The following is a 57,671-nucleotide window of genomic DNA, read 5'->3' as shown; positions in this document are numbered from 1 at the left end:
ATTAGCAGCAGGTCACAAAACTTTAGTACCTGCATTGGTTTCTGAACTGAAAAAACTTGGGCGTGAAGATATTATCATTATCGTTGGCGGCGTTATCCCTGCACAAGATTATGAATTCCTTTATGAAGCAGGTGCTGTGGCGATCTTTGGTCCTGGTACAGTGATACCTGTATCTGCCATTAAAATTATTGAGGAAATCTATAAACGTTTAGGTTACGAGGAAGTGTCTAAATAATGGACAAAAACAAAGGGATGCAGGAAAGTGCTCTATTTGTCATGGGTGGCGTGGAAGCATCTCACGACGGTATGCAGTATGGTGTACCGAAAAAATTCCGAAAGAAAAAGGCGGACAACCTTAATATACTGGAGCTTGCACGAGATGTACGTGCAGGCTCACGTGTACAGTTGTCAAAAGCCATTACGCTCATTGAAAGTTCTAATAGTGCCCATAAAGCACAGGCTCAGGAGTTATTACAGGAACTTTTACCGCATACAGGCAACAGTGTTCGTATAGGGATTACGGGAGTACCAGGGGCTGGTAAAAGCTCTTTCATTGAAGCTTTCGGAACGATGTTATGTGAGATGGGTAAAAAAGTAGCGGTCCTTGCAATAGACCCGAGTTCTTCATTATCAGGTGGCAGTATTTTAGGCGATAAAACGCGCATGGAAGAACTGGTGAAAAAGCCGAATGCATTCGTTCGTCCATCACCGTCTGCTGGTACCCTGGGGGGTGTCCATAAGAAGACGCGCGAAACGATGCTTGTATGTGAAGCAGCGGGCTACGATGTCATTTTAATTGAGACAGTTGGTGTTGGACAGAGTGAAACATACGTCCGCGGTATGGTCGATTTCTTCCTATTGCTCGTGTTAACAGGTGCAGGAGATGAGCTTCAAGGTATGAAAAAGGGCATCATGGAATTGGCGGATGCAATTGTTGTGCATAAAGCGGATGGTGACAATGTTCGACTAGCGAAAAAAACTGTTTCCGAATACAAGCAAATATTGCATTTCCTTCAACCTGCAACACCAGGTTGGATGTCTACTGCCATGCCAGTTAGTTCGTGGGAGAAAAAGGGACTCGATAAAGTATGGGATACAATCGGTGAATTTAGGCAAACGGTAGAAGCAAATAACTATTGGTCTATCCGACGTCAAAATCAAACGAGAGATTGGTTCCAATCTATGATTACAGATCATTTAATTGATGCATTTTACGGAGACCCAAATCGCAAGGAACAAGTGCAGTTACTAGAGCGCCAAATCCTCAATGGGCAATTAACAGTAACGCAAGGTGTAGATCGTTTATTTAGCGATGAGCAATCACAGAAATAATGTACGCTTTTATATGAGCATGTAGGTGCACAAAAGCATCACTTACTGCTATGATAGGAGATGTATGAGCGCTTTCAACCTAAAGTTATGCAAAGCAAATGAAGACAGCGCGAAATTGAAAGGAGCTATCGCTTTATGAATATGGATTACGATTTATTTATGCAAGAAATTTTAAAAACAGCACGTGCAGAAATTGAGGCTGCAGGATACGAGCAATTACGCACGCCTGAAGCTGTTGAAGAGGCGTTTGCTCGTCCAGGTACAACATTAGTTATGGTCAATTCAGTATGTGGCTGTGCAGGGGGCATTGCTCGTCCAGCAGCAGCGCAATGTGTGCATTACGATAAAAGACCAGATCATTTAGTTACTGTCTTTGCAGGTCAAGATAAAGAAGCGACAGCAGCTGCTCGTTATCACTTCGGTGAAGACCACTTACCATCTTCTCCATCATTTGTTCTTTTAAAAGATGGACAAGTCGTAGCAGAAGTGGGTCGCTATGAAATCGAAGGCCATGATCCAATGTCAGTAGTGACAAACTTACAAGCAAATTTTGAAGAATATTGTGAAGAGCTATAAAGTTTATTAACACCTACATGGTGCGCTCAACATAAGTTTAGCTTTTATTGATTTGACTAAAGTGACTAGTACACTTTAGTCAAATCCTTTTGGAATTTTTGTAATATTGGCTAAATATATGTGCAACACAATAAAAGTTTAAATAGATAAGATGAGCTTCTAATGAATAACTATTCGTTATGAATGCTGCAGGATGGGAGGCAGTCGACTTGAAGAAATTTTCAATCGGCTATCGTACATTAAAAACAGCAGTCGGAGCAGCAATCGCCATTGCGATTGCGCAGTATTTTGAATTGGCTTCATATGCTTCAGCCGGTATTCTAACGATTCTATGTGTGCAGCCAACAAAGAAAAAATCCCTTCATGCTGCTTATACTCGCTTTGTCGCAAGCATTATTGGAATGCTGTATGCATTTTTGAGCTTTGAGCTATTTTCTTATCACCCGTTAACATTAGCAGGAATGCTTGTATTGTTTATACCGACGATTGTTTCGTTAAAGGTAGCAGATGGTTTTGTATCAAGTGCGGTGATTATTATGCATATTTACGCAGCTAAGGGCTTTTCGTATGATTTGGTAACGAATGAGTTAGCCTTAATGGCTATTGGTTATGGTACGGGAATCGCCATTAATATGTATATGCCAGACATTCAAAAGGAATTAAATTACTATAGAGTTAAAATAGAGGAACTGTACAGTAAGATTTTTTTAGAAATTGCCAGCTATTTAAGACAGGGTGATACGTTATGGGATGGACAAGAACTGATTCAAGCAGTCAAAACGTTGAATGATGCAAAATCATTAGCCTTTAAAGATGTAGAAAATCATTTTACTCGTAGACAAAATGACTATTATGTCTATTTCGATATGCGTGAGCAACAGCTTGAAATTATTGAACGTGTTCTCCCGAAAATAACGGCATTACCTGTTATAGTACAAGAGGCGGAAATTGTGGCAGACTTTGTCCAAGACCTTGGGGAGCATGTCCATTCTGGAAATACGGCAGGTCGTTATAGGGAAAAATTAGAGTTAGCGAAAAGAGATTTTGCGAAACTACCTTTACCTACAAACCATCAAGAGTTTATTGCGCAAGCAGCGCTTTATCAATTCATTGAAGAAATGGATCGGTATTTAGAAATAAAGCAATCATTTAAGGGTTTAAAGGTAGAAAGAAAGCGCCCACAGTAGCGTGGACGCTTTGCATTTTCTTAAACTAGCATTGATAAACCGAATGCAAGAGATGAGATGACCATGATGGCAATCATGGCATAAACAACGACTTTTTGAAATTTTTTATTACTCATATGCTCGTTCGCTCCTTCTTTTCTTATAAATAGTTTAGCAAATCTGAAAAATTTCTCAAGTAGTAGAGTTTTGACAAAAAAATCTGTAAAATAGGTTATGTACCATAACAGAAGGAGATGTCACCATGGAGAGAGTAGACCATATTGGGATTGCAGTGCGCGATCTAGATGAACGCATTACATATTATACAGAAACTTTAGGTTTAAAGTTGCTGAAAGTGGAAGAGGTTGAATCTCAACAGGTTCGTGTTGCTTTTATTGACGCTGGCAATGTGAAAATTGAGTTACTTGAACCGATGAGCGACAAAAGCGCTATTCACGGATTCATCGAAAAACGTGGCGAAGGCATTCACCATGTTGCATTCGGTGTAACAGGAATTCGTGAACGCATGGCAGAACTTCGTGAAAAAGGCGTGCGTCTTTTGTCGGAAGAGCCAGGACCAGGTGCAGGTGGCGCAGAGGTTGCTTTCATGCATCCTAAATCATCTTTCGGTGTGTTATATGAATTATGCGATAAAAGTGGAAAAGGGGAAAAGTGATTAGTATGGATATGTTCGACAAAATTAATGACTTATATGATCGTAAGACGGTAATTGAGCTTGGCGGTGGCTATGAACGCATCGAAAAGCAACATGATAAAGGTAAATTAACAGCTCGTGAGCGTATTGAATTATTACTAGACGAAGGTACGTTTTTCGAGATTAACCCATTCATTACACACCGTACAGTAGACTTCGGTATGGACAAAATGGAAGGCCCTGGCGATGGTGTAGTAACAGGCTTTGGTAAAATTAACGGACGTCCAGTTTACTTATTCTCTCAAGATTTCACTGTTTTTGGTGGAGCGCTTGGTGAAATGCACGCTAAAAAAATGGCGACAGTAATGGATCTAGCAGCTAAAAACGGCACACCGTTTATCGGTATTAACGATTCAGGTGGCGCGCGTATTCAAGAGGGTGTTCTTTCTCTTGATGGTTACGGACACATCTTCTACCGTAATGCGATTTACTCTGGAGTAATTCCACAAATCTCTGTTATTATGGGACCTTGTGCGGGTGGAGCTGTTTATTCTCCAGCTATCACAGACTTTATCTTAATGGTTGATAAAACATCTCAAATGTTTATTACTGGACCAAAAGTAATTGAAACAGTAACAGGCGAAAAAATCTCTGCTGAAGACCTAGGTGGTTCAAAAGTAAACAATGCAGTAAGTGGTAACGCTCACTTCCGTGCACCATCTGAAGAAGCGGCAATCAATCAAATTAAACAATTATTAAGCTATTTACCACAAAATAATAAAGAAAAAGCACCGCGTCAACCACGACCAGAAGGTGACGATTACCGTCCAGAAATCGTGGATACTGTGCCAATCGAAACAACGCGTCCATACGATGTGCGTAAAGTTGTAGAACAAGTAGTGGACGAAGGTTCATTCATGGAAGTTCACTCAGAATTTGCGAAAAATGTCGTAGTTGGTTTTGCACGTATTGCTGGTGAATCTGTAGGTCTTGTATGTAACCAACCAAAAGTATTAGCTGGTGGTCTTGATATCGATTCTTCAGATAAGGCAGCTCGTTTCATTCGTACTTGTGACGCTTATAACGTGCCAATTATCACATTTGAAGACGTTTCTGGTTTCTTCCCAGGCGTAAAACAAGAGCATGGTGGTATTATCCGTCATGGTGCGAAAATCCTTTATGCATACTCTGAAGCAACTGTACCAAAAATTACAGTTATTCTACGTAAAGCATATGGTGGTGCGTACGTTGCACTTAACTCTAAATCAATCGGTGCTGACTTAGTATTCTCTTGGCCAAACGCTGAAATCGCAGTAATGGGTGCAGCAGGGGCAGCAAATATTATCTTTGCACGTGAAATTGCGAAGTCTGAAGATCCAGAAGCAACTCGTGCAGCAAAAATTGAAGAGTACAAAGAGAAATTCGCAAATCCTTATGTTGCGGCATCTCGTGGTATGGTAGACGATGTTATTGATCCTCGTGATACGCGTATCAAACTTATTCAAGCTCTAGATATGTTGTCAAACAAGCACGAAACACGTCCAGAGAAAAAACACGGAAACATTCCACTATAAGTTGGAAAAACCCAGTAGCCAGTTGGCTGCTGGGTTTTTTAAATGGAACGACTAAAAAATATATTCAAAAAATGACAGATAATTGAAACATTATGGCGACTCACCCGTACAAATAGGTAAGGGAGTTGAGATGAATGGAGTGGCAACAATTACAGTCTGAGCAGGAAAAACTTCATGCCCAGCTAAGAAATGTTAATAGATTAAGTGAAAAAAAGCTTTTAATTGAAGGACAAATCGAGCATGCAAGGCAAGAAATTTCCAAACATTCTATAGAACTCAATCAAATTCGAATCAAACTTGATAAGCTCGAAGGTTTTTCATTTATGAATATGATTCGAACTTGGACAGGGCAACAAGATGAGCTAAGAGCGGAGAAAGTCGATAAAGCAGCAATTTTGGAATTGAAAAGCAATGAAGCCAAAAAAATGCTACATGATTTAACAATCGACCTGGAGCAAGTGAATCACATGCTCAACCAATCGAATGAAAAACCATTGCAACAAGCGCTAAGTCGTTTGCAAGAAAAAAAGCAAAGCTATCTTCAACTACACGAGCCTGAATATGCGCACAAATTGGAACAGCTTGCGAATGAAGAAGTGATGACGAAGCAGCTAATTCTTGAGATAACGGAAGCAGAAGAGGCAGGGGATATTGCGCTAACTAAATTAGGTCAGGCAGCAGCGTCACTGCATTCAGCGGGTGGATTTTCTACATGGGATACGTTTTTTGGAGGTGGCATTATTGCCACGCATTTAAAGCATGATGCGCTTGATAAAACCGAAAGCTATCTTCACAATGCTCAAATTGCCTTGCAACGTTTTCATAATGAATTGCTTGATGTCCAAGATTTGTCTACCCAGTCATTACATGTGGAGGCAGACGGTTTTGTAAAATTTGCGGATTATTTCTTTGATGATATTTTTTCTGCTTGGTCAGTCCATTCAAAAATATCAACAGCAAGAGAGCAAGTATCCCGTGTACAAGATGACGTACATAATACGATTAGACGTTTACAGGAAAAACATCATAAAGCAGTAGCTCATTTAGAAGAATTACAGAAAGAAAAAAAGGCGATTTTACAAATTTAACAACGAAGCCGAGTCAAAAGCGAAAAAGTGTTAGATTGCATGTGAGCAATCTAACACTTTTTTGCTATAAACTCTAGGGCGCTTGCTAAAGGGTTACCAACGATTCATGGATTTCTACGGAATGAAAAGACAAAATAAAGAAGTTACTACTAGCGTATTATTCCAACTCTTCAGTCATTGTGCTAAACTAATACTTATATTATGACGTGGAAAACACGTAAATCAAGGGAGTCTTACAACATGACAAGTCGTTTAGTAGAAGAGTTTTTTGAGCTCGTACAAATCGATTCAGAAACAAAACATGAACAACTAATTGCGCCGGTATTAATCGACAAATTAACAGCACTTGGTTTTACAGTAGTGCAAGATGATGCACATACTCGAAATGGTCATGGAGCTGGCAATATTATTGCGACATTAAAAGGTTCATTAGACATTGAGCCAATCTATTTTACTTCTCATATGGATACAGTTGTACCAGGAAAGGGCATTAAACCGTCTCTACGTGAAGATGGTTATATCGTTTCTGATGGCACAACGATTTTAGGCGCAGACGATAAAGCGGGTCTAGCAGCGATGTTTGAAATGGTAAAACGCTTAAAAGAACAGCAAATCGAACATGGTGATATCGAGTTCATCATTACAGCAGGAGAAGAAAGCGGACTTGTGGGGGCGAAAGAATTGGACCCTTCAATTATTCGTGCAAAATACGGCTTTGCGGTAGATAGTGATGGCAAAGTAGGTGGAATCGTGACAGCAGCGCCATTCCAAGCGAAAATTTTTGCCAAAATCATCGGCAAAACAGCGCATGCAGGCGTTGCTCCTGAAAAAGGTGTGTCAGCGATTACAGTTGCGTCAAAATGTATTGCACAAATGAAGCTTGGGCGTTTGGACGAAGAAACAACAGCTAATATTGGTCGCTTTGAAGGCGGTCAAGCAACGAATATAGTGTGCGATGAAGTAACGATTTTAGCAGAAGCACGCTCTATTGATAAGACAAAACTTGATGCCCAAACTCAACATATGCAAGATACGTTCGAACAAGTTGCCGCTGCAATGGGTGCACGTGCAGAGATAGAAGTGAAACTAATGTATCCTGGTTTCCGTGTTACAGAGTCAGACAAAGTCGTTCAAGTAGCAATGGCAGCAGCCCGCAACATTGACCGCACGCCACAACTAGGTATATCTGGAGGCGGATCAGATGCCAATATTATTGCAGGCTTTGGTATCCCTACTGTGAACTTGTCAGTAGGCTATGAAGATATTCATACAACAAATGAAAAGATTCCTGTAGAAGAATTAGAAAAACTAGCAGATTTACTTGTGGAAATTGTGAAAGAGTCAGCTAAACACGAGCGCTAAAAAGAAGGAAGTGACCTAATGGAAAGTGTAAAGGCAGTAGTTTTCGCTTGTGGTACAGAGGAATATGCAGTACCGGTGGAGCAAGCAATCTCAATTGAAAAATTAGAGCAAATAACGCCCATTCCACATTTACCAAATTATTTATTAGGTTTTACAAGAAATCGAGGAGAGCTAATTCCTGTATTGGATTTTGAACGTATTCTCTATAATCGTTCATCAAATGCGGCTACAGCACGTATTATTGTCCTCAATACGGATGTCGTGAACTATGGCTTGCTCGTAACAGAGGCACGTGAAATTCTTGATTTAGATGAGTCCATTTTAAAGCAAATGGGGCTTGTTAATTATTCCAAAACACGTTACTTTACGGCAGTGGCCAATTTAGAAAACCGTATGATTACGTATGTAGACCCTAAAATTCTTGTAAATTCTTTAGATGGCATTCGAGAAATTATCAATTATTTGCACAAAATGCTGGAAAATGAAAAAGAAAACGTAGAAGCATAAGTTTTGATAAACAAAAGGAATAACATGAAAACCCCCTCCAATGTTGGAGGGGGTTTTCATTTGGATTAAGAAAGTCGACCGCTATAGTCTTCAAACTTAAATTCACGAATGACTTTAATACCTTCTTCATCGTTATATGAAACGATTGATGGTAGGTTGACACCGTTAAACATATGGTTTTTAACCATCGAGTAGTGGGCCATATCTGTAAAGACAAGACGATCGCCTGGTTTTAAAGGTTCTACAAATGAGTAATCACCGATAACATCACCTGCAAGGCATGTAAGTCCACCAAGGCGATATGTGTATGCTAGCTCATTTGCTTGACCTGACCCGATAATCATCGGACGGTAAGGCATTTCAAGTACGTCTGGCATATGACAAGTTGCCGATGTATCTAAAATAGCTAAGTCCATGCCGTTTTTCTGAATATCAAGAACCGTTGCAACTAAGTAGCCTGTATTCAGTGCTACTGCTTCACCAGGCTCTAAATACACAAGGAGATTGTACTTATCTTGAATATAATTAATGATATTCACTAGTTTTTCTACATCATAATCTTCACGTGTGATATGGTGACCACCGCCAAAGTTTAGCCATTTCATTTGGTGTAAAACATCACCAAATTTTTCTTCGACTTTTTCAATTATACGCTCTAATGTATCAGAGTTTTGCTCACACATTGCGTGGAAGTGTAAGCCATCAATACCGTCAAGCTGAGATTTGTCGAAGTTAGCTAATGTTGTACCAAGACGAGAGTTCGTATAGCAAGGATCATATAGTGCTGTTTCAATTTCAGAGTACTCAGGATTAACACGAATACCACATTCAATTGTTTTGCCAGCAGCTTTTACTTTATCCTTGTACTGTGCCCATTGGTTGAAAGAGTTAAAGACGATGTGATCAACATAGCCAAGAAGCTCGTCCATTTCATGCTCTACATAAGCAGGAGCATAAACATGAACTTCTTTGCCCATTTTTTCATAGCCAAGACGGGCTTCAAAAAGTGAGCTTGATGTAATCCCAGCTAAGTATTCACCAACTAAAGGGAATGTTGAATGCATAGAAAACCCTTTTAGAGCAAGTAAAATACGGCAGCCCGTACGATCTTGTATCGACTTTAAAAGCTCAAGATTTTTTGTTAATAGTCGTTCATCCACTACATAAGAAGGTGATGGAACTTTTGTGAAATCAATTGGTTTCATCGGCTACTTTCCTTCGCTTCGATCTCTAAGTCAAGTAATTCTGGGTTATGGCTTTCTTGCCATGGTAGACCCCATTTGTTCAATGCATCCATAAATGGATCTGGATCGAATTCTTCTACGTTCCAGACACCTGGTTTTTGCCATTGACCGTTCATAACAAGCATTGCACCGATCATTGCTGGTACGCCAGTTGTGTAAGAAATCGCTTGAGAACCAACTTCGTTATAGCACGCTTCGTGGTCACATACGTTATACACGTAGTACGTTTTTTCCTTGCCATCTTTTAAACCACGGATAATACAGCCGATATTTGTTTTACCTTTTGTACGTGGTCCTAATGATGCTGGATCTGGTAATACGGCTTTCAAGAAGTGGATTGGCTGAATCATTTGCCCTTCGAATTCGATTGGTTCAATTGAAGTCATGCCTACATTCTCTAATACTTTTAAGTGTGTTAAGTATTTTTCAGAGAATGTCATCCAGAATCGAATTTGCTTTAGACCTTTAATGTTTTTAGCAATTGATTCTAATTCTTCATGGTATAACAGGTAAATATCTTTTGGCCCGATTTCTGGTAAGTTATACACTTCTTTTTTCTCAAGTGGTGCTGTTTCAATCCACTCGCCTTCTTTCCAGTAACGACCATTCGCTGTAATTTCGCGAATATTGATTTCTGGATTGAAGTTTGTTGCGAAATGATAACCGTGGTCACCAGCATTGGCATCTACGATATCGATATAGTGGATTTCGTCGAATTCATGTTTTTGAGCATGTGCTGTGAAAACGCCTGTTACACCAGGGTCAAAACCACTACCAAGTAATGCCGTTAAGCCAGCTTTTTCAAACTTCTCTTTATAAGCCCATTGCCATTTATATTCAAATTTTGCCGTTTCAGGTGGCTCGTAGTTTGCAGTATCCACATAGTGCACACCTGTCGCTAAGCAAGCATCCATAATCGTTAAGTCCTGATAAGGTAACGCTACGTTAATGACAACATCTGGTCCGAAACTTTTAATAAGTTCGATTAATTCATCTGTATTGTCAGCGTCTACCTGTGCAGTATGAATCTTTGTTTTTCCGCCGTCTAGTTTTTCTTTTAGAGCGTCACATTTTGAAACAGTTCTACTTGCGATACAAATTTCCTCAAATACGTCCGAATTTTGAACACACTTGTGTACCACAACACTGGCTACTCCGCCAGCTCCTATAATCAATGCTTTACCCAATTGTCTACCCCCAAGTTCATATAAAGTATTGTCAAACAAGCTGATTATACAGAAAATTGATTTACTACTCAATCATTGTTTTTAAATTTCTACAAAAAATTTTTTATTTCAACATTTATTAGCCGTAATTAGAGGGGGATACCCTGATAGCTGAGCACCTAACGCGTAAAAATCCACTGCGTATTCTGGCTTGCACGACATAGGTTACAAAAACGCTCATAGTTGAGTTATTGGGTTATGCTTTAGCGTAGATAGCAGAAGTCTCCATGGATTTTTACTTGGTAGTCATGCACCTTAAATTGTTTAAAAATTGTTTGAGTGACTGGCACTCAAAGGTGGGGTTCTGCATCGCCCCATAAATAAAAAATAATGATTAACAGCGTACTTAATAATCCCATCACGAGGCCATAGGTGCTGAAGGCCACTTGCACTTGACTTTGCACAGCATAAATAAAAATGGCTCCAAGTGTTAATAAATTGCCCATAATAAGTAATAACAGATGAAAACGTTTATTCATAGCAAGCCCCTCCTAAAATAAAATTTACTTGCCCCAAAGATGAAAATATTTTACTTCAATTATCTCATAATTCAGAAAAAATATCCAAATAATAACTATTATTATGTGAAAAAGTTTGAAAGATGGAGGGATTTATCTAAATTTCGTATGGAAATAATGGTTATTTTTCTATGAATGATGAATGGTGCTTTTTGAAGCTGACGTTGCAATGCGCTTGAAACCGATTATTCTTCATGGTGTTGCAAGTAGGCTGACATTATTTATATTAAAAAAACAGCATAAGAATGCATTGGTTTTATGATTATTGCTGTTTTTCGCTCTAAAGATGGTAAACTACCAATAAGAAAGCTCTTTGGTGAAGGTGAGGATTTTATCGTGATCAATCAATTTAATGAACAAGTACAACAAATAAATGAATTATTTGTCAGTGGACAAGTGAAAGAAAGCTATACCTTGGCGAAGGCATTATTAAAGAACGAATTATTTGAAGCGGATGATTCTTTTCCTATTATTCAACAGCATGTGGCACTTTTAGAGGCTAATGGCTATGCTACTATGCCAGTCCACACTGCAGATAATGTGAAGCAAAGTGTCGAACGTGCGGATGGATCGTATCCAGAGCGTGATGTCCTTAGTGCCTATATTGGCAGTCAGGACGATGAGCAATTTGGTCGAGTGGTAGATGAATTATTAGCAGGGTCTATCGAAGCGCAAGCAAATGCTTACTATACAATGGCTGAATATTTTGTACTCGCAAAAGAGCCTGATAAAGCAATGGTACAATATGCGGAAGCGATTAAATTACAACCGAATATAGCACTGTATTGGGGAGCATTTGCGCAATTTATTAATCATATGGAAGCGAGCCCGTATTTGGCACTTCGTCTCATTGAAGAGGCGATTCAGCTAGATGGCATGAATGCTCGTTGGTATTATATTCAAGGGAATATCTTTTTCCAGTTAGTTGCAGCTACCAAAAATTTAAGTTACTTACCGGCACTAGAGGAAGCTTGGTCGAAAGCCAAAAAACGCTGCTCTGCTAAGCAAGTGGCGTTAAAGGTGGACATCGCTAAGTCAGAGGATTTACTAACACAGTGGAAGAAACAAATGCTATAAGGACGAGCTTTTTAATCATAGTATTCCACGGGCGTTTATGCAGGCTTTGCTTGTATATTTATGAATTGTTTGAGTGACTGGCACTTAGTAAATATGCTTAACGACGGGCGTTTCAGTAGATATTTACTTGTATATTTATAAATTTTTTGAGTGGCAGGCACTACATTTCTGTATTTTTATGCTAGAATAGGATTATAAACGGACGTAAGAAGCTTATTTTATTGCATGAAAGAAGTGTTTGTTTGAGTTTATATGTTGCGTATGTATTAGTAGGGCTTGCTATAGCAATGCCTGTAGGTGCCATCACGGTCGAAATGACCAAGCAGGGGCTAAAAAATGGCTTTATGCATGGCTGGGCAGTAGGGCTTGGCGGTATGACGGTTGATGTAGTATTAGTTTTTGCTCTGTATATGGGGCTTGCTTCTATATTAGCTATGCCGCTAATTCAGCTGCCTATGTGGATTATTGGCGCCGGCTTCTTGTTTTTACTTGGGTTAGATTCTATCAAAAATGCCGATCAAGACATTACGCTAGCGGGTGAAAAGGTAACAAAATCGTTTTTCACATCGTATCGCAACGGGCTTCTGGTAGCCATTTCGCCAGGAAACCTTGTTTTTTGGGTAAATGTATTCGGTGTAGTTCTAGCAAAATCGTATGACAAAGGAGAGTCAGCAAGTTTCCTAGTAATAGCTGCTGGTATACTTAGCGGTATTTTACTGCACGACATAGGTTTGATGACCATTGTTTCGGTTACACGTAAGGCGATGAGTCGAAAAATGATTAAAACCCTGACAATGATATCAGGCGTGTTATTAATTGGTTTCGCAGGTTACTTTATTTATGAATTTATTCAAGGAATTAAAATGTACAGATAATCGACAAAAGGCATTGAGAAGTAGATTCTCAATGCCTTTTTAGGTTGTCATCATCGTTATGCTGGAATTGTGCGATGTTCCTCAATGCAAGCGATTATTTCTTCCGCTACTTGATGTGCCAAAGCCAGTTCAGAAGTAAAGCCTACACAAGAACAATTCATCTCACCTAAAATATAGCAATCTTCGCCTGCCTCATTTGTATCTAGCATAAAATCGGCTGTCCAAATAAGTGGTAAATCATAATTACCTAATAAGTTGGTAACGAGTGGTAACTGTGTTAAGAAGTTTTGTACAAGTTGTTCCCAATCCTCTGGTTTATCGTAGCGATATTGCGCACCAGAGAAAAGTGTAGCACTAAAGGCATCTTCAGTATCGGCTGGTTTTTTATGTACCACGTGAACTGGTTTGTCACGCAACATAAATAAGCGGATTTCGCCTTCAGTAATACGAGGAAGAAAACGCATATCAATTAACATTCCATTTGTGCCAGTAATGTACTGCTCACAAAACGTCATAAATGCACCTAGCTCCCAATACTCTACATGATTATCTTTTGCTTCAGTACATTTAATTTTGGCATCAAGAGGTATTTCTGTTATGTCAGCAGCAAGGGGCTCGACTAATTTTACTCGCCAAATACCTTCGCCAGTTGAACCTCGATTTTGTTTTAAGACACGTTCCGTTAGTGCAAGGGAAGTAGGGAATTGTGCTTTAAATGCCTCAATCGTGTAATAAGCAAATGTATCATCTGGTACTAAATTGGTAGACACTAATTTCGATAATACATCTTTCGAACCGTAGCCAATCATTGCATCCGGATGAGGCATGCCAATCACACCTGCTGCACATAACTCTCGTAGCATTTCGAAATATTCTTCCTCATGTTCTAAATTACCAGGATTAATGCGAGATACATAGGAAACGCCATTTTCTTTTACGTAGTCAAAAATTTCGTCCTTTTTTGTTACCTCAAAAAATATTACTTCCGCATCTTGTCCACGTTGTTTAAGTGCATTGACCATCGGCATTGTATCAAGTCTGTAGCCGTCAGGTCCCTTGTCAGTGCCGCCTTGTACTTCGAAGAAAATAACTTTTTTATTCATAGATAGCCTCCTTAACTTCTTGATATTTTTTAGTATACTGGACAAACAAGGAGAAAAGATATACGAAATATGTAAATTTTATATATAATTTCATGGTGGAAATGTTCTCGTATAGTAGTTTACGACTAATTATTTTTTGAATAATCAAATTTCGGAGTTATTTACTATTAAACTGGCTTTAAATTACAATTCTAAGTTTTTCTTCTGAAACACCGTAAGATATAAAATCATACATAGAATCAGTAATGTGCCAATCATTTGGAAGCCCCCAAATGGAATTTGTAGCCAAAGAACACTTGTGATGACGGCCATTAAAGGTTCCAAACTACCAAGTAAGCTTGTTTCTTTTGGGGATAGGTAATGCAAACTGGCAATATAAAACCAAAATGCAAGCATCGTACCAAAAATAATGATAAAGAAAAAATAAGCAGTAGTCGCAAATGTCCAGGTCGATAGCTCAATGTGCCATGGTTGATAGAATATGCTCATGGTGACACCCCCAATGAGCATCGCCCAACCGACTACAAGTAATGAATGAAATTGTTGTAAAAGCGGTACGGCATACAATGTATAAAAAGCGACAGCCAGACCGGATAACACACCCCAAAATACACTCATAAACGGTACAGAAAGTGTGGAAAATGAACCGTTTGTCAGCAATAAAGTCGTACCGATTAGTGTAAGTGATACAGCAATGCCATCTTGTTTGGTGAGTTTACTGTATTTTTTAATAATATAGTAACTGATAATGAAAAGTGGCGCTAAATACTGTAATAAAGTCGCTACAGCAGAATTTCCGATTGCAATGGACATCATATATGTATATTGCACAGCAAGCATACCAAGTAGACTAAAAAGAATTTGTCTGAATGCATCTTGCTTTGTTCGCCACATAACAAAAATGGATTGGTGACGATGTGTTATTTTGTAAATGGCAATTAACAAGATACCAGCAACAAGCAATCTGCTCGATACGAGCCAACCAACTTCAATATGTTCTTGCTGGAATAGTTTTTGCGCAACTGTTCCGCCAATTCCCCAAAAGCTTGCACCAAGAATGACAAGCATAAAACCAAAAGCACGGTTTTTTTTATGTTGTTGATTCATTTTCTAACATCTCCTAAACTATCAATATAAAAAAATAATATATAATTTTCATTGTAAAAAATATCGTATTAACGGTTTAAACTATCAATATATTGAGGTGTTTGCATTGACATTGACGCATATTAAAGTAGCGAAGGATTTACAAGAATTAACGATACATGGTTCGAATGCATTTCCAATTGCTTTATACGAAACGACATTACAAGTAGATCGGTTGGATTTTTTGCCATTACATTGGCATAAAGAAATACAGTTCGTCTATGTCAAAAGTGGACGTGTCAACTATCGTGTAGGTGCGGACATCATACTGCTTGAGGCGGGAGAAGGGCTATTTGTCAATGCAGCATGTTTACATGAAGCAAAACCAAATGAGGTGGACCAGTCGTTGCTGTTTTGTATAAATGTTGATCCGAAATTTTTAGGCGGTCATGAAAGCAGTGTGTTGACATCTAAATATGTGCAACCATATATAGCCAATAATAGACTACCATTTGTTAAGCTTTCTGGTGAGCTAGCACAAGCTGTAGAACGTGTTGCCCAATTATTAAAAGAACGAAATGCCTTTTTTGAATTTCAGGTATGGAGGGGATTATTATCGATTTGGGAGGCTATTTTAATGCAATCGAAGCTTACTGAGGAAACGATACATGCTTCTATGATCGTGCAACATGAGCGTGCAAAAGAAATGCTTGACTACATTCATTGTCATTATCAAGAAAAAATAACCCTGGAAAAATTAGCTGCACATGTGTTTATCAGCAAGGCAGAATGCAGTCGTTTTTTTAAAAAAGTAGTCGGTATGACACCATTTACCTATCTATCCCATTACCGTTTAAGGAAAAGTATGGAGTTGTTGCGTGATCGTGACAAACCCATCACCTTTATTGCATCAGACACAGGCTTTAGTACAGTTAGTTACTATATTGAGCGTTTTAAAGCATATACGGGTTATTCACCACATGCGTATCGCAAAAAATTTTTAGTTGAACAGCGCAATACGTAGTGTTCGGAGAAAAGTGAATATTTCAGGACATGCTCATACATTAAAAACTTTGCTTTCCTTGTAAATTGTTTACAAATGATGCACTCTATTTTAAAATAAACTTAATATTAAAGTCAACTTAACTATTAACCTAACTTAAAGGATGATTTTGTATGGACCAACATGATGACGCATTATATACACTCGTACAGGAAATTAACGATGCGATTTACTCGATGGATAGCCATTTTATAAAAGTCCATCAGCATTTAGTAACAGATGATTTGTCTACAAAGCAAATAATACTTATGGATTTTATCCATAAAAATAAAAGTGTAACCATTGGACAAATTGCGCACTATTTGAATATTACTTCAAGTGCTGTTGGTCAACTCGTGAGTAAACTTGAAGATCAACGATATGTAATCCGACAAATTAACCCCAAAAATCGCCGTGAAATTTTTGTCCACTTAGATATAGCGGGTAATCAGTATTTCGAGCGGGAAGAAGAAATTAAGCACTATATTATTGCCAAGTATTACTCGAAACTTGAACGATCAGAATTAGTCCAATTGAAGGAGATTATTCAAAAATTAAATAACATTGTTTTGAAAGAAGGCATGGTAGAGGAAATATGAAAAGAGTGATGTCATTACGTGTAGCAGTCTAATAGTTAAAGGAGAGATTCGAAATGATGGTCTTAAAAAAGAAACAAAACATCTGGATGGCGTTTTTAGTCGTTGTATTAATTAGCAACTATTCGCTTTATAATACAGGATTAGGTATGTCCATTTTACCAGCAGAAACAGCGGGCGTTGTATTTGGCTCATTACTCGACTTTATCGTCGTAATACCAGTACTATTTATGTTGTATAAACGAAAGTTTTCTATTAAGTATGCGATTGTTTTGGCCGCAACAGGTTGTATTGCAGCACGCTTCATTATTCCAATGGATCATTTGCAACCGTATGTGGCGGTGACATGGGCTGGATTTGCAATTGAAGGGGCACTTATCGTGACCGAACTATTATTTGTTACAACGTTAGTATATTACTTACCTAAAATGATAGCAGATGTGCGGGCAAGTTCTTTACCAGACATTTTTTCTTTTCCACAAGCAGTTGAAAAACATGCTCCAAAGTATCGGATTATACAGATGCTGTGTACAGATTTACTCGTTCTTTACTACGGATTTGCAAGTTGGAAGCGAAAAGAACGGGCGGGATTAACGTTACATAAAAACTCTAGCTATATCGCCTTTCAGATAATGATGATTCATGCCATCGTGATAGAGACTATTGGTATCCACTGGTGGCTTCATGAGAAATCCATGCTATTATCCATCTTATTACTCATTATAAATATTTACTCTGTGTTATTTTTTATAGCTGACATGCAGGCAATTCGCTTAAATCCTATTTACGCAACCTCTGATTCATTATATTTATCTTTAGGTTTAATGAAGCGAGCGACCATTCGCTTCGATGCGATTGAAAAAGTGGAAGAAAACCCAGAACTGTTAAAAGAAAAATTATCGAAAGATACAATCGATTTTATTGCACGTGACTTTGGAGAAGCCTATCCTCACATGATATTGCAGATGAAAGAACCGGTGGAAGTAACGTTTATGTTAGGTCTGAAAAAGCGTTATAACAAAGTGGCAATCAAAGTCGATCAAGTACAGGAATTAAGAGACATATTACGCCAAGGTATGGAGGAAAATAAAGGGGAATGGTAAACAGCTAAAGAGGCTGGGACGCGGTGACTCCTGCACAGAACGCACACAGCGTAAGAAGCGGGCATTCTGCGCTGAGTGGAAAGCACCGCCGAAGCGGACAATAACGGCGCAGCAAAAAAGTGTTAGATTGACTGCTATCAATCTAACACTTTTTCTCTTTTGTCCCAGCCTCTAGATAGCTAAGGGGATGGATTGGAAATTATTAGGTTAGTAATTGCTTTGTTATTAAATACATCTTTATGTATTGCACGATTAATACCTATCCAACCAATCCCTTTCCACATGCAAGGGGCAAGAGAACACGACTATTATTTTTTGCCAGGGAAAATGACATAAGAAAGGCTAATGACGGCATCGATTATTAAAACAATCCCCCAAATTTTCATCACTTGTAGTAGGGAAGACGTATCGGTATGTTGACCAATAAATACAATCATCGCGTACAATAAACTAGTACTAATAATGTAGGCGAGAACATGTAAACCGAGCATTTTTACTTCATGGATTCCTTTCGCCAATCCTGTTAACCGCTGTTTTTCTATCTGGATTTTTAAAAACCATTGTTGAAACTTTTCATCTGCCCATGTAATCATTGTCTTCCCATAGGCAATCGAGACACCTATATAGATAGCGGCAATACCATGAGAAGCGGATGCTGGTGTACCAGCTTTTAAGTCCATAGCAGTTAGCAAGATTAATAGAAGGTCTATAACAGGTGTAAGGGCAAAAAAGAAAATGCTTAGTTTTGGCTTGTTAAAACGGTATCTACAAACCAAAGCTATTAATATGACAATCCAAAATGCTATTTCTGCAGCGATAATCCAAGCAATCATAAAAACCCTCCATTATTTTGATACGGTTGTATTAAATAAAATTACCATAAAGTTTTAAATAATACAAATGTATTAAAATAGTCTATACTTGAAGTATGCCAAAAATAGTGAATCATGAAGAAAGAAAAGCGAGTATCGCGAAAGCCACGTGGAATGTAATTGCTAGGGATGGACTTAGAGGTGCTACAGTACGTTCAATTGCAAAGGAGGCAAATTTATCATTAGGTGCTGTTCGTTACTATTTTAACACGCATGAGGAATTAATCGTATTTGCGATGGAGTTAGTAGAGCAGCAAGTAAATGAGCGTATTGCCCAGCATTTACAAAAGCCACTACCGATTAAGCAAATTATTGTAGCAGTACTTTTGGAGCTCGTGCCAATCTCTGAACAACATATTATTGAAATGCAAGTTTGGCTAGAATTTGTTTCTTATAAGGTGCGAAGTGGAGAAGCGTCAGAAGAAAATATATTGAGCGGTATTGAAAAGATATTTGCTTATTTACAACAACAAAATTTACTGCAAGATGGACTAGTACTACACGATGAAATTGTCCATTTACATGCATTTATTGATGGTCTTGCCCTGCATGTTTTAATGGGCTTAGTACCAATGGATAAAGTGCGACTTCAATGTTTAATTGAAAAAGAAATAGATAAAGTATTAAAACTATAAAACAAGTGGTTTGCCCATCTAGTGTTAATCTAGATGGGCAATTGCTTTTAGTATGTCTTCACTAACGGCATCCCAAAATTGACGTTGTACGGAATCGCTATACGTATAAAGGTGTTTCTTTTGCACATGCCTATAAATCTCCTCTATTGCTTCCTTGTGGAAAGATAGACGGTGATTCATTGTTTGACGTTCTTCCTCGATACACAATAACTTATAAATATCCGTCAGTCGTTCAAGCTTTGCACACTTCTGTTTCGTATCCTCATATTGAACTTGATGAAACCTTCCTATGGCCGTATGCATTGATATTTTTTCTCGATGTTCTGCTTGCAATGTTCGATATTCTTCTTGCCGAATAGCTACACGATACCAAAATTCATAACGCAACGGTAAATCTCTTATTTCGTAAGTAAGCAAAGTATTTAAAATACTGCTCATTTGTTCATATGTATCTAGCTTTTTATCTGTCTCCTTAAATAGTCCAAACATTTTGCCACCCCCTGTTTTGATTAATACTACAACCTATGATAAAAACCCTTTAATATTTCTTGGGAAATAATCCAACGTTGATAAAACGGGGTGAATATCCGATCAATCGAGTGAAATTTAGGATAGAATACCCTCGGAAAAAGCATTATCTGAATCATTTATGTAAAAATGCAAAAAAAGGCATTTACAAAAGGAAAAAGAATGTGTTAACTTAAAAACTATAGTTGGTTAACTAAAAGAGGGGGAGGTACAGTTGCAACACTTTTGGGTTGTTGGAACAGATACAGATGTTGGAAAAACATTTGTCACCACATTATTAATGCGTAATTTGCAAAAACAGGGCGTACGTGTAACGCCTTATAAACCAGTCCAAACTGGTGAAGTGTATGATGGTGAACAAGCCTATTACTTCGACACAGCGATGTATGAAAAATATTCCTTGCAATTGCTAGACAGAGAGAATTTAAATGGCTATTCATTTAAAGAGGCTGCATCGCCACATTTTGCGGCTCAACTGGAGGGGCAGCAAATTGACACACAGCAGTTATTAAAGCAAATGCAACTTTTACAGCAAACATGGGATGTTGTTATTTGTGAAGGAGCGGGTGGGCTCTTTGTGCCATTAGATGCATGTGGCGAAACGACATTGTTGGATGTCATTGTTGAAAGTAAACTACCCGTTGTCGTGGTTACACGAACAGCACTAGGAACAATTAACCATACGCTCTTAACGTTAGAGGCATTGACTACACGGAAAATTGAAGTGCTTGGTCTTGTATTTAACGGTGATATGGGGAGCAGGATGGAGCAAGACAATATTCAAACGATTTTACAGTATTATACATTGCCCTATATGACGATACCAAAGCTGGAAGAGCTGTCGGACATTAATGAGTATGCAATTACGGGCACATCATTGTTTGAAAGGCTGATTAGACGTGAAACAAGTATTAACTGAGCTACAAGAAAAAGATTTACAACATGTCTGGCATCCTTGCTCACAAATGAAAGATTATGAGGCTTTTCCACCAATCGTTATAAAAAAAGGCGAAGGTGTATGGCTGTATGATGAACAGAATCAACGCTATCTTGATGCGGTATCTTCATGGTGGGTCAATTTATTTGGACATGCCAATCCACGTATTAGCCAAGCATTAAGTGAACAAGCATTTACGTTGGAGCATACAATTTTTGCGAATTTTTCACATGAGCCAGCGATTAAACTCGCACAAAAATTAGTAGCTTTAACACCACAAAGTTTACAAAAAGTATTTTTTGCAGATAATGGTTCATCTGCTATAGAAGTCGCTTTAAAAATGAGTTTTCAATATCATATGCAAACGGGGAAAACGCAAAAAAAACGCTTTTTGGCATTAACGGATGCCTACCATGGTGAAACATTAGGTGCTTTATCCGTCGGTGGCGTAGATCTTTATAACGAAGTGTATCAACCACTGTTATTGGATACGGTACGAGCACAAGGCCCAGATTGTTTCCGTTGCCCATTTAAGCATCATCCGGATAGTTGCCATGCCCAATGTATTAGTTTTGTAGAGGATCAGTTGCGCATGCATCATAAGGAAATTACGGCGGTTATTATTGAGCCACTCATTCAAGCGGCAGCAGGGATGAAAATGTATCCAGCTATTTATTTGCGACGTTTACGTGAATTATGTACGCAATATGATGTGCATCTAATTGCAGACGAAATTGCTGTAGGTTTTGGGCGCACAGGAACACTTTTTGCCTGTGAGCAGGCTAATATCTCTCCGGATTTTATGTGTTTATCAAAAGGTTTAACAGGTGGGTACTTACCATTGTCTGTCGTAATGACGACGAATGAAGTATATCAGGCATTTTATGATGATTACGCCACGATGAAGGCGTTTTTACATTCACATAGTTACACAGGGAATACACTTGCTTGCCGTGTTGCTCTAGAGGTATTGGCGATATTTGAAGAGGAACAGTATATAGACGTTGTGCAAGACAAAGGTGAACGCATGCGAAAGCTAGCCTTGGAGGCTTTTATTGATTTACCTTTTGTTGGTGAATATCGGCAAGTTGGGTTTGTCGGGGCGATTGAACTTGTGGCGAATCGCGATACCAAAGAGCCATTACCGAGTGAGGAGCGCATCGGCTATCAAATATACAAAAGGGCTTTAGCAAAAGGGTTACTGATTCGTCCACTTGGGAATGTTTTGTATTTCATGCCACCATACATTATAACGGACGATGAAATGCAATTTATGATTCAAACAACAAAAGATACAATTGTTCAATTTTTTGAAGAGCGGGAGGGATGAGGGCATGATGAAACAACAGTCAACGTTATCACTTGTGATGATTGCGATGTTTGCTGCATTAACAGCAGTTGGTGCCTTCATTAAAATTCCATTACCGCTCGTGCCGTTTACATTACAAATTGTCTTTGTCTTTTTAGCGGGCTGCTTACTCGGTGGTCGCAATGGATTTCAAAGTCAGCTAGTTTACATAGGAATAGGTTTAGTTGGCTTGCCAGTTTTTACACAAGGTGGAGGCATTACATATGTATTGCAGCCGACTTTTGGTTACTTAATAGGATTTGCTCTTGCTGCATTAGTAATCGGCTATATGATTGATCGAGTAGAATCACCAACGAAAAAGCATTTCATTGTTGCCAATATTATAGGGCTTATCATTATTTATGCAGTCGCAGTACCTTATTTATACGTAGCATTAAATGTATGGTTAAACATGAAATCAAGTTGGTCTCATGTATTTTTAGTAGGCTTTGTCAATAGTATTGTTGCAGACTTTTGCTTAGCAATTGCTTCTGCCCTTTTAGCTGAACGTCTATATAAAGTATTCCGTTCCGCTAGAGCTATAAAACTTGTGCAAATTGAAAAGGAGAATGTTTAGTGAATTGGTTACAATTAGCAGATGAAGTGATTGCAGGCAAGGTAATTAGCGATGATGAGGCACTTGCCATTTTAAATAGTGATGATGATGATATTTTAAAGCTAATGGACGGCGCATTTGCCATTCGTAAGCACTATTACGGGAAAAAAGTAAAGTTAAATATGATTATGAATGCTAAAAGTGGCTATTGCCCAGAGGATTGTGGCTATTGCTCTCAGTCATCTAAATCGACTGCTCCTATTGAGAAATATCCGTTCATTACAAAAGAAGAAATATTAGCGGGGGCAAAGCGTGCGTTTGAAAATAAAATTGGTACGTATTGCATCGTCGCAAGCGGACGTGGGCCGACTCGTAAAGATGTCAATGTAGTGAGTGAAGCCGTTGAAGAAATTAAAGCAAAATATGGCTTAAAAGTTTGCGCTTGCTTAGGTTTACTAAAAGAAGAACAAGCACAACAATTAAAAGAAGCGGGTGTTGATCGCTACAATCATAACTTAAATACATCAGAGCGTCACCATTCCTATATTACGACGACGCACACATATGAGGATCGTGTTAATACCGTTGAGGTTGTAAAGAAACATGGTATTTCCCCATGTTCTGGAGCCATTATTGGGATGAAAGAAACGAAAATGGATGTCGTGGAAATTGCACGCGCATTGCATCAGTTGGACGCAGATTCAATTCCAGTTAACTTCTTACATGCAATTGATGGAACGAAACTTGAAGGAACACAGGACTTAAATCCTCGCTATTGCTTAAAAGTATTAGCGTTATTCCGCTACATGAATCCTTCGAAGGAAATTAGAATTTCCGGTGGTCGCGAAGTCAATTTAGGATTCCTTCAGCCATTTGGACTGTATGCAGCAAATAGTATTTTTGTTGGGGATTACTTAACTACTGAAGGACAAGAAGCCAATAGCGATTATCGTATGCTTGAAGATTTGGGCTTTGAAATCGAGCTGACACAAAAGCAAGAAGAAGCATTTTGTTCTTAATTCAACCAATCATTATGAAATAAAATCTACTACTACACAATATGATTACCTCAAAACCGTGTGAGCGTCGTGGAAAAGGCGCACAGACGGTTTTTGGTCGATAAAAGAGAAGGAGAAAGGTAAATAAATGGTTCCGATAATATACCTATAAAATGATGGTTTTCACAAAATGTTCAATGAAAGCGTTTTGAAATTGAACAGTTTGTGAAGGGCTTCACATAAAGCTTTATTTTTTAAAAAAAGAGCGTAAAATGAAAATTAGCAAGAGTTGTTATAAGACAGTTTGTTCTTTGTATCACATGTTAGGTGATTGTTATATTACAAAAATAATAGGCAAGGGAGAGGTTAAGATGTGGGTTATTACAGTTTTTGAGAAAAAAAATGTGCGTATTTTTGAATATACAAACAAAAATGAGGCAACAGCCGCATTAGCAAAATTTAAGAAAAATGCCGTATTAACATATACAAAATAATACTTGGTCGATTTAAATCTAAAAATAACCCCTCATTGTACAATATAACGTACAATGAGGGGTTTTGTTAATGAAAAAGTATGGAGAAAGCACTGTAAACTAATAAAATTGCCATGAAAATATTGAATGGTTGTTGATACTGTAAAAGTACTTTTCGAAAGGTAGAGCCAAATAGAGCCCAGCTAAATGTACTTATAATCCCGACAAACCCTAAAAATAATGCAAATAAAATGTAACTCATATAGGAAGTGTAATACGGCAAAATATAGGTCGCAACGACCGTAATGCCAAACAAAATTCCTTTTGGATTGACGAACTGTAGAAAGGCTCCAAGTAGTAAAAGGTTTCGTTTATGCTCCTCTAGATGGTCAGGATTCGAATCTACATGGCCTTTGGTTGTCGCAATTTTAAAAGCTAAATACAACATATAGCCTACTCCTAAAATCGTTAATGGAAATGTAATAATGGGCATAATTTGACTAACAGCAAAATTAAAAAAACTACTTAAAGCGGTTATTGTAAAGAAGCCAATGCCCACACCGAGACAAAACTGCATCGTTTTTTTTAATCCATATTGGTTGGCATAGGCCATTGCCATAATGTTGTTCGGCCCGGGTGTAAAGCTTGTAATGATAACGAATACTAAAAAGGATATGTAAGGCATTTTAGACCTCCTCATTTTTTGTGCGTTATATCGTCTAAAATAAACTATATAACGTCCTGTTTTTTATTATACATAAAGGTCGTTATATTGTACAATTTTTTAAGGGGTGCTTGTATTGGAGGAAATTCATTTAATTTTTGCAAGGAATTTAAAAGCTATTCGCGAAAAAGAGAAACTTAGTTTAGAAAAAGTGTCTCAGCTATGTGGCGTTAGTAAAACGATGATTGGACAAATTGAAAGAGGCGAGTCTAGTCCGACGCTTACAACTATCTGGAAAATTGCAACTGGTTTAAAGGTATCCTTTACAACTCTTATCCATCAGCCGCAGTCGGAAACAGAAGTCGTACTGAAAAAGGATATACCAGTATTATCAGAAGATAATGGAAAATATAGAGTGTATCCAAATTTTCCATTTCAAGAAGATAGTCGTTTTGAAATCTATACAATAGAGATTGATCAAGGTGGTCACTTAAGCGCAGAGGGTCATAAAGAAGGCACAGAGGAATTTATTACTGTTTTTGCAGGGGAACTAATGATTTGTGTCAATGACCGTACCTACACTTTAAAAAGTGGTGATTCCATTCGATTTAAAGCTGACAGACCGCATGACTATCGTAATGCAGGTGATACATTAACGAAGCTAGGCATGACCATCTATTATCCAAATGAAAGATAAAAATCGGATGTGCGCTTATGGATAGCGCTCATCCGATTTTTTTACTTATAAAATGCTGCCTAAACGTTTAATGCCTTCACGAATAATGTCAGGTGTTGCATTTGTATAGTTCAGACGCATCGTGTTTACACCTGTTTTTGACGTATAGAAGGGATCGCCAGGAACGAAAGCGACCTTTTGTTCCATTGCTTTATTAAAGACGTCCAAAGCTGCGACACCGTTATTCATTGTCGCCCAAATAAACATCCCACCATCTGGACGAGTGTATTCAACATGTGCAGGGAAGAATTCCTGCATCGCATCTAGCATTGCATCAGATTGATTTTTATATAAAGCAATGATTTTTTTTACGTGTTCTGTATAATCATTATTTGCTAAGTAATCATAAATCACATATTGTGAGAAAATGTTTGTGTGTAGGTCAGTTGCTTGCTTTGCTGTTTCAATATGTTTCATTAACACTTTGTTTTTCGTAATAATAAAGCCAAGGCGCATACCTGGTGTAACTGTTTTAGAGAAAGAACCTAGTAAAATACTATTTTCGAGTTTTCCGGCACCGATATAAGGAAGTGGTTCACCTTGGAAGCGTAGTTCTCCATATGGATCATCTTCAATTAATGCTACGTCGTATTTAGCAATAATGTCATATATTTGTTGACGTTTTTCCTTTGAATACGTAAGACCGGTTGGATTTTGGAAGTTAGGTACTGTATAGATGAATTTTACGTTTGGCTGCTGTAACGCATTCTCTAATTCTTCTAAATTAAGGCCATCGTTTTCAAGGGTTACACCATAGAAATTAGGCTCACTTAATGTGAAGGCTTGAATCGCGCCTAAATAGCCTGGTTCCTCAATGACAATGCCGTCCCCTTTATTAATAAGTACTTTACCAATCAGTTCAAGCGCTTGCTGTGAACCAGTTGTAATCAATATATCATCTGCACTAATATCTAACCCATGAACACGTTTGTATTTAGCTGCGATGTATTCACGTAAAGGTGCATAGCCTTGTGTAGATGAATATTGGAATAATCGACTGCCATTTTCACGAATCGCATGGTCAACAGATGCTTTTAATGCATCGATTGGGAAAGAGATGGGGTTTGGTAGCCCACCTGCAAAGGAAATGACATCCTCGGCATCCGTTACTTTTAAAATATTACGGATGAATGAAGATGGTGTGTTTAAGATTCTTTCAGAATATTGCATAATTTTATCGGTCCCTTTTTCTGATTTTTTAAAAATTATAGCATTGTAATCATTTGCATACAATATTATGATTGTATGCAAGACAATTATATATTGTATGCAAATCCAAAAGAAAGGGGTTAAAACATGCCGTTTAACTCATTTGATGAATACCCAATGAGCTGGAAGCCCAATATAAGCAATATTTCTGCGCCAATCTATATCGCAATTGCAGAGCAGTTAGAGCAGGATATTAAGGAAGGCGTTTTATTGCCAGGGACTAAGTTGCCACCACAACGAGAACTGGCTGATTTTTTAGATGTCAATTTAAGTACAATTACACGAGCGTTTAAGCTGTGCGGACAAAAGGGATTAATTTATGCCTCCATCGGGAGTGGTACATTTGTTTCTTCTGATGCAGCGGCAAATAAAATTTTATTACCGACAAGTAATGCTGGTCATTTAATCGAGTTAGGTTCGGTCTTACCAGATGCGTATGCAAATGAAGAAATAACACGTTATATGAAGAAAATGCTGAATGATTCTAATGTTAGCAAGTTATTTCAATATGGTCGACCAGAAGGGAATGCATGGCAAACTGAAGCAGCAGCAAAACTTTTAGAAAAGGTTGGATTTCAAACGGATCAACCAATATTGCTTGGTGCAGGAGGTCAAAATGCAATTGTCGGCACATTAGCCGCTTTATTTCATCCAGGAGATCGTATTGGAACAGATCCTATTACATATGCAGGAATCAAAACGGCAGCCAATATGCTTGGTATTCAACTAGTTGCCATTCAGCAAAAAAATGGAGAGATGACAAAAGAAGGACTATTGTATGCTTGTAAAAATGAACATATTAAAGGTCTTTATGTGATTCCAGATTTTCATAACCCTACAACCCATACAATGTCTTTGGAAACAAGAAAAATGATAGCAGAAGTGGCAAGGCAAAAAGGATTGATCGTGATAGAGGACGCCATTTATAGCTTTTTGAAGGAGCAACCACTAGCGCCAATCGCCTTTTATGCACCGGAAAAGGTAGTGTATATTGCCAGCGTGTCCAAAACGATATCACCTGGTTTAAGGTTATCCTTTATTGTGACGCCTAGTGCATTAAGAAAGAAAATTATTGAAACACTATATAATATCAATATTTCGGTATCACCTGTTATGGTGGAGCTTACAGCAAGACTAATTCAAGATGGTGTCGCGCAAACGATATTAGAGAAACATCGCTTATATGCTAAACAACAAAATGCGCTTGTGAATCAGTATTTAGGTGAATACAATATTTTAGGTGATGCTGAATGCATGTTTAGATGGCTTCTATTACCGAAAAAATTTACAGGTGTGCAGTTTGAATTACTTGCTTCGAAAGCGGGCGTCCAAGTCTATGCAGCAGAACGTTTTGCAGTAGGTAATGCCAAACCAGTAAATGCTGTACGGTTGGCAATTACGGCACCAGAAAATAGCACACAGCTTGAGCAAGCTTTAACGGTGTTAAAGGAATTGCTTGAAAGTGATGGTGACTACGCGTTTGTAGATTAACAGTGAATGAGTTGAAGGGAGAAGTGTTAGATTGCATGCAATCTAACACTTTTTTACTGTTGAGCGTAACAGCGCGGTTTCCAAAAGTTTACCCGCGAATCATAAACTTTTACCCGCGCTTCAAATATTCTGTAAATTTTCACAAAAACAAATTGCATTTTAAATCAGTTTAGTGCATATTTATAACATATTAATTTTTTTAGAAGAAGGAGAAATCTATGAAAATATATAATGCTACAACAGCTGATGTTACACCTGTCTATGAACTAATCAAAATTTACGCAGATAAAGAGATTGTATTACCTCGTTCCTTATTATCAATTTATCAACAGTTACAGTGTTTGTATGTTGTTAAGGACAATGCTAAGGTTGTTGGGGTAGCAGGGCTACATGTCTTAGGGCAAGATTTAGCAGAGGTTCGTTCCTTAGTCGTAGATCCAGATTACCAACAAAAAGGAATCGGTCGAATGTTAGTGGAACATATCATTCAGGAGAGTCCCAAATTAGGGGTGGAAAGATTAATATCCTTAACATATCAAGTAAAGTTTTTTTCAAAACTGGGATTTCAAATTGTCAAAAGAGATGATTTGCCAGAAAAGGTTTGGACGGATTGCGTGAATTGCCCAAAAATTAATAATTGCGATGAAGTAGCGATGGTTAAATATTTGGAAACTGCAGACTAAAAGTTGAAAAGGAGGAATAGGCAATGCAAGAACTAGGGAAAAAAGAAAATGATATGCAAACAATGATGCCGAAAGGATTTTATACTTGTGTGAAGAACCTCGGTATTAAAGATGAAACGCTAGACTTCACGGTTATTATGTCATCTACTGTAGCAAACGCAGCTGCTATGTTTACGCAAAGTAAATTTTGTGGTGCACCTATCCCCATTGGTAAGGAAAATGTTGCAAACGGTAAATTACAATGTTTTGTCATTAACAGTAAAAATGCGAACGTCGCAACAGGGGAAGAAGGGATTCGCAATGTTCAAGAAATTGTCAACTTGGTCGCACAAGAGTTAGCAATTGCACCTGAAAATATTTTACCTTCTTCAACTGGTGTAATTGGGCATCAATTACCAATGGATAAAATAAAAAATGGAATCATCAATCTTAAAGAACAGTTAGTAGAAGGAGGCTTAGAAAAATCAGCACAAGCAATTATGACGACAGATACTTATCCAAAATGTAAAATATGCAAAGTCGGTAATGCTACACTAGTTGGTATTGCAAAAGGTTCTGGCATGATAGAGCCGAATATGGCTACGATGTTATCCTACTTTGTAACAGATGCAGAAATTCCAGCCGCGACTTTACAAACAATTTTTAAAGAAGCCGTGAATCATTCATTTAACATGGTTAGTGTCGATACCGATACGAGTACAAGTGACACAGTAGCCATTATGGCGAATGGATTAGCAGGAAAAGTGGATATCAAGCAATTTACTGAAGCGTTAAATAATATGAGCATTGACTTGGCAAAAGAAATTGCCCGTGATGGGGAAGGCGCTACAAAATTAGTTGAAGTCACTGTCAATGCGTCATCGAGCTTTGCACAAGCAAAAAAAGTGGCTAAAAGTATTGTGAATTCGCCACTCGTGAAAACCGCTATTTTTGGAAAAGATGCCAATTGGGGACGTATAGCCATGGCGATTGGTAAATGTGAAGATGAAGTAGACCTTAATCCTGAAAACATCTCCATCTATTTTGGTGAAACGTTAATTTATCAAGGGAAACCAATCGATACCGTCGATTTATCTGTCATCCAAGAGTATCTTGAGAATTCTGAAATCCAGATTAAAGTATCTCTCGGATTAGGCAAGGAAGAAGCTACTGTATGGGGTTGTGATTTGTCCTATGACTATGTGAAAATTAATGGTTCCTATACAACATAAAATAACAGTGCAGCTATTGTGCAATCATTGTACAGTACCTGCACTTTTTTTGTCGCAAAAAATGCAAGTGGGTGAAAAAAGGAACAAAAGTTCTTATATGTGATAAACTATAGAAAAAGTTTAAATTGAAGGATTAACATGACGAAGAAACGATACATTCTTTCTTTTAAAAATGTATGTAGATAATAATTAATGAGGTGAGAGAAAATGCATAAAGGAAGAATTATTTTGCATATTGACCTAAATTGCTTTTATGCCTCAGTGGAACAAATTTACGATCCCTCATTAAAAGGAAAACCAATCGCCATTGCAGGTAATCCAAAAGAGCGTAGAGGTATCGTGATTACATGTAGCTATGAAGCTAGAAAAAGTGGTGTTTATACAACGATGAATGTTGGTGAGGCAAGAAGAAAGTGTGCCGATTTAATTGTTCTGCCACCGAATTTTGAGCGATATCGAGCAGCTTCAAAAGCATTTTTTAGCTTATTGAAAGAATATAGTGAAATTCTTCAACCAGTTTCTATTGATGAAGGGTATATGCAATTGCCGATGGTAGAAGGTCAAAATGTAATGGGCCTTATACAAGGCATACAAGACCGCATTTGGAACGAACTACAATTGCCTTGTTCAATAGGTGTTGCACCGAATAAGTTTTTAGCGAAAATGGCAAGCGATATGAAAAAGCCGATGGGAATTACCATATTACGTAAGCGTGATGTACCATCAATACTGTGGCCATTGAATGTCATAGAAATGCATGGAATTGGGAAAAGCACAGCCGAGAAGTTGAAAAAGTTGGGTATACAAACAATTGGAGAATTAGCTGTGGCGGATGAACGGCTATTAAAGCAACAATTTGGCATCAATGGTGTTCGTATGAAACAGAAGGCGAATGGTGAGGATGATCGACCTGTTGATCCCGAGGCAATATATGATACGAAAAGTGTAGGGAACTCGACAACACTTTCGCACGATACGACGGATAGAGGTGAATTATATAAGCTTATTACTACACTTTCTGAAAAGGTAGCGGATCGATTAAATGCTAAAAAACTTGCTGGCGTCACGGTGAGTATTTTAATCCGTACAGCTAATTGGAAAACCTATACGCGCAGTAAATCGGTCAACAATGCTATTTATTTAAAAGAAGATATTATTGAACACGCATGGAGCCTTTTTCAAAAACATTGGAATGAGGAGCCTGTCCGATTATTAGGCGTAACCATTTCGAATGTCAGCAATATGAAAGAAATGACACAGCAATTAACATTTTTTAATTTTGAAGAGCATATCAAAGAGGAGCCAATTTTAAAGGTAGTGGATGAGATAGAAGAACGATTTGGCAAAGGCATCATTAAACGAGGAGCAGATATTGCAAAACGATCATCTTTTCAATCACAGACGAGCTTTAGTAAAGATTTTTTAGATGATCTTAAATAAGGTGGCTTACGTTTTTATGACGTAAGCACCTCGTTTGCCCTTTATTCTTTTGGGTTAATAATCCCGTAAAAAACAATATCTTCAAATGTATTATTTTTATAAATATGATCTTTTAAAGTACCTTCATATCGCATACCACACTTTTCCATAATCTTACCAGAAGCGGGATTTGATTTAAAATAGCGAGCATAAACACGATGATAGTTTTTCTCTGTAAATACAAAATCAATTAGTGCTTTAGCGGCTTCGGTTGCATAGCCATTGCCCCAATGCTCTTCACCAATCCAATAGGCAATTTCACCATTTTTATATTGTGAATGATTGGAAATACCGATTGCCCCATATAACTGTCCACTTTGTTTGTCTGTTATAGCAAATTCATACATAGTATCTAGATCATAATGCTTTTCATGATTTGCGATCCATGTGAGTGCACATTCTAATGAATAGGGATAAGGTAAATTTAATGTGCTTTTATAGATATTATAATTATTACAATAATTGCTGACTGCTTGTGCATCTGATTCCTGAAATAGACGAAGCAGTAAGCGCTCTGTTTCTATTGTTTTGGCCGTTTTACTATAGATCATGTTTATCCTCCCATCCTGTTAGTGATTAAAGCTTAAAACTTTTTTACAGTATATCATGTGGAATTGGATTATATGTATATTGTTAGGTGATTTTGTAGCTATCTGAAGCCTGTGTTATTTGTACATAATAAAATATAAAATAAGTGAATAATTAGGTAACCTATATGGCACATTAACATATAGGAGGTGGAAGAAGAATGTCTAAAATTATTGGTGTTGAACAATCATTATCAAACGTAGAAGATGCTTTAAAAGCAAAAGGGTATGAAGTGATTCAGCTTCGTAATGAAGCAGATGCAAAAAAATGTGATGCTTGCGTAATTACAGGACAAGATAGAGATGTCATGGGCATTAGTGATCCTATTATGGCAGGTCCTATTATCGATGCAGCTGGGCTTTCCGCTGATGAAGTAATACAACGTGTAGATCAATATTTCCATTAAAGAAAGGGTGCTATTTTTGAAGTCCTTCGTGACCTCAAAGGTGGCACCTTTTGAATGTTGTATAGGACTAGTGAGGTACTATTGACAATATCTTTATCCTATCATTTCCTTTATAATGAACACTAGCTACATACATTTTAAGACCATCATGGGTAGACATAAGGGGAGAAGAATGAAATGGAAATACTTCACGCAACAATGGATGAATTAGAAGATGTAACAGTGCTATTTGATGAGTATCGGCAGTTTTATGGACTAGAATCGGATATTAGTAGTGCCAAAGCATTTATCCAATTACGGATGGCTTTAAAAGAATCCATTATTTTTATTGCTGTGGAAAATGGGAAATCAATAGGGTTTGCACAACTGTACCCAACGTTTTCTTCTATCGCATTACAGCGTGCTTATATACTAAATGATATCTATGTAACGGATGAAGCGAGGGGCCAAGGGGTAGGCACAGCATTGATGGAAAAAGTGTTTCAATATTGTGAGCAGCAATCGGCACGTTATGTGACACTGCAAACCGCTGCTGACAATGTACATGCGCGTAAATTATATGAAAATTTGAATATGATACAAGATCAATATTGTAATTATGTAAAGTATTTTGGTTAAATGAATGGTAATTATGAAAAGTGGCTGGGACATAACTAAAAAAATTTAAGAAACAGACGAAAGGTGTTCATAATTTTTTGCTATATGGAGACCTTAGCTATTCTTGCTTTTGCAATTTGAAAAATTAGAAATGTTTACTAGTTGTTGGTAGCGAAGGCGGTGACTCCAGCGGGAACAGCACATAATGTTAGACGCAACAGACCGCGCGTAGCGAGGGTTGCGGCTTACGGTGTGCCCGCGGAAAGCACCGTCGTAGCGGACAACAACGGCATAGCAAAAAAGTGTTAGATTGATTAGGTTCAATCTAACACTTTTTCTCTTTTGTCCCAGCCTCTTTCTATTGACAGAAAGGTAATGCATTTACTGTATTGCCAGTGTATACGGTTGTGTACTTGCTCGACCATTTGCTTCACTAACTTCAATATAATATGTTCCTGGCTCCAATGGTACGATACCTAGTTCGGCATCATCGGCACCGTAATAATCGATGGTTTTTACTGTGCGTCCTTTAGCATCAATAATACGGATGACACCATCCAAACCTTTTTCGGTTAGTAAGGTGAACGTTACATGGCGCTTACTGTCATTGTAGAATTCAAAATAGTCCTTATCACCAAACGGTACATTTGCGTTGAAATATTGAGTAGCTACCCATTTATCGTCTGTTTTCGTTAGTGAAGATGGCTTTGTAGGTATACCATTGACTAATTTAGAATCCGCATCCTCATCCTTCTTTTTATGGTCAAAGAGCGTTAAATTATATGGCTGAGTCGAAACTAAGCCGTTATCGATTGTATTAACAGCAATAAAGTAACCATAATCTTTTTTAACTTTAAATGAAGTATTTAGCGCAGATGTCCCTGATATACCGAGCAGCCTTTCAAAAAAGCTTTCACCTTGACCAAATGGAATTTCTGTTTGCATTTCATTGCCGTCAATTTGTTTATTACCATTAGTATCTTCAATGATAGAGCCCATAAATTTCAAATCTATTTGTAGCTCTCTTGGTAATGACGTTCCTTGCTTATTTGTATATGGCTCGGAATTGATGAGAAGACTTAATACTGTATCTTCGCCCTGATGTTTGTAGTAGTAATAATTTGTATCATCATAAAAAACGAGTTTATTTTGATAGTTGGTACCAGATTCAATTGAACGGGCATTTTCAGCTGTATTGATTTCTTTATTTTGGTCTTGGGGAATTGCTGCAATTTTATTTGCTTTAAAAATATATGGTTCGGTAGAACGATCTCCGAAATTTAAGACTTTAGCAACATAAGTTTTGCCCTTTTTCAATGCAATTGTCTTGGGATCATTTTCATTGATTGTTATGCCGTAGAGTCGTGAAATAATCGCTGGATCATTCGTTAATGAAGAAATTAGTTGCAATTCTTTCGTTTCCTCATCATATTCTAAAATACTACCAGTTGGTCTTTGATTTTTGCCTTTTTGAAGTTGGAAACTATAGATGGCATCTTCTTGTGGTGTGAAAATAAAATAGTCGATATCCTCATCTGTTTGGAAGTATGCCTTGTATTCTTTACCAATCGTATAAGGAATTGCATGCTCCAAAATTACTTTTGAGTCCTCTTCTTCATCAGATACTTCTATACTTGAAAATAGTTTTTTGTTAAAGTTCTGTTGACGTTTTTTTGTTTTCGATGGAGCAGGTGAGGAAGAATTATTTTCCTCGGCTTCTTGTGTCGGTTCAATTAATGGAAGACCGTCTTCATCTTCAGGTAAATAAACGACTTCACCAGTTAATGTGTAAGGAAAAATGGACTCGTTAATTCTATCGTTTTCTTCATTGTCAATGCCGCCACTTAAAAACATTAAGAAAGACTCGAATGAAGAATCGTTATCACTGTTATTTGTAACGCTAAGGACATATTCTTCATCAGGTTCGACATCGACAATAAGACTAACTCCTTCGCCTTTTGTTTTGCTGCTTAATGCCGAGATTGGGAGGCGTTCATCATCTTCTTTATCGTCACCTTGTTCTGAAGGTTCATGTTCAAAATCTGTTTTTAGATAAAGTTCTAAAGATGCAGTTACACCAGGGATACCAGATAAATCAAATTTCAACGTCGTTGGCTTTGAAACAGTGAATGTGAAATAGTCTTGGTCGCTCTCATGATCTTTAGAAAGCAGTGTATAGTTTTTCCCTTGTGTATTGAATGGGAATTTTTGTATCGCCACTGCTTGATCGATCGTCGTTAAATTATCAATTGGTAATGTGTTTGTTGTTTGAGCTGTAAATGTAAAGTAAGACTTGCCCTTTAAGCTATAGCCTCCATTATGGTCTTTTACACCAATAAGAAGTGTTCCTTGTTGCTCAGCTTTATATAGATAGCCCTCTTGTTGGTTCACGCGCACATCATTTACTTTAATCGGTTCTACATCGCCACTATAACCAGTAGGGTAGAAGTATAAATCAAATGCATAATCGTAATTTTCGGCACCTTTTAAAGATAATTGAGCATATTCATTCGCATTTAAATCAACCTTGTACCATTTTTTCTCTTCTGGAAGCCTAAACTCACCTTTTTCTGTATTTAGAACATTCTTTTTCAGTACTTTGGCGTTATTCAACCGTTGTTCTTTTGTTTCGTTATAGCGTTTAGGTAGATTATTAATATCAAATTGTAGTGCTTTAACAGGATCAACCAGGCCATGTCCATACGTAAGGTCGTAGCCTGGTTCTCCTAAATCTTTAGCAGTCAATTCAAGAATCGCTTCTATTTCATAAGGCTTTAAATTAGGGTATTTAGATTTTAATAGTGCCGCTACACCTGCAACAACAGGTGATGCCATTGATGTCCCACTAAATATAGCAAAAGAAGATCCTTTTTTTTCATCATAAACGGTACTATAAATATCCTCACCTGGTGCAACGATGTCTACTGAAGGGCCATAATTTGAGAAACTTGCTAATTTATTTTGTTCATTTGTAGCACCAACGCTAATAACACCTTCAAAAGAAGCAGGGAAGGAGTATCGATCGGTTGATTCATTGCCTGCAGCGGCTACAATGGTAATCCCATTGTCAAGCGCTTTTTTTACAGCTTCCTCTATTAAAGGAGACTCGCCATAGCCACCAAGACTCATATTAATCACATCTGCTTTTTGTTCGACGGCATAAAGAATACCTTGTGCAATGGCAAAGTCACTAGCGTCTTCTTGTCCGTTAAAGACGTCTATTGGCAGAATTTTGGCATTAGGAGATATCCCGTGCCCACCAATTCCATTATCTTTTGTTGCGCCAACAATGCCTGCGACATGCGTGCCGTGTGGATCAGCAACAGGAGAGTCGGCAGGTTTTACCGCATTATATGGTGGCAGTACTTGCGCTTGCAAATCGGGATGTTTATAGTCTACACCCGAATCGATAACGGCTACTTTTACATCATGATTGCCAGCTAATGCTAGTGCTTTATCAATTTCCAGTAGCTGCAAATGATACATATCTTTTTTCTTTGGATCTACAATAGTGTTAAAGGAATGATATTTGTAGCTTGGGGATACACTTTTTACACCTTTTTGCTTGGCGTAGTAGGAAACAACCTCTGTTAACGATTGTCCCTTTTTAAGTTGGATTACATCGTAACCTAATGAAGGAATGGAGCGAATAACTTTTGCACCTATTTTACTATGTACGTTCTTAGCAAGACCCGAATGTTTCACGATAATCGTATTATCACTAATCCATTCGTTTCCTCCTGTTTGTTGCTTGAACTGCTTCGCTCCTTGTTTGTTGTTGCTAGCGAGCATAGTTTTTACTGATTCTGGGTTCTGTGGTGCTTCAGCAAAGGCAGAAGCAGCAGGAACCAGTAAGGCAGAACATGCTACGACAGCGATTGATTTCATCACCCAGTTTTTCAATTGTTTTTACCTCCTTAAAAAATTATAAACTACAATATTTATAACGGATGGTAAAGAGAAAGGTTTCATACCACAATAAAATTTTTTTACAAGTTTTTTTGTTATAACTAGTATATTGTTTTATAAATGAAAGTTTTATAGGTTTTTTCGCATGAGTTGTTCATCGTTCTTTTGCGGAGTGAAAGACGGAGGAATATTAATCGTCCCGTATGTAACGGTGGGTGTTTGACAACAACACGGTTCGTTGCATACGGGATATGGCAAGGTTGGTAAATATTCATAGATGAGGGTGGTGGCTACTAGATTTGTTCCTTAAGAAGGAGTGTATGGCGACAACTAGCATCTAGTACTCGTTATGCTCGATACGTTCTTAAAGTTGTTCAATAAGTTTGTGTAAATCCTTTTTGGAACGAGGCATTGCTATATTGTCGCCCAATAGTTTTTTTGTTTGTAAGGCAAGCGTCATTTCAAATACCCATGGTCGTTCAAGGTGGGCTTTTTCAAGCAATTCCTCTTGGTAGAACATGTCGATTGGATCCCCATTATAAATGATTTTCCCTGCCTCCATCACGATTATTTGATCCGCCCATTCATAGGCTAAAGCGATATCATGTGTCGCTAATAAAAACGTACGTTGCCCATCTTCTAATTTAGCTAAGTACTGTAAAAATTGTGCCGCATAATAAGTATCTAGCCCAGCAGTCGGTTCATCTAATAGTAAGACGGAAGGTTCCATTGCGAGCACACCAGCCATGGCAACACGTTTCTTTTGTCCGACGCTTAAAAAGTGAATAGGCTTATCAAGTAATGCTTCAACCTCTGTTTGCGCAACAGCCCACGCGATTTTTTCTTCAATTTTTTCGTTTGACCAGCCAAGATTTAATGGCCCAAAAGCTATGTCTTGCTTGACGGTACCAGAAAAAAGTTGATTGTCCGCATCTTGGAAGACGATGCCAACTTGTTGTCGTAATGTTGCTAATGCATTTCTAGAATAGCTAAGCGTTTCGTTACAAAAAGAAATAGTGCCAGCTGTCGGTTTTAAAATACCATTTAAATGCTGAAATAACGTAGATTTACCTGCGCCATTGTGACCAAGCAGGGCAATTTTTTTTCCCTTTGGTATTTGCAAAGTAATATCTGTTAAAGCTTGAGTGCCGTCTGCATAAGCATAAGATAAATGTTGAAGATTAAAATAAAGCTCAGTCATGAGAAATACCTCCATAGATAATGAGGGATACGAAAATAATAACAATGCCTAACCAGTTTTTCTTGTTGTAGCTACTACTTTCCTGCCAATAGACAGCTTCGCCACCGCGTGCCTGCATCGCATTATTTAGTTCGCGACTGCGTTGGAACATTTCGGCAAACAGTGCTGCAATAAGCATGGAAATCGACCGAAGCCATTGCATGGGTGATTGATAACCAAGACGTGCTTGTTGTGCAAGATGAATTTTTTGCATGCTGTTCAAAAAGATAAAAATAAAACGGTATGTTAGCTCTACCAACTCCACAAATAAAGCTGGCAACCGCCATTGCCGTAAGACATAACAAATGGATTGTACGGAAGTCGTTAAAATTAAAAAATATAAACAACTAATACTGCCCAAAACGGTGAAAAACAGGTGCCGCGCTGTTATCAAGCTGTCATTTCCTATAAAAATGGTCCACTGGCTTAGCGAAAATGTCCATAGATGCGCCGGCAAAATACTAGCAGCAGGTGCAATCGAAATCAAAATAGATAGTAAACTGGAGAGCAAGAAAAAACTCGGTAAAAGCAGGAGTTTTGCATAATATTGTAAAGGAATTTTTGCGCCTAAAATGATAAAAGCACTCATTACAAGAAATGTAATGAGTGAAATTTGTTCATCTCTCATGATAAGCGACAATAGCAACAACCCAAGGGAGAACGTCATTTTTTCTAACGGATGAACGGACGCTAGTTTATTCATATAAGCATACTTATCAATGAGTAACATCGTTTAACCTTCTTTATGCTTACCGCGCATATAGCCCACGAAATAGCCAATAAAACCAGCGCCAATAGCGGCTTGTAAGACGAATAATAGACTTTCAATTTCACCACTTGGTGGCTCCCATAAGCTTTCAAACCATGGTTCGTATTCTTTGTTTATTTCACCAATGGCTGCTTCAGCTTCACCATCAGCACCGCCGAATTCAGCGCCTTTTTGGATGAATAGAGGGATGATTGCTAAAAATATCACAATAGCTAATAACAGTAAATTTTTCTTCATGTTAATGTGCCTCCTTTGCAGAGAAAACACGTAAAGCTTTTAATTCGCTTACATTGTATTTTTTTAAGAAATTCATCACAATGACAGTTAAAATCCCTTCACTAATCGCTAGAGGAATTTGTGTTAACGCGAAAATCCCTGCGAATTTCGTGAATGAAGCCATAAAGCCTCCCACTTCTGAAGGGAAGGCAAGTGCAAGTTGAACGGATGTGACAACATATGTACCCAAATCCCCAAGCATTGCTGCAAAAAAGACAGCGAGAGAAAAGGATAGACCGATTTTTTGAGCACCTTTAAAAACAGCATACGCAATCATTGGTCCTACAATCGCCATGGAAAAAGCATTTGCGCCAAGAGTGGTAATGCCACCATGCGCTAATAGTAACGATTGGAATAATAAGACGATTGTCCCAATCACACTCATTGCTAATGGGCCAAACAGGACTGTGCCAAGTCCAACACCAGTAGGGTGTGAGCAACTGCCCGTAACAGATGGAATCTTTAATGCAGATAAGACGAATGCAAATGCCCCTGATAGCCCTAATATCATTTTCGTTTCAGGGTTTTCATCAATTGTTTTGCGAATTGAGCGTAACCCTAAAATAATAAATGGAATCGAAATAATCCACCAAAATATCGCCCATTCAATCGGTAAAAATCCTTCCATGATGTGCATGGCAAATGCTTGTTTTGGTACTAGTAAAAATGCTAGTAGGAAGTAACTAAGTTTCCAAAAAGATAATTTCAAAATCTCTCCTCCTTAAATCAAAATTTTCGAATGTAGCGTGCGCAATAAAAAAAGCACTTCTCCTAATTTAGGAAAAGTGCATAGCTGAAAAAGCAAATAGAATCATCATCTGCTAAGCCGCACACCTATCCTCGTAGGTTGAAACGATCACGTTTTTTTCGGCAGGTCTCCTGGCTTTAGTTCAACGTTTTATAGGTCTTCCCGTCCATTGGACAGTGACATTCTCTATAAAACTCCCTAGTACAGTGGCGGGACCGCGCCGGACTTGAACCGGCTTCCCTTTTAAGCGAAATGGCTACACTTCGCACCGAAAAAAGATGAAATTGTGAGATTTCACGACACAGTGTAACATGTTTTTCCATTCGCAAGCTATCCTTTTTTTATAAAAAAATTTTTTCGTTGTTTGACATTCTAGAAAATTCAGATAAATACAAGAGAATAACGGTCGCTATCAATGAAATACTTGTTGAAATTTTATTAAAAATCTAATAAATGAAAAAGAAATGTTGAAAAGTATGAAAAAAATAGGCTATGATAGAGACAGTTTTTCAATTCATTTTAAAAACTTACAGCATTTCAATTTAATATAGATACATCTATAAGTGCTCGAAAAAGTTCGAGATAATAGGGAAATCGGTGTAAATCCGATACAGCCCCCGCTACTGTAATAGCTGATGAAATCGCAATGCCACTGAAAACTTGGGAAGGCGCGAGAGTAAAAGGAAGCTTAAGTCAGGAAACCTGCTTATTGATGGCATGCAAACTTTTCGGAGGGAGAAGTGAAGCGAGAGCGGATACGTGTATATTCGTTTTTATTTTGGCTTCTACAAAACCTTTACTCTTCGATATAGAGTGAAGGTTTTTTCTTTTTCCTAAAAGTAAATGAGGGGAGAAAAGCAATGACAACTTGGAACTTAGAGGGAATGAAAACGCATCTTTTTATTTGTAATGGCAGTAGCTGCATGAAAAAAGAGGCAGAGGAAATTACCCTAGCAATACGAGATGAAATCGAGAAATTAGCACTTGATAAGGAAATACATACGACAAGAACGCGCTGTAATGGCAGATGCAAAGATGCCTGTGTTGTCATCGCTTATCCACAAGGAAATTGGTATCGTGTGCCATCGGTTGAACACGGAAGAACACTTGTACAAGATTTAAACCATGACTCTTTACATAGTGAACATGTTTTTACACTGAAAGAAGGTACATTACAGCGTACACCGCAAACAACAGCCATTAAAGGCATCGATAAGGTGAAAGAGGGGTAAAAAATGGCGCAAAAAGGAAAGATTTTTGTTGTGGGCTTTGGCCCTGGTGATTTTAACCATATTACGACTCGTGCTGTGGAGGCACTGCAACAAAGTGAATTTATTATTGGCTATAAAACGTATGTTGAGCTTATTCAAGATTTAGTTAGTGCAAAGTCGATTGTTAGTACGGGCATGACAGAAGAAGTTTCACGAGCGCAAGAAGCAGTACGTCAAGCGGAAGCTGGCAATATTGTATCCGTTATTTCAAGTGGAGATTCGGGTGTATATGGGATGGCGGGGCTTGTCTATGAAGTGCTTATTGAGCTTGGTTGGACAGAAGCAACAGGTGTTGAAGTCGAAATCGTACCAGGTATTTCAGCTATTAATTCCTGTGCAAGTTTACTAGGTGCACCGATTATGCATGACTCTTGTACCATTAGTTTAAGTGACCATTTAACGCCATGGAATTTAATCGCCAAGCGTGTGGAAGCAGCAGCTATGGCAGATTTTGTCATCGCTTTATATAATCCAAAAAGTGGTCGCCGTACACGTCAAATTGTAGAAGCCCAGCGAATTTTACTTGAATATCGCTCGCCTGATACGCCTGTAGGTCTTGTCAAGAGTGCCTACCGAGAGCGTCAGGAAATTACGATGACGACTTTAGCAGAGATGCTTGAGCATGATATCGGCATGTTAACAACGGTTATTATCGGCAACTCTTCGACGTTTTTCTATGATAATAAAATGATTACACCGCGAGGCTATCAACGTAAATATACGCTCGGGGAAGAAAAACAGCCTTTACGTCCTCATCAGCGTTTAAGAGAAGAAAATGAACCGTGGGCAATGAACCAAGAAACAGGTACTGCAAGCCATGATTTTGCGGCAGATCCAAATGCAGGACGGATGAAAAGTAATATTGCCATTACGCCTGTATCAACACCGACAAAATCGTCTTTAGAAATGGCAGCAACAGCACTTGCAATGGTGCAGGGGACAACTGCAACAAAAGCCACACCAAAGCTAGTTCAACAAAAAATGGAGTCAATTTTTGAACTAGCTGTTAGCCCTGGGGTAGCAAATAAATTTTTTACACCACAGCAGATGATGGCATTGGCTGAAGTTGTGGGAGATGAAGGCACGATGGAGTATACGCCAGACCATCAAATTCACTTAAAAATCCCAACGACAGAACCACAAGCGATAACAGAGAAGTTGAAAGAAGTAGGGTTTTTACTCTCACCAATTGGGGATGTCTTGTCATTAAAGGCATGTGATTTCTGTTATGGGGAGAAGGCTGATTCCATCCCATATGCAGAAGAACTTCAAGCAAAACTTGGTGGGTTGTCATTGCCGAAAACATTAAATATTGGCTTTAATGGCTGTGGTATGGCGTGTTATCGTGCTGTGTTTGATGATATCGGTATTGTTTATCGCAAAAGTAAATTTGATGTCTTTATCGGAGCAAAGCCAGTAGGTCGAACAGCACACGCAGCACAGCCTGTCGTAGAGGGGTTAGAGCCAGAACAGCTTATTCCGCTTATTACAGCGATTATCGAGGAATATAAGGCAAATGCACATCCAAATGAACGCTTGTTTAAGTATTTTAAACGAGTGAAAAAAATATTGCATTTTACGTATCAAGATATGTCATCCAAAATAAAAGTAGAGCCAGCACCGTGCGGCGACTAGTGAGGAGAAAAGAAATGAAAGCAATTTTATTTATTGGCCATGGGAGCCGTTTAGCAGCAGGAAATGATGAGGTACGCACGTTTATTCAACAATTGACTCCTTCAATTGACGACAGCTATATCGTTGAAACTTGCTTTTTAGAATTTGAAGCACCTAATATTCCAGCAGGTATTGATGCATGTGTAAAGCGTGGCGCTACAGAGGTGTATGCTGTGCCCATTATTTTATTGCAAGCAGGCCATTCAAAAATTCATATCCCTGCAGCGATTGATGCAGCTCGTTTAAAATATCCGGATGTAACTTTTACATATGGGCGACCACTTGGTGTGCATGAAGAAGTGTTAAATATTTTAACAGAACGTTTATCAGGAACAGGCTTGAATATTAAAGAAAAACAAGAAGATACTGCGATTTTATTTATCGGCCGCGGTGGAAGTGATGCGGATGCAAACAGTGATTTTTATAAAATTGGTCGTTTGCTTTGGGAACAGTTAGATGTCCTAACAGTGGAGTGTGCATTTATGGGCGTAACGAATCCCACAGTGGACGAAGGAATCGAACGCTGTTATCGTCTTGGGGCGAAAAAGATTATTATGTTGCCGTATTTCTTATTTACAGGGATCTTAATGGAGCGTATGGAGGGGATGCAAAAGAGCTATGCAGCCACATATGCTGATTTAGACATCCAATTGGCGGATTACTTTGGCTACCATCCAAAATTAAAAACGGTGTTGCTAGATCGTATGGAAGAGGCCATTGCAGGAGACGTAAAAATGAACTGTGATACATGTCAGTACCGTATTAATGCATCGGCATTCGTGGAGCATCATCACGACCATGACCACGACCATGGTCATCACCATCATCATCATGACCACGATCACGATCACCACCACGATCATGACCACCATCATGAAGAGGAGCTAGTGAAATGATTTTCATGTTAGCAGGGACAAGCGATGCAAGAAATCTTGCACTTGCATTGCAGTCAGCAGGCTATGCTGTTACAGCTACCGTTGTCACGGATTCAGCTGCTACAAGTCTGGCACAAGTTGGACTGCCTCATTTAGTCGGTCGATTGACGGCAGAGGAGATGGCTGCACTTATTACTGAACGAGGGGATCGTTTAGTCGTTGATGCATCGCACCCATTTGCAGAGGAAGCTTCTAAAAATGCCATGGCAGCGGCAAAAAGTGCAGGTGTTCCATATATCCGCTATGAACGCGCAAATGAGCATTACGAACATCCACTGATTACAGTCGTTAAAGATTATGAGGAAGCAGCACAATTAGCTGCGACAAAACGAGGCGTCATTATGCTGACAACAGGTAGTAAAACACTTGCTACATTTACAAAGGTCTTGCAAGGGTTAGAACATACTCGTGTCATTGCACGTATGCTGCCTCGCCTTGATAATATGGAAAAATGTGAAGCGCTTGGTGTGGCACAACGAGATATTGTAGCTATTCAAGGACCCTTTTCAAAAGAGTTAAACGAAGCATTATTCCGCCAATATGATGTCACTTTAATGATTACAAAAGAAAGTGGCAAAGTGGGCTCAGTAGATGAAAAACTAGAAGCCGCTCTAGCATGTGGTATCGAAACGATTTTAATAGCACGACCAAATATCCAATACGGCCAGCAATATTCCTCATTTGAGGACGTACTTCAGGCTGTGCAAAACATACTTTAGGAGGCAATTTAAATGGACTTCAAAACAGATTTTAAACCATTAACAGTAGACCCAGATAAAATTTATGATTATAGTTTCTCAATTATTGCAGAGGAAATGGGCGAACATGATTTTTCAGAGGATGAGTGGAAAGTTGTCCGCCGCATAATCCATGCTTCGGCAGACTTTGAATTAGGACGTAGTGTAATTATTACACCAGGAGCGATTGAAGCAGGGATTAAGTCAATTCTTGCAGGACGTCATGTTATTGCAGATGTGCAAATGATAGAAAGTGGTTCAGGTAAAAAACGTTTCCAAAAACATGGCGGAGATTTACACTGCTATATCGCAGATGAAGATGTGTCGATTGAAGCGAAAAAACAAAATACAACACGCGCTATTATCTCGATGCAAAAAGCGTCAAAATTACACGAAGGTGGTATTTATGCGATTGGGAATGCCCCAACTGCTTTACTAGAATTAATTCGACTAATCAAAGAAGGTTTAGCAAAGCCAGATTTAATTATTGGTATGCCAGTAGGCTTTGTTTCAGCAGCGGAGTCGAAAGAAGAGTTATTGAAAATAGAAGGTATTCCATATATTACAAATGTTGGGCGTAAAGGCGGTAGTACAGTGACGGTTGCTGCATTAAATGCCATTTCATTATTAGCGGACGAACAGGCGAAAAAATAATGGAGCGGAAGCCAAAAAAGGATCCTAAAGACATGCGTCACGGTTATACAACAGGAGCCTGTGCAACAGCCGTTACGAAGGCCGCTTTGCTAGCACTTATTACGAATGAAGAACAAGAAACGAGTACGATTCATCTGCCAATAGGGCGAGATGCAACGTTTACGATAGAAAAATGTACGTTCGGTCATAACGAAGTAAGTTGCGAAACAATAAAGGATGCTGGTGATGACCCAGATGCAACACATAAAGCCCTCATTATTGGTACGGTAAGTTGGGCTGATACACCAGGGATTCATTTAGATGGGGGTATTGGGGTCGGGCGAGTAACAAAGCCCGGCTTGCCCGTTGCTGTTGGAGAAGCCGCCATCAATCCTGTACCTCGTAAGATGATACATAGTACCGTGCAAGATGTGCTAGATGATTTTCAAATTACACGCGGCGTTAATGTAGTTATTTCTGTACCAGATGGTGAGGAAATAGCGAAAAAAACATTAAATGGACGGCTCGGCATACTTGGTGGCATTTCCATTTTAGGCACAAGGGGAACCGTCGTGCCTTTTTCGAGTTCCGCTTATATGGCAAGCATTGTCCAAGCTATTAGTGTTGCAAGGGCTGCTGGCTGTGACCATGTTGTCGTGACAACAGGTGGACGTAGCGAAAAGTTTGGCATGGCTGAGTATCCTGCATTACCTGAGGAAGCATTTATTGAAATGGGTGATTTTGTCGGCTTTACGTTAAAGCATTGTAAACGGCTTGGCATTAAGCGCGTATCGCTCGTTGGCATGATGGGGAAATTTTCAAAGGTAGCGCAAGGGGTGATGATGGTGCACTCCAAAAGTGCTGCGATTGATTTTAATTTTTTAGCACAGTTAGCTACAGATATTGGGGCAGATGAAGAGACTGTTGAACAAGTTAGAGCAGCGAATACCGCCTCTCAAGTTGGTGAAATGATGGCGGATAAAGGTTATGATGCATTCTTTCATCATTTATGTGAAGCGTGTTGTTATTCATCATTACACCATATTAGAGGTGGCTTGACGCTCTCTACATCGATTTATTCGATGCAGGGACAATTACTAGGAAGGGCTGATGACATTGCATCAATCGATGAAATTGATTGGGATCGGGGATAACGGACAGGAAAGTTTACTTCCTCAGTATAGAAAGTGGATTACAGACTGTGAAGTGCTCGTTGGTGGTGAGCGTGTCCTTGATTTTTTCCCAAGCTTTGCAGGCGAAAAAATCGTCATTAAGGGTGGTCTTTCATCGCTCGTTGAAAGACTATCTCAAGAAACGAGAAAGACCGTTATTTTAGCGTCGGGGGATCCACTTTTTTACGGTATCGGTGGCTATTTAGCAAAAAAGCTTACGATTGAAGTGTATCCATATATGAGTTCCGTACAGCTTGCCTTTTCAAAAATGGGTGAGAGCTGGCAGGATGCCTATGTAACAAGTATTCATGGGCGCCCAATAAAAGGTCTGGCACAACGTATTGATGGTAAAAAGAAAGTGGCATTGCTGACTGATGCTGATAATAATCCAAATGTGCTTGCACGTTATTTAAAGCATTTTGGCATGACGGAATACCGTGCTTTTGTTGCAGAAAATTTACAAGGTGCTGAAGAAAAATATGGCTGGTACTCTCTTGATGAATTAGAAGAAGCAAAGTTTTCCCCGCTAAATGTCGTGATTTTACAGCAAACATCAGCTCCAAAGCGCTATGCACTTGGCATTGATGATGAAGCGTTTTCCCAACGTAAGCCGGACAAAGGACTTATTACGAAAAAGGAAATCCGTGTATTAAGTTTGCAAGCAATGCAACTTCAAAAGGACAGTACGATTTGGGATGTAGGTACGTGCACAGGTTCCATGGCCATTGAAGCAGGAAAACTTGCACCAGAAGGACAAGTTTTCGCTGTGGAAAAAAATGCACCTGATTTAGAAAACTGTCTGCAAAATCAACAAAAATTCCGTGTTGATATAACAGCTATTCATAGTAAAGCGCCAGCTGGACTAGAACAATTCCCAGATCCAGATGCCATTTTTATCGGCGGTACAGGCGGGGAAATGGTCGAGCTATTACAGTTGTGTTGTACCCGTTTAAAGCCAAATGGTCGCATTGTCTTAAATGCGGCAACTATTGAAAATTTATATAAAGCAGTCGAGGCGTTTAAGACATGTGGCTTTGCAGTGGAAATTTTACAGGCACAACTTGCGCGTAGTAAACCAATTTTAGATATGACGCGCTTTGTCCCATTAAACCCAATTTATATTATTTCGGCATATCGAAAGGAAGAAAATCATGAGTAATCTTGGCATTTTATATGGCTTAGGCGTTGGTCCTGGCGATCCAGAATTAATTACAGTAAAGGCATTCCGCGTTATTCAGGAGTCGCCTGTTATTGCGTACCCTAAAAAGTTAAAAGGTAGCAAAAGTTACGCGCATCGTATTGTAGATGTTTATATCAACCCAGAGGAAAAAGATATGCTAGGTCTCGTTTTCCCCATGACAAAAGATGAAGCCGTCTTAGAGCGTGAATGGACGAAGTCTGTTGAACTGGTCTATGGTAAATTGCAAGAAGGGAAGGACGTAGCGTTTGTGACAGAAGGGGACCCTCTGCTATATAGTACGTTTATCCATATGATGAAGCTTATGCAGGACATGCATCCAGATGTAGAAATTCGCACTGTACCGGGCATTTCTTCATTCAACGGTTCTGCGTCTCGTTTAGGCATTGCCCTTGCTGATGGAGATGATCGAGTTGCCATTATACCAGCCCATGATAATTATGAAGCGATGCGTGAAGCGATAGAAAGCCATGATGCTGTCGTATTTATAAAAGTAGCAAAAGTAATTGATTTAATGTTAGAAGTACTGCGTGATTTAGATTTACTTGATAAAGCTTCCGTTGTCACAAAGGTAACATCTGATGAGGAAATTATTTGGGATGTACGTGAACTAGACGGTGTTGATTTAGAATATTTAACGTTAATGGTGGTGCGTAAATAATGAAAAAAATATATATTGTCGGTGCAGGCCCAGGGGACCCCGATTTAATAACTGTCAAGGGTTTACATATGCTACAAACAGCGGACGTTGTGATGTATACAGATTCATTAGTAAATGAAGACCTGATCGCAAAAGCAAAGCCAGATGCGGAAGTAATTCGAACAGCCGGCATGCATTTAGAAGAAATGGTTGCCGTCATGGTTGAGCGTGTCAATGCAGGGAAAGTAGTCGCGCGTATGCATACAGGTGATCCAGCGATGTATGGTGCCATTATGGAGCAAGTTGCATTATTAAAGAAGGAAGGAATTGGCTACGAAGTGATTCCGGGGGTTAGTTCGGTATTTGCTTCAGCCGCAGCGATTGGTGCCGAGTTAACGATTCCTGATTTAACACAAACGCTTATTTTAACACGTGCAGAAGGACGTACTCCTGTACCAGAGTTTGAAAAGCTACGAGATCTTGCTAGCCATCATTGTACAATTGCGCTGTTCTTAAGTGCCACGCTAACAAAAAAAATCGTCAAAGAATTGCAAAGTGCTGGATGGGCTGATCATACACCGGTTGCGGTTATTCAACGTGCCACATGGCCAGATCAAAAAATTGTCCGTACGACATTAGTTGAGCTAGATGAGGCAATGCGTGTCAATGGTATTCGCAAGCATGCCATGATTTTAGCAGGATGGGCATTAGACCCGGATATTCATGATAAGGATGAGTACCGTTCGAAATTATATGATGCGACCTTTACACATGGCTTCCGCAAAGGTGTGAAGACAAGTGATTGAATTACAAGAAGGTATGCTACCTGAAGTGGAGCAGCGCAATCCCTATGCAGTGGTTGCCATTACCAAGCATGGTGTGCAAATCGGACGCAAACTACAGCAGACTTTTGCAGCAAGCGATTTATATTATATGAGTAAGTTTGAACAGGGCGACGAAGATGAAAAGCATATTCAGCTTTTTACTGGAACGGTTCGTTTATTACTGCCAACACTTTTTAAACAGTATAAAGGCTTAATATTAATTATTTCACTTGGTGCGGTTGTGCGCATGATTGCACCTATTTTACAAGATAAGAAGACTGACCCAGGTGTTGTAGTGATTGATGATAGAGGCGAGAATGTCATTAGTGTGTTATCGGGCCATTTAGGTGGCGCCAATGAGCTAACACATGAAGTGGCAGCGGCACTAGGAGCAAATCCTATTATCACAACAGCTTCTGACGTTCAAAAAACAATTCCCGTTGATTTATTTGGGGCACGTTTTGGCTGGGTATGGGACAGTGCTGATAAATTAACACCAGTTAGTGCCTCAGTCGTTAATGAAGAACATGTGGCGATTGTACAGGAAACGGGTGAACGTGATTGGTGGATGCGTGATACGCCAATGCCGGAACAAATAAAAATTTATCCTTCAACACAAGCGGCAATTTTAGCGCAACCGCATGCTACGCTATTGATTACCGACCGACTCATTGAACAAGAGGAAGAAGTGCTGTTAGAGAATGGTGTTATTTATCGACCAAAATCAGTTGTCCTTGGTATGGGTTGTAACCGTGGGACGTCTGTTGAGGAAATTGAACAGCTGATTGATGAAACACTAGCTGAATTAAAGCTATCGAAAAAAAGTGTCAAAGCATTGTGTACAATTGATTTGAAGAAAGATGAAACGTGCTTTATTGAACTAACGAAAAAGTATGATTGGGAGTTCGTAACATATACGCCAGCACAATTAAATGAAATAAATTTTCCATCACCCTCTGAAACGGTCTTTAAATATACAGGGGCTTATGGCGTAAGTGAACCAGCTGCGATGCGTTATGCACAGGTGGAATCGCTCGTATTAACTAAGAAAAAATCAGGCAATGCTACGATTTCAGTAGCAAGATTAGTATTTTAAGGAGGGGGCTTATGCAAACAAATCGCTTTGTACTTGCAGGGACAGGTAGTGGTGTTGGTAAGACAACATTCACGATAGGACTGATGAAAGCATTGCAAGAAAAAGGCAATGTCGTGCAAGGGTTTAAATGTGGTCCAGATTATATTGACCCTAGTTATCATACAGCGGTAACAGGACGAGTATCACGGAATATTGATAGCTGGATGTTTTCGCATGATGCAGTCCGAGATATTGTTGCACGTGCAAGCAAAGATGCAGACGTCTCAATTATTGAAGGGGTGATGGGCTTTTACGATGGTAAAAGTCCATTATCGGATGAAGGTTCGGCAGCAGAAATCAGTGTCGTTACAGAAAGCCCTGTGATTTTAATCGTCAATTGCGCAAGTATGGCTCGCAGTGTAGCTGCTGTAGTCAAGGGCTTTCAGCTTCTATCTGACAAGCCTACTATTGTTGGCGTTATTGCCAATCAAGTAGGTAGTGTCGGTCACTATGAAATTGCCAAAGCTGCGATTGAGCAAGAATGTGGTATTCCTGTTATCGGCTATTTAAAGCGAGAAACAGGCATTGACATTCCAAGTCGTCATTTAGGGCTTATTCCAGCGATTGAACGAGGTGAGCTTGATACATTTTTTGACAAGCTAGGTGCTTTAATGGCAGAGACGATTGATTTGGATTTATTGTTAGCTTTAACAAAGGCACCTGTCCTACAAGAGACAGGTCAGCTATTTGCGGCACAGCCATCAAAAAATATTTGTATTGCTGTTGCAAAAGATGCGGCATTCAACTTCTATTACGAAGAAAATTTAGCATTATTACGAGCAAAAGGAGCCACTTTGCAATTTTTCTCACCACTTGCTAATGAACCTGTTCCTGCTGAAGCAGATGGTCTTTATATTGGTGGGGGGTTCCCAGAGGAATTTGCCGATATACTTGCAAAAAATACGGTCGTAAAACATTCCATTCGTGAGGCAATTGCAAAAGGTTGTCCTACATTAGCTGAATGTGGAGGTTTTATGTATTTAACAGAAGCGATTACGAACAGCCAAGGTGAGCGCTATGAAATGCTAGGTGTTATTCCGGGAGAAGTAATGATGCAAACAAAGCTTGCAGCACTTGGTTATCGTGAAATTTTTGGCACTGCGTCTAACTTTTTAATCGGAAAAAATGAAGAAGCAAAGGGCCATGAATTCCATTATTCCACATACAGTGGTACACACGATACGCCCGCTTACGAAACACAAGGACGTTTTGGCAAAAAACAAGAAGGTTATCAAACAGGCAATGTAGTAGCGGGGTATACGCATTTTCATTTTGTTTCTAACCCTAAGCTAGTAGATAACTGGTTAACTGCTTGTAAGAAGGTGAAAACATATGACTAGTTATTTTCCTATCCATCTCAATATCGAATTTAAAACAGTTGTCATTGTTGGTGGTGGGCATGTAGCGACTCAAAAGGTTGCTTCCCTACTACCAGCGAAAGCAAACATTGTCGTCGTTAGTCCGACTTTACATGACACTTTAGTGCCCCTTGTCAAATCAGGCGAAATTACATGGCGTGCCAAGGAATTTGAACCACGTGATTTAGATGATGCAACGCTTATTATCGCTGCGACAAATGATACCAACGTCAACGATGCGGTACAAGAGGCAGCCCAACATTGGCAGCTCTTAAATCGCGCAGATGTGCAAGGTGAAAGTGATTTTATTACACCAGCAACTGTTCGTCGCGGTCCTTTAGTGCTGACGGTATCTACATCTGGAGCAAGCCCAGCTCTTGCACGAAAAATAAAACAAGATTTAGCTGAGCAATTCGATGCTATTTATGAAGATTATGTTTGTTTTTTACAGCAAGCTCGACTAATGGTTGCAGCCAATTTTGAAAAAGGTGAGCAAAGACGTGCAGCGTTACAAGCACTTCTTGAGCCAAACTTATTAGAATGGACACGTAATGGAGAAATTGATCGACGAGAGGCATTTTTACAACAACTATTGACGGGAGAAACGCGATGAAAGAGGGAATTGTATATTTAGTAGGAGCTGGCCCAGGAGATCCTAAGCTCATTACAGTATATGGGCTGGAATGTATTCAAAAGGCCGATGTCATTGCGTACGATCGTCTAGTGAATCCAAAATTATTAGAATTTGCGAAAAAAGATGCTGACCTTGTGTACTGTGGTAAATTGCCTGGTAAGCACCACCTTATTCAAGATGAAATTAATACATTGCTTGTTGAGAAAGCTCAAGAGGGCAAAGTTGTAACACGTTTAAAGGGTGGCGATCCTTTTGTTTTCGGCCGTGGTGCTGAAGAAGCAGAAATATTAAAAAATAATGGTATAGCCTATGAAGTAGTACCAGGTATTACGGCTGGCATTGCAGCTCCTGCTTATGCAGGTATTCCTGTGACCCATAGAGATTTTGCCACAAGCTTTGCACTTGTGACAGGTCATGGGCGCGAGCAAAAGGGGCAAGATTTTTTAAATTGGCCAGCACTCGCAACTGGAATTGATACAGTCGCTTTTTATATGAGTGTTGGAAACATTGCCTATATTTCAAAAAAGCTTATCGAAAATGGACGTCCAGCAACTACACCTGTGGCGGTTATTGAATGGGGTACTACCGAACAACAGCGCACGATAACTGGGCCACTTCACAATATTGCTAGCATTATTGAACGGGAGGGATATCATAATCCTTCTATGATTGTCGTTGGAGATGTAGTCAACGTACGTGAAAAAATACAATGGTTTGAAGAGCAAGGGCTCGCTTTTAGCTAGTCAGACAACAGAGCAGTTGACTAAAAAGACCTACTTAAAGGAGGACATCATCATGACAGTAATCGAAGCGTTAAAAAATCGTCGTGCCATTCGCAACTATACAACACAGCCAGTAGAAAAGGAAAAAATTGAACAAATTTTACAAGCAGCAACCTATGCACCGAACGACCGCATGCGTGAGCCGTGGCATTTTTATGTTTTACAAAATGATGCTATGAAGCGCTATGAGAAAATGGCAAGTACTTATTTGCAAGAACGTTTTCCAACGAAGCCTCATTTAGTGGAGAGTTCATTAAAAGTTGTGCAAACGACGCCTGTTGCCATTGTAGTGACTGCTGATATGGTGGAGAATGATGAAGATGCTACAGCAGATAATATTTTCGCTGTTTGTAGTGCCATTATGTCTATGTGGTTAGCCGCAGAGGAGCTAGGGCTAGGATTTGTGTGGCGGACACGAGGTGTTGGGCTTGTTCATGATGCACGTATGCATACATTTATCGGTGCGGACCAAAATCAAAAAGTTGTCGGTACTATTTTTATAGGTTATCCAGAAGAACAAGAGCTTAAAGATAAAAAGCGTACATCATTTGAAGAAAAAACCACTTGGCTTTAAAGGGGGTAGGGAAAATGGCTAGAAAAGGTTTGTTTTTGGTATATACAGGTGATGGCAAAGGTAAAACAACAGCTTCTCTTGGTGTAACATTGCGCGCAGTAGGGCGTGGTTTACATGTGCGTTATATGCAATTTATCAAATCACCAGAGCGTACGTATGGTGAGCAAATTGCCCTTTCCAAACTTGGCGTAGAAATGGAGCAAATGGGCATAGGCTTTACATGGACGAAAACACCAGAGGAGCACCGTGTTGCATTAGCGAAGGCATGGCAAAAAACAAAGGAAGCTTTACAAGATGACAGCATTGATTTACTTGTGTTAGATGAGCTGAACAATGCACTTGCCATTACTAAATTTCCGATTGATGATGTGCTGCCATTAGCTGAAGTGCTTGAAGCCATTGCACATCGCCCTTCTACAATGCATCTTGTCGTAACAGGACGCAGTGCTAATCCTGCTCTTGTTGCTATGGCAGATTTGGTGTCAACAATTGATGCAACGAAACATTACTATGAAGAAGGAATTCCTGCTGTCAAAGGCCTTGAATTTTAACATCAACTGGATTCATTTCGATCATATACGCATTGGGGGATAGTCTAATCTTCCTTAGTGTTGTTAGGAGGAAAATCAAAATGTCAGCAAAATCAATTATGATTCAAGGAACAGCCTCTGACGTTGGAAAAAGTATGATATGTACGGCATTATGTCGTATTTTTTCTGATGATGGGTTGAGAGTAGTGCCATTTAAATCTCAAAATATGGCGCTAAACTCATTTGTAACAGAGGATGGCGGAGAAATTGGGCGTGCACAAGGGGTTCAAGCTGAAGCGGCAAGGGTTGTGGCGACAACTGATATGAATCCGATTTTACTGAAACCAAAGCAGGATATGGTATCAGAGGTCATTGTCCACGGCAAGCATTTTTTAAATATGGATGCGAAAAGCTATCGCAATCAATTTGTCCAAGAAGCCATGCCAATTGTAGAGCAGTCGGTTCGTACGTTACAAAATACATATGATGTTATTGTATTAGAAGGTGCCGGTAGCCCAGCTGAAATTAATTTAAAGGATCGCGATATCGCCAATATGCGCATGGCTCATTTAGCCGATGCAGCCGTTGTTTTAGTTGCTGATATTGACCGCGGTGGTGTATTTGCCTCCATTATCGGGACGCTTGCATTGCTTGATGATGCAGAGCGTGCCCGTGTTAAAGGGCTGATTATTAACAAATTCCGTGGTATGCGCGAGCTATTAGATGATGGCATTGAATGGGTCGAGCGAGAAACAGGCATCCCTGTTCTAGGTGTTGTACCTTATGTTGATGTCAATATTGAAGCGGAAGATTCATTAGCACTGTCTGCCTTGCGCTTTAAAAAGCCAAAGCCTGGCGAATTTCCAGTAGACGTGGCGATGATTCGTTTACCTCGCATTTCAAATTTTACTGATATTGACCCATTTTTTGATGAGCCAGAGGTAGGGGTACGTTTAATCGGCAATGTGACAGAGTTGGGCACACCGGATTTGCTTATCCTACCGGGCACTAAAAGTACAATGGACGATTTAGCATGGCTGAAGGCACAAGGCTTTGAACAAGCAATTACAAACCTACGCGCTCGCGGAACAAAAATTATTGGCATATGCGGCGGTTTTCAAATGCTTGGTGAAGTGTTATTAGATCCAGATGCCGTAGAAGGAAATGGCGAGTCAGCGCAAGGTCTCGGCTTGTTACCGATGGAGACCGTATTTGTAGGAGATAAAAAAACCGTACAAATGTCTGGAACACGTGGGCAAGCTATTTTAACAGGCTATGAGATTCATCTTGGTCGTACAAAAATTTTACGGGATGAAGTGTCACCTTTTTTACAGCTAGCAGATGGTCGTGTAGATGGAGCAGTAAGTGCGGATGAACAAGTAATCGGTACATATTTCCACGGAATCTTCCATAATCGTACGTTTACACGTCAGCTTGTTAACGAAATGCGTACAAAAAAAGGGCTTGCTACATTACCAAGTGAAGTCAAAAGTGATGCGGAACGACGGGAAGATGCTTACAATATGCTAGCATCACATGTGCGTGCCAATTTAGATATGGAAAAAATATATGATATGTTAAAAATTGAGGTAAATGGATGACAAGAAAAGGACCATTAGCTATTAATTATGAAGCATTATGGCAAGAAGGTATGAAGGATTGGCAAGGACAAATGCCAGAGCGGATGGTGAACGATCAATTAGAGGAACAATTTTGGTCTCAATCGATCGCCCGCAAAAAATCGGGGCAAACGGATCCTTATGCAGCACTTATTTTTGAAGCAATGAAGCAACATATTCGTCCAGAACATTCAGTGATTGAAATTGGACCAGGGTGGGGCAATTATACATTCCCGCTTGCAGATTATGTACGAGAGTTAACGTGTGTAGATAGCTCAGACAGCATCCTTGATTATTTACAACAATGTTTACAAGAAAACAAGCATATTTCCTATGTCCATGCGAAGTGGGAGAAACTTGAAGAAAATGAGCTGACAGCACATGACATTGTGCTTGGTGTAAACTGTTTTTATCGTATGTACGAAATTAAATCGGCATTATATCACATGAATCGGTTGGCTAAAAAGCGAGCAATTATTGGCATGACTACTGGTCCAATTCAACCACACTATGAAGTATTACATGAGAAATATGGTTATGATATTAAATATCCCCGAAGAGATTATATTGAATTTTTAAATTTATTGTATGAAATGGATATTTATGCAGAATGTACAATTATTCCTTTGGAGCGTACGTATGAATATGAAACGTATGACCAGCTTGTGACAACGCAAAGTAAAAAAATATTAAGTACAGACTTTAACCGCTCGCATGTTGAGGACTCACTTGCTCCATTTATAGAAGAAAAAAATGGGCGTTATTACTACCGTCATGATTTCCACGCAGCACTTGTATCATGGCAACCGAAATAATAAGAAAAACCTTTGGCGATTGCTTTCACCAAAGGTTTTTCTTATGTTTCGCAATAAGGTACAATAGAACAACAGAAAAAGAATTGAGGTGGCAGTTATGCAACTACATTTTTTAGGAACAGGAGCAGGCATGCCTTCGAAGGAGCGCAATACGAGCGCATTAATGGTTAAGCTATTAGAGGAAAACGGTGAAATGTGGCTTTTTGATTGTGGCGAGGCGACCCAGCATCAAATTTTGCATACGTCTTTAAAGCCACGTAAAGTGACAAAAATTTTCATTACCCATTTACATGGCGACCATATATTTGGTTTACCTGGATTTTTGAGCTCACGTTCATTTCAAGGTGGAGATGAGCCGTTGACCATTTATGGCCCAGCCGGCTTACAACAATGGGTAGAGCAGACATTTGCTTTATCAAAAACCCATTTAACGTATCCATTGCAATTTGTAGAAGTACATGAAGGCGTCATTTACGAAGATGATAAATTTACGGTGCGTGCAAGTGAATTACGCCATGTCGTGCCCTGTTTTGGTTACCGTATAGAGCAAAAGGATTTACCTGGTGAGTTACTGATGGACAAAGTCCAATCCTACGGCGTACCGAAAGGACCATTGCTTGGACAGTTAAAGAAAGGACAAGATATTGCACTTGATAA

At 39.0% G+C, this 57,671-nt stretch carries 60 protein-coding genes, 1 pseudogene and 2 riboswitches (2 of these 63 cut by a window edge); of the genes and pseudogenes, 45 read left to right on the top strand and 16 right to left on the bottom strand.

Annotated features, from left to right (window positions below; translation table 11 throughout):
* From scpA to T479_RS13485, 4 genes are all read left to right on the top strand, one after another.
* A protein-coding gene (scpA, locus tag T479_RS13500; RefSeq protein ID WP_024361153.1) for a methylmalonyl-CoA mutase crosses the window boundary here: on the top strand, nt 1–235 show its final stretch. 1,919 nt of this gene lie to the left of the window's left edge; 235 of the gene's 2,154 nt are visible here — the last part of the coding sequence; the start codon falls outside the window, past its left edge; its stop codon occupies nt 233–235.
* Nucleotides 235–1,332, top strand: coding sequence for a methylmalonyl Co-A mutase-associated GTPase MeaB (gene meaB, locus T479_RS13495; RefSeq protein ID WP_024361152.1), 1,098 nt, complete (start codon nt 235–237; stop codon nt 1,330–1,332). The genes scpA and meaB overlap by 1 nt, the downstream gene beginning before the upstream one ends.
* A 135-nt stretch (nt 1,333–1,467) precedes the next feature.
* Nucleotides 1,468–1,908, top strand: a complete 441-nt coding sequence (locus T479_RS13490; RefSeq protein ID WP_024361151.1) for a BrxA/BrxB family bacilliredoxin — start codon at nt 1,468–1,470, stop codon at nt 1,906–1,908.
* Between the two features lie 179 nt (nt 1,909–2,087).
* Nucleotides 2,088–3,095: an aromatic acid exporter family protein gene (locus T479_RS13485; protein ID WP_029747083.1), complete on the top strand. Its 1,008-nt coding sequence runs from the start codon at nt 2,088–2,090 to the stop codon at nt 3,093–3,095.
* Between the two features lie 20 nt (nt 3,096–3,115).
* Here T479_RS13485 and prli42 read toward each other — a convergent pair whose 3' ends face one another.
* On the bottom strand, nt 3,116–3,211 hold the full coding sequence (gene prli42, locus T479_RS23750; protein ID WP_152490651.1) for a stressosome-associated protein Prli42: 96 nt from the start codon (nt 3,209–3,211) through the stop codon (nt 3,116–3,118).
* A 125-nt stretch (nt 3,212–3,336) separates the two neighbouring features.
* Between prli42 and mce the strand changes: the two genes are divergently transcribed.
* The 5 genes from mce to T479_RS13460 all read left to right on the top strand — a co-directional run bounded on the left by mce (nt 3,337) and on the right by T479_RS13460 (nt 8,260).
* Nucleotides 3,337–3,750 carry a methylmalonyl-CoA epimerase gene (gene mce, locus T479_RS13480; protein WP_024361149.1) on the top strand — a complete coding sequence of 138 codons (414 nt, stop codon included), beginning with the start codon at nt 3,337–3,339 and terminating at the stop codon, nt 3,748–3,750.
* Nucleotides 3,751–3,755: 5 nt separating this feature from the next.
* Entirely contained in the window at nt 3,756–5,303 is a 1,548-nt protein-coding gene (locus T479_RS13475) for an acyl-CoA carboxylase subunit beta (protein WP_025219913.1), read from the top strand.
* 134 nt (nt 5,304–5,437) lie between these two features.
* On the top strand, nt 5,438–6,391 hold the full coding sequence (locus T479_RS13470; RefSeq protein WP_025219912.1) for a hypothetical protein: 954 nt from the start codon (nt 5,438–5,440) through the stop codon (nt 6,389–6,391).
* A gap of 240 nt (nt 6,392–6,631) precedes the next feature.
* Nucleotides 6,632–7,753, top strand: coding sequence for a M20/M25/M40 family metallo-hydrolase (locus T479_RS13465; protein ID WP_025219911.1), 1,122 nt, complete (start codon nt 6,632–6,634; stop codon nt 7,751–7,753).
* An 18-nt stretch (nt 7,754–7,771) separates the two neighbouring features.
* Nucleotides 7,772–8,260 carry a chemotaxis protein CheW gene (locus T479_RS13460; protein WP_024361145.1) on the top strand — a complete coding sequence of 163 codons (489 nt, stop codon included), beginning with the start codon at nt 7,772–7,774 and terminating at the stop codon, nt 8,258–8,260.
* Between the two features lie 65 nt (nt 8,261–8,325).
* Here the strand turns inward: T479_RS13460 and nspC are convergent, their stop codons facing one another.
* The 3 genes from nspC to T479_RS13445 form a co-directional block, all read right to left on the bottom strand.
* On the bottom strand, nt 8,326–9,465 hold the full coding sequence (gene nspC, locus T479_RS13455) for a carboxynorspermidine decarboxylase (protein ID WP_025219910.1): 1,140 nt from the start codon (nt 9,463–9,465) through the stop codon (nt 8,326–8,328).
* Nucleotides 9,462–10,691 (bottom strand): saccharopine dehydrogenase family protein, encoded by a 1,230-nt coding sequence (locus T479_RS13450; protein WP_024361143.1) that lies wholly within the window; start codon nt 10,689–10,691, stop codon nt 9,462–9,464. Before T479_RS13450 ends, nspC begins: the two co-directional genes overlap by 4 nt.
* A gap of 329 nt (nt 10,692–11,020) precedes the next feature.
* Nucleotides 11,021–11,209: a hypothetical protein gene (locus T479_RS13445; RefSeq protein ID WP_024361142.1), complete on the bottom strand. Its 189-nt coding sequence runs from the start codon at nt 11,207–11,209 to the stop codon at nt 11,021–11,023.
* A 297-nt stretch (nt 11,210–11,506) separates the two neighbouring features.
* On the opposite strand from T479_RS13445, the gene T479_RS13440 reads away from it, so the two are divergent.
* Both T479_RS13440 and T479_RS13435 read left to right on the top strand, forming a co-directional pair.
* A complete protein-coding gene (locus T479_RS13440) occupies nt 11,507–12,325 on the top strand; it encodes a tetratricopeptide repeat protein (RefSeq protein WP_227665355.1) in 819 nt (272 codons plus the stop codon).
* Nucleotides 12,326–12,567: 242 nt separating this feature from the next.
* Nucleotides 12,568–13,200, top strand: coding sequence for a LysE family transporter (locus T479_RS13435; RefSeq protein ID WP_024361140.1), 633 nt, complete (start codon nt 12,568–12,570; stop codon nt 13,198–13,200).
* A 56-nt stretch (nt 13,201–13,256) separates the two neighbouring features.
* Here the strand turns inward: T479_RS13435 and T479_RS13430 are convergent, their stop codons facing one another.
* Both T479_RS13430 and T479_RS13425 read right to left on the bottom strand, forming a co-directional pair.
* Entirely contained in the window at nt 13,257–14,303 is a 1,047-nt protein-coding gene (locus T479_RS13430; RefSeq protein WP_025219908.1) for a Cj0069 family protein, read from the bottom strand.
* A 183-nt stretch (nt 14,304–14,486) separates the two neighbouring features.
* A complete protein-coding gene (locus T479_RS13425; RefSeq protein ID WP_025219907.1) occupies nt 14,487–15,410 on the bottom strand; it encodes an EamA family transporter in 924 nt (307 codons plus the stop codon).
* Between the two features lie 106 nt (nt 15,411–15,516).
* Here T479_RS13425 and T479_RS13420 point away from each other — a divergent pair, with 106 nt between their 5' ends.
* From T479_RS13420 to T479_RS13410, 3 genes are all read left to right on the top strand, one after another.
* On the top strand, nt 15,517–16,413 hold the full coding sequence (locus T479_RS13420; protein WP_025219906.1) for an AraC family transcriptional regulator: 897 nt from the start codon (nt 15,517–15,519) through the stop codon (nt 16,411–16,413).
* A gap of 152 nt (nt 16,414–16,565) precedes the next feature.
* On the top strand, nt 16,566–17,030 hold the full coding sequence (locus T479_RS13415; protein WP_025219905.1) for a MarR family winged helix-turn-helix transcriptional regulator: 465 nt from the start codon (nt 16,566–16,568) through the stop codon (nt 17,028–17,030).
* Nucleotides 17,031–17,083: 53 nt separating this feature from the next.
* Nucleotides 17,084–18,130, top strand: coding sequence for a hypothetical protein (locus tag T479_RS13410; RefSeq protein WP_025219904.1), 1,047 nt, complete (start codon nt 17,084–17,086; stop codon nt 18,128–18,130).
* 308 nt (nt 18,131–18,438) lie between these two features.
* Here T479_RS13410 and T479_RS13405 read toward each other — a convergent pair whose 3' ends face one another.
* Entirely contained in the window at nt 18,439–18,963 is a 525-nt protein-coding gene (locus T479_RS13405) for a hypothetical protein (protein ID WP_025219903.1), read from the bottom strand.
* A gap of 107 nt (nt 18,964–19,070) precedes the next feature.
* Between T479_RS13405 and T479_RS13400 the strand changes: the two genes are divergently transcribed.
* Nucleotides 19,071–19,637: a TetR/AcrR family transcriptional regulator gene (locus tag T479_RS13400; protein WP_158497891.1), complete on the top strand. Its 567-nt coding sequence runs from the start codon at nt 19,071–19,073 to the stop codon at nt 19,635–19,637.
* Between the two features lie 24 nt (nt 19,638–19,661).
* On the opposite strand, the gene T479_RS13395 is transcribed toward T479_RS13400, so the two are convergent.
* A complete protein-coding gene (locus T479_RS13395; protein WP_024361133.1) occupies nt 19,662–20,126 on the bottom strand; it encodes a hypothetical protein in 465 nt (154 codons plus the stop codon).
* Between the two features lie 253 nt (nt 20,127–20,379).
* Here T479_RS13395 and bioD point away from each other — a divergent pair, with 253 nt between their 5' ends.
* From bioD to T479_RS24205, 5 genes are all read left to right on the top strand, one after another.
* Nucleotides 20,380–21,084: a dethiobiotin synthase gene (gene bioD / locus T479_RS13390; protein ID WP_024361132.1), complete on the top strand. Its 705-nt coding sequence runs from the start codon at nt 20,380–20,382 to the stop codon at nt 21,082–21,084.
* Entirely contained in the window at nt 21,065–22,432 is a 1,368-nt protein-coding gene (bioA, locus tag T479_RS13385; RefSeq protein WP_025219902.1) for an adenosylmethionine--8-amino-7-oxononanoate transaminase, read from the top strand. The genes bioD and bioA overlap by 20 nt, the downstream gene beginning before the upstream one ends.
* A gap of 4 nt (nt 22,433–22,436) precedes the next feature.
* The gene (locus T479_RS13380; RefSeq protein ID WP_025219901.1) at nt 22,437–23,027 is read left to right on the top strand and encodes a biotin transporter BioY; all 591 of its coding nucleotides are present in this window, start codon (nt 22,437–22,439) and stop codon (nt 23,025–23,027) included.
* Nucleotides 23,027–24,025 carry a biotin synthase BioB gene (bioB, locus tag T479_RS13375; RefSeq protein ID WP_024361129.1) on the top strand — a complete coding sequence of 333 codons (999 nt, stop codon included), beginning with the start codon at nt 23,027–23,029 and terminating at the stop codon, nt 24,023–24,025. The genes T479_RS13380 and bioB overlap by 1 nt, the downstream gene beginning before the upstream one ends.
* Before the next feature lie 350 nt (nt 24,026–24,375).
* Nucleotides 24,376–24,498 carry a hypothetical protein gene (locus tag T479_RS24205; protein ID WP_255313762.1) on the top strand — a complete coding sequence of 41 codons (123 nt, stop codon included), beginning with the start codon at nt 24,376–24,378 and terminating at the stop codon, nt 24,496–24,498.
* A gap of 67 nt (nt 24,499–24,565) precedes the next feature.
* On the opposite strand, the gene T479_RS13370 is transcribed toward T479_RS24205, so the two are convergent.
* On the bottom strand, nt 24,566–25,162 hold the full coding sequence (locus T479_RS13370; protein WP_025219900.1) for a LysE family translocator: 597 nt from the start codon (nt 25,160–25,162) through the stop codon (nt 24,566–24,568).
* A gap of 56 nt (nt 25,163–25,218) precedes the next feature.
* Between T479_RS13370 and T479_RS13365 the strand changes: the two are divergent.
* Nucleotides 25,219–25,838 (top strand): annotated as a pseudogene (locus T479_RS13365) (helix-turn-helix domain-containing protein).
* Nucleotides 25,839–25,883: 45 nt separating this feature from the next.
* Here T479_RS13365 and T479_RS13360 read toward each other — a convergent pair.
* Nucleotides 25,884–27,047: an aminotransferase-like domain-containing protein gene (locus T479_RS13360; RefSeq protein ID WP_024361126.1), complete on the bottom strand. Its 1,164-nt coding sequence runs from the start codon at nt 27,045–27,047 to the stop codon at nt 25,884–25,886.
* Between the two features lie 126 nt (nt 27,048–27,173).
* On the opposite strand from T479_RS13360, the gene T479_RS13355 reads away from it, so the two are divergent.
* From T479_RS13355 to T479_RS13340, 4 genes are all read left to right on the top strand, one after another.
* Nucleotides 27,174–28,577: an aminotransferase-like domain-containing protein gene (locus tag T479_RS13355; RefSeq protein ID WP_025219898.1), complete on the top strand. Its 1,404-nt coding sequence runs from the start codon at nt 27,174–27,176 to the stop codon at nt 28,575–28,577.
* Between the two features lie 218 nt (nt 28,578–28,795).
* Nucleotides 28,796–29,260 (top strand): N-acetyltransferase, encoded by a 465-nt coding sequence (locus T479_RS13350; RefSeq protein WP_025219897.1) that lies wholly within the window; start codon nt 28,796–28,798, stop codon nt 29,258–29,260.
* A 23-nt stretch (nt 29,261–29,283) separates the two neighbouring features.
* On the top strand, nt 29,284–30,471 hold the full coding sequence (argJ, locus tag T479_RS13345) for a bifunctional glutamate N-acetyltransferase/amino-acid acetyltransferase ArgJ (RefSeq protein ID WP_052599504.1): 1,188 nt from the start codon (nt 29,284–29,286) through the stop codon (nt 30,469–30,471).
* A gap of 207 nt (nt 30,472–30,678) precedes the next feature.
* Nucleotides 30,679–31,911 (top strand): DNA polymerase IV, encoded by a 1,233-nt coding sequence (locus T479_RS13340; protein ID WP_025219896.1) that lies wholly within the window; start codon nt 30,679–30,681, stop codon nt 31,909–31,911.
* Between the two features lie 41 nt (nt 31,912–31,952).
* Here the strand turns inward: T479_RS13340 and T479_RS13335 are convergent, their stop codons facing one another.
* Nucleotides 31,953–32,501 (bottom strand): GNAT family N-acetyltransferase, encoded by a 549-nt coding sequence (locus tag T479_RS13335; RefSeq protein ID WP_025219895.1) that lies wholly within the window; start codon nt 32,499–32,501, stop codon nt 31,953–31,955.
* A gap of 197 nt (nt 32,502–32,698) precedes the next feature.
* Here T479_RS13335 and T479_RS13330 point away from each other — a divergent pair, with 197 nt between their 5' ends.
* The gene (locus T479_RS13330) at nt 32,699–32,944 is read left to right on the top strand and encodes a YkuS family protein (protein ID WP_024361120.1); all 246 of its coding nucleotides are present in this window, start codon (nt 32,699–32,701) and stop codon (nt 32,942–32,944) included.
* Between the two features lie 177 nt (nt 32,945–33,121).
* Nucleotides 33,122–33,562 (top strand): GNAT family N-acetyltransferase, encoded by a 441-nt coding sequence (locus T479_RS13325; protein WP_025219894.1) that lies wholly within the window; start codon nt 33,122–33,124, stop codon nt 33,560–33,562.
* A 360-nt stretch (nt 33,563–33,922) separates the two neighbouring features.
* Here the strand turns inward: T479_RS13325 and T479_RS13320 are convergent, their stop codons facing one another.
* From T479_RS13320 to T479_RS13300, 5 genes are all read right to left on the bottom strand, one after another.
* Nucleotides 33,923–37,444, bottom strand: coding sequence for a S8 family peptidase (locus T479_RS13320; protein ID WP_025219893.1), 3,522 nt, complete (start codon nt 37,442–37,444; stop codon nt 33,923–33,925).
* A gap of 370 nt (nt 37,445–37,814) precedes the next feature.
* The gene (locus tag T479_RS13315; RefSeq protein WP_025219892.1) at nt 37,815–38,651 is read right to left on the bottom strand and encodes an energy-coupling factor ABC transporter ATP-binding protein; all 837 of its coding nucleotides are present in this window, start codon (nt 38,649–38,651) and stop codon (nt 37,815–37,817) included.
* Nucleotides 38,644–39,420, bottom strand: coding sequence for a cobalt ECF transporter T component CbiQ (gene cbiQ, locus T479_RS13310; RefSeq protein WP_024361116.1), 777 nt, complete (start codon nt 39,418–39,420; stop codon nt 38,644–38,646). Before cbiQ ends, T479_RS13315 begins: the two co-directional genes overlap by 8 nt.
* A 3-nt stretch (nt 39,421–39,423) precedes the next feature.
* On the bottom strand, nt 39,424–39,696 hold the full coding sequence (locus tag T479_RS13305) for an energy-coupling factor ABC transporter substrate-binding protein (protein WP_024361115.1): 273 nt from the start codon (nt 39,694–39,696) through the stop codon (nt 39,424–39,426).
* Nucleotide 39,697: 1 nt separating this feature from the next.
* On the bottom strand, nt 39,698–40,444 hold the full coding sequence (locus tag T479_RS13300) for an energy-coupling factor ABC transporter permease (protein WP_025219891.1): 747 nt from the start codon (nt 40,442–40,444) through the stop codon (nt 39,698–39,700).
* 143 nt (nt 40,445–40,587) lie between these two features.
* Nucleotides 40,588–40,771: riboswitch (cobalamin riboswitch) on the bottom strand.
* 256 nt (nt 40,772–41,027) lie between these two features.
* A riboswitch (cobalamin riboswitch) is annotated at nt 41,028–41,207 on the top strand.
* Between the two features lie 136 nt (nt 41,208–41,343).
* Here T479_RS13300 and T479_RS13295 point away from each other — a divergent pair.
* The 18 genes from T479_RS13295 to rnz form a co-directional block, all read left to right on the top strand.
* A complete protein-coding gene (locus T479_RS13295; protein ID WP_024361113.1) occupies nt 41,344–41,715 on the top strand; it encodes a (2Fe-2S) ferredoxin domain-containing protein in 372 nt (123 codons plus the stop codon).
* Nucleotides 41,716–41,718: 3 nt separating this feature from the next.
* Complete coding sequence (gene cobJ, locus T479_RS13290) at nt 41,719–43,389, top strand: precorrin-3B C(17)-methyltransferase (RefSeq protein WP_024361112.1); 1,671 nt, start codon at nt 41,719–41,721, stop codon at nt 43,387–43,389.
* Nucleotides 43,390–43,403: 14 nt separating this feature from the next.
* Nucleotides 43,404–44,324, top strand: a complete 921-nt coding sequence (locus tag T479_RS13285) for a sirohydrochlorin chelatase (protein WP_025219890.1) — start codon at nt 43,404–43,406, stop codon at nt 44,322–44,324.
* A complete protein-coding gene (gene cobK, locus T479_RS13280; protein ID WP_024361110.1) occupies nt 44,321–45,082 on the top strand; it encodes a precorrin-6A reductase in 762 nt (253 codons plus the stop codon). Before T479_RS13285 ends, cobK begins: the two co-directional genes overlap by 4 nt.
* A gap of 12 nt (nt 45,083–45,094) precedes the next feature.
* Nucleotides 45,095–45,754, top strand: a complete 660-nt coding sequence (locus T479_RS13275; RefSeq protein ID WP_024361109.1) for a precorrin-8X methylmutase — start codon at nt 45,095–45,097, stop codon at nt 45,752–45,754.
* Nucleotides 45,754–46,887, top strand: a complete 1,134-nt coding sequence (locus T479_RS13270; protein WP_025219889.1) for a cobalt-precorrin-5B (C(1))-methyltransferase — start codon at nt 45,754–45,756, stop codon at nt 46,885–46,887. Before T479_RS13275 ends, T479_RS13270 begins: the two co-directional genes overlap by 1 nt.
* Entirely contained in the window at nt 46,844–48,064 is a 1,221-nt protein-coding gene (gene cbiE / locus T479_RS13265; protein ID WP_081769907.1) for a precorrin-6y C5,15-methyltransferase (decarboxylating) subunit CbiE, read from the top strand. Before T479_RS13270 ends, cbiE begins: the two co-directional genes overlap by 44 nt.
* On the top strand, nt 48,057–48,764 hold the full coding sequence (gene cobI, locus T479_RS13260) for a precorrin-2 C(20)-methyltransferase (RefSeq protein ID WP_024361106.1): 708 nt from the start codon (nt 48,057–48,059) through the stop codon (nt 48,762–48,764). The genes cbiE and cobI overlap by 8 nt, the downstream gene beginning before the upstream one ends.
* On the top strand, nt 48,764–49,549 hold the full coding sequence (cobM, locus tag T479_RS13255) for a precorrin-4 C(11)-methyltransferase (protein ID WP_024361105.1): 786 nt from the start codon (nt 48,764–48,766) through the stop codon (nt 49,547–49,549). Before cobI ends, cobM begins: the two co-directional genes overlap by 1 nt.
* Nucleotides 49,542–50,663, top strand: a complete 1,122-nt coding sequence (locus tag T479_RS13250; RefSeq protein ID WP_024361104.1) for a cobalt-precorrin 5A hydrolase — start codon at nt 49,542–49,544, stop codon at nt 50,661–50,663. The genes cobM and T479_RS13250 overlap by 8 nt, the downstream gene beginning before the upstream one ends.
* A gap of 11 nt (nt 50,664–50,674) precedes the next feature.
* The gene (locus T479_RS13245) at nt 50,675–52,042 is read left to right on the top strand and encodes a cobyrinic acid a,c-diamide synthase CobB (protein WP_024361103.1); all 1,368 of its coding nucleotides are present in this window, start codon (nt 50,675–50,677) and stop codon (nt 52,040–52,042) included.
* Nucleotides 52,035–52,673, top strand: coding sequence for a precorrin-2 dehydrogenase/sirohydrochlorin ferrochelatase family protein (locus T479_RS13240; protein ID WP_025219887.1), 639 nt, complete (start codon nt 52,035–52,037; stop codon nt 52,671–52,673). Before T479_RS13245 ends, T479_RS13240 begins: the two co-directional genes overlap by 8 nt.
* A complete protein-coding gene (gene cobA / locus T479_RS13235) occupies nt 52,670–53,437 on the top strand; it encodes a uroporphyrinogen-III C-methyltransferase (protein WP_024361101.1) in 768 nt (255 codons plus the stop codon). Before T479_RS13240 ends, cobA begins: the two co-directional genes overlap by 4 nt.
* A 52-nt stretch (nt 53,438–53,489) precedes the next feature.
* On the top strand, nt 53,490–54,050 hold the full coding sequence (locus T479_RS13230; protein ID WP_024361100.1) for a nitroreductase family protein: 561 nt from the start codon (nt 53,490–53,492) through the stop codon (nt 54,048–54,050).
* A gap of 14 nt (nt 54,051–54,064) precedes the next feature.
* The gene (locus T479_RS13225) at nt 54,065–54,601 is read left to right on the top strand and encodes a cob(I)yrinic acid a,c-diamide adenosyltransferase (protein WP_024361099.1); all 537 of its coding nucleotides are present in this window, start codon (nt 54,065–54,067) and stop codon (nt 54,599–54,601) included.
* 80 nt (nt 54,602–54,681) lie between these two features.
* Nucleotides 54,682–56,181, top strand: a complete 1,500-nt coding sequence (locus tag T479_RS13220; RefSeq protein WP_025219886.1) for a cobyric acid synthase — start codon at nt 54,682–54,684, stop codon at nt 56,179–56,181.
* Nucleotides 56,178–57,014, top strand: coding sequence for a class I SAM-dependent methyltransferase (locus T479_RS13215; RefSeq protein WP_025219885.1), 837 nt, complete (start codon nt 56,178–56,180; stop codon nt 57,012–57,014). Before T479_RS13220 ends, T479_RS13215 begins: the two co-directional genes overlap by 4 nt.
* A 97-nt stretch (nt 57,015–57,111) precedes the next feature.
* A protein-coding gene (gene rnz / locus T479_RS13210; protein WP_025219884.1) for a ribonuclease Z crosses the window boundary here: on the top strand, nt 57,112–57,671 show its 5' portion. Its footprint extends 376 nt past the window's final position; only the first 560 of its 936 coding nucleotides appear in the window; it begins with the start codon at nt 57,112–57,114; its stop codon lies beyond the right edge, outside the window.

This window comes from Lysinibacillus sphaericus (genome assembly GCF_000600105.1).
GTDB classification, from domain to species: Bacteria; Bacillota; Bacilli; order Bacillales_A; family Planococcaceae; genus Lysinibacillus; species Lysinibacillus sphaericus.
Note: the sequence above shows the minus strand (reverse complement) of the source record. Positions and strands in the feature narration are given on the sequence as shown.

Coding starts and splice junctions, on each gene's coding strand:
- meaB (WP_024361152.1), top strand. CDS start 235: ATGGACAAAAACAAAGGGATGCAGGAAAGTGCTCTATTTGTCATGGGT.
- T479_RS13490 (WP_024361151.1), top strand. CDS start 1,468: ATGAATATGGATTACGATTTATTTATGCAAGAAATTTTAAAAACAGCA.
- T479_RS13485 (WP_029747083.1), top strand. CDS start 2,088: ATGAATGCTGCAGGATGGGAGGCAGTCGACTTGAAGAAATTTTCAATC.
- prli42 (WP_152490651.1), bottom strand. CDS start 3,211: ATGAGTAATAAAAAATTTCAAAAAGTCGTTGTTTATGCCATGATTGCC.
- mce (WP_024361149.1), top strand. CDS start 3,337: ATGGAGAGAGTAGACCATATTGGGATTGCAGTGCGCGATCTAGATGAA.
- T479_RS13475 (WP_025219913.1), top strand. CDS start 3,756: ATGGATATGTTCGACAAAATTAATGACTTATATGATCGTAAGACGGTA.
- T479_RS13470 (WP_025219912.1), top strand. CDS start 5,438: ATGGAGTGGCAACAATTACAGTCTGAGCAGGAAAAACTTCATGCCCAG.
- T479_RS13465 (WP_025219911.1), top strand. CDS start 6,632: ATGACAAGTCGTTTAGTAGAAGAGTTTTTTGAGCTCGTACAAATCGAT.
- T479_RS13460 (WP_024361145.1), top strand. CDS start 7,772: ATGGAAAGTGTAAAGGCAGTAGTTTTCGCTTGTGGTACAGAGGAATAT.
- nspC (WP_025219910.1), bottom strand. CDS start 9,465: ATGAAACCAATTGATTTCACAAAAGTTCCATCACCTTCTTATGTAGTG.
- T479_RS13445 (WP_024361142.1), bottom strand. CDS start 11,209: ATGAATAAACGTTTTCATCTGTTATTACTTATTATGGGCAATTTATTA.
- T479_RS13440 (WP_227665355.1), top strand. CDS start 11,507: ATGATTATTGCTGTTTTTCGCTCTAAAGATGGTAAACTACCAATAAGA.
- T479_RS13430 (WP_025219908.1), bottom strand. CDS start 14,303: ATGAATAAAAAAGTTATTTTCTTCGAAGTACAAGGCGGCACTGACAAG.
- T479_RS13425 (WP_025219907.1), bottom strand. CDS start 15,410: ATGAATCAACAACATAAAAAAAACCGTGCTTTTGGTTTTATGCTTGTC.
- T479_RS13415 (WP_025219905.1), top strand. CDS start 16,566: ATGGACCAACATGATGACGCATTATATACACTCGTACAGGAAATTAAC.
- T479_RS13410 (WP_025219904.1), top strand. CDS start 17,084: ATGATGGTCTTAAAAAAGAAACAAAACATCTGGATGGCGTTTTTAGTC.
- T479_RS13405 (WP_025219903.1), bottom strand. CDS start 18,963: ATGATTGCTTGGATTATCGCTGCAGAAATAGCATTTTGGATTGTCATA.
- T479_RS13395 (WP_024361133.1), bottom strand. CDS start 20,126: ATGTTTGGACTATTTAAGGAGACAGATAAAAAGCTAGATACATATGAA.
- T479_RS13380 (WP_025219901.1), top strand. CDS start 22,437: ATGATGAAACAACAGTCAACGTTATCACTTGTGATGATTGCGATGTTT.
- T479_RS24205 (WP_255313762.1), top strand. CDS start 24,376: ATGTGGGTTATTACAGTTTTTGAGAAAAAAAATGTGCGTATTTTTGAA.
- T479_RS13370 (WP_025219900.1), bottom strand. CDS start 25,162: ATGCCTTACATATCCTTTTTAGTATTCGTTATCATTACAAGCTTTACA.
- T479_RS13360 (WP_024361126.1), bottom strand. CDS start 27,047: ATGCAATATTCTGAAAGAATCTTAAACACACCATCTTCATTCATCCGT.
- T479_RS13355 (WP_025219898.1), top strand. CDS start 27,174: ATGCCGTTTAACTCATTTGATGAATACCCAATGAGCTGGAAGCCCAAT.
- T479_RS13350 (WP_025219897.1), top strand. CDS start 28,796: ATGAAAATATATAATGCTACAACAGCTGATGTTACACCTGTCTATGAA.
- argJ (WP_052599504.1), top strand. CDS start 29,284: ATGCAAGAACTAGGGAAAAAAGAAAATGATATGCAAACAATGATGCCG.
- T479_RS13340 (WP_025219896.1), top strand. CDS start 30,679: ATGCATAAAGGAAGAATTATTTTGCATATTGACCTAAATTGCTTTTAT.
- T479_RS13335 (WP_025219895.1), bottom strand. CDS start 32,501: ATGATCTATAGTAAAACGGCCAAAACAATAGAAACAGAGCGCTTACTG.
- T479_RS13330 (WP_024361120.1), top strand. CDS start 32,699: ATGTCTAAAATTATTGGTGTTGAACAATCATTATCAAACGTAGAAGAT.
- T479_RS13325 (WP_025219894.1), top strand. CDS start 33,122: ATGGAAATACTTCACGCAACAATGGATGAATTAGAAGATGTAACAGTG.
- T479_RS13315 (WP_025219892.1), bottom strand. CDS start 38,651: ATGACTGAGCTTTATTTTAATCTTCAACATTTATCTTATGCTTATGCA.
- cbiQ (WP_024361116.1), bottom strand. CDS start 39,420: ATGTTACTCATTGATAAGTATGCTTATATGAATAAACTAGCGTCCGTT.
- T479_RS13305 (WP_024361115.1), bottom strand. CDS start 39,696: ATGAAGAAAAATTTACTGTTATTAGCTATTGTGATATTTTTAGCAATC.
- T479_RS13295 (WP_024361113.1), top strand. CDS start 41,344: ATGACAACTTGGAACTTAGAGGGAATGAAAACGCATCTTTTTATTTGT.
- cobJ (WP_024361112.1), top strand. CDS start 41,719: ATGGCGCAAAAAGGAAAGATTTTTGTTGTGGGCTTTGGCCCTGGTGAT.
- T479_RS13285 (WP_025219890.1), top strand. CDS start 43,404: ATGAAAGCAATTTTATTTATTGGCCATGGGAGCCGTTTAGCAGCAGGA.
- cobK (WP_024361110.1), top strand. CDS start 44,321: ATGATTTTCATGTTAGCAGGGACAAGCGATGCAAGAAATCTTGCACTT.
- T479_RS13275 (WP_024361109.1), top strand. CDS start 45,095: ATGGACTTCAAAACAGATTTTAAACCATTAACAGTAGACCCAGATAAA.
- T479_RS13270 (WP_025219889.1), top strand. CDS start 45,754: ATGGAGCGGAAGCCAAAAAAGGATCCTAAAGACATGCGTCACGGTTAT.
- cbiE (WP_081769907.1), top strand. CDS start 46,844: ATGACATTGCATCAATCGATGAAATTGATTGGGATCGGGGATAACGGA.
- cobI (WP_024361106.1), top strand. CDS start 48,057: ATGAGTAATCTTGGCATTTTATATGGCTTAGGCGTTGGTCCTGGCGAT.
- cobM (WP_024361105.1), top strand. CDS start 48,764: ATGAAAAAAATATATATTGTCGGTGCAGGCCCAGGGGACCCCGATTTA.
- T479_RS13245 (WP_024361103.1), top strand. CDS start 50,675: ATGCAAACAAATCGCTTTGTACTTGCAGGGACAGGTAGTGGTGTTGGT.
- T479_RS13240 (WP_025219887.1), top strand. CDS start 52,035: ATGACTAGTTATTTTCCTATCCATCTCAATATCGAATTTAAAACAGTT.
- cobA (WP_024361101.1), top strand. CDS start 52,670: ATGAAAGAGGGAATTGTATATTTAGTAGGAGCTGGCCCAGGAGATCCT.
- T479_RS13230 (WP_024361100.1), top strand. CDS start 53,490: ATGACAGTAATCGAAGCGTTAAAAAATCGTCGTGCCATTCGCAACTAT.
- T479_RS13225 (WP_024361099.1), top strand. CDS start 54,065: ATGGCTAGAAAAGGTTTGTTTTTGGTATATACAGGTGATGGCAAAGGT.
- T479_RS13220 (WP_025219886.1), top strand. CDS start 54,682: ATGTCAGCAAAATCAATTATGATTCAAGGAACAGCCTCTGACGTTGGA.
- T479_RS13215 (WP_025219885.1), top strand. CDS start 56,178: ATGACAAGAAAAGGACCATTAGCTATTAATTATGAAGCATTATGGCAA.